The organism is Ensifer sp. Root1252 (genome assembly GCF_001425885.1).
Classification (GTDB): Bacteria; Pseudomonadota; Alphaproteobacteria; order Rhizobiales; family Rhizobiaceae; genus Ensifer; species Ensifer canadensis.
The window spans coordinates 1-56,086 of record NZ_LMDT01000045.1 but is presented as its reverse complement, the minus strand read 5'-3'; the positions used below and the strand labels follow the sequence as shown (position 1 = coordinate 56,086).

Genomic DNA, 56,086 nt, shown 5'->3' with positions numbered 1-56,086 from the left:
TGCCGGCAAGTTCCCGATCAAGCTGGTGGCCAAGGACACGCGCTCGGACGCTGCCCAGACGGCACTGGTGGCGCAGGAACTGGTTGATCAGGGCGTCAAGATCATGATCACGCCTTGCGATGCCGATCCGTCGATCGCCGCCGGCCAGGTGACGCAGGCGGCGCAAATCCCTGCCTTCTCGTTCTGTGCGACCACCCCGACCATGCCGCTTGCTGTCGGCGACTACATGTTCGGCAACTATCCCGCCGACAACGTCCAGGCCGCAGTGCTCGCAGCCTACGCCGTCGAGAAGGGCTACAAGAAGGCTTACATCCTCAAGTCTCCCGATAGCGCCTATACGCTGAAGCTTCCGGAATATTTCGGCGAAGCCTTCAAGGCCAAGGGCGGCGAGCTTCTGGGCGAAGGCACCTTCAGCATGGGCCAGCAGGATTTCGGCGCCGAAGTCACCAAGATCAAGGCGATGAATCCGGCACCCGACGTCATCATGACGGCTGCCTACGAGCCCGATTTTCCGGCCTTCATCCGCCAGCTGCGCGGCGCCGGCGTCACCATTCCGATCCTCGGCAGCGACGGCATCGATTCGCCGACGACATTCGGACTTGGCGCCACCGTCGACGGCGTGGTCTTCACCACGGCCGGGTTTGCCAGTGAGGGCAGCCCGCTCGCCGACTTCAACGTGAAGTACAAGGAGAAGTTCGGTCAGGTGCCGGATACGGTCTACATTGCCAACGGCTACGACCTCGGAAAGGTCATCGACGCTGCCGTGACCGAAGCCAACAGCATCGACCCGGTCGCCATCCGCAACGCCATCGCCTCGCTCGAAAACGTCCAGGGTGTCACCGGCCCGATCAGCTACGCCGGCACGCAAGGCATGCCATTGCGTTCGGTCTCGCTGGTTCGCATCGGAGGTGGCAACCGCGAGCTGATCAGCCAGGGCGTTCCCGCCGCGGCCGACATTCCGGCCCCCTGAGCCGCCACCACTTGCGATCTTCGGCGCCGCGCCGGAGATCGTTCGGCCGCCTGCAGGGCCGTCTCGCAATCCATGGCAAGGACTTTGCCCCGATGATGCACAGTGAAATTCCCGCTCAGAAGCCCCTGCTCGAAGTGAGCGGCCTCAAGGTTGCCTATGGTGCCGTCGAGGCGCTGAAGGGGGTCGATCTCACCGTCAACAAAGGGCAGATCGTCACGCTGCTCGGCGCCAACGGCGCCGGCAAGAGCTCGACGCTGAATGCGCTGATGGGCCTGGCGGCAAAGAAGGCGGGGCGGGTGTCGTTCAATGGCCAGGACATTTCCGGCCTGCCGCCGGAACAGATCGTCAGGCTCGGCATGACGCTGACGCCGGAAGGCCGGCGCATCTTTCCAAGCCTGACGGTGGACGAACACCTGCTGCTTGGCGGCGCCATGCACAAGGCGCGCGGGGTGATATCCGACGTGCGCGAGGACATGCTGTCGCGTTTCCCGATCCTGAAAGAACGTCTTAGCCAGAAAGCCGGTTCGCTGTCCGGTGGCGAGCAGCAGATGCTGGCGATCGCCCGTTCGATGATGTCGTCGCCCGACCTTTTGCTGCTCGACGAGCCTTCGCTCGGGCTGGCGCCGCAGGTGGTCGACCTGATCTTCGACCTGATCGCCGGTCTGCGCCAGAAGGGCCTGACGATCCTGCTCGTCGAGCAGAACGTAGCACTTTCGCTCGAAATCGCCGACGCGGGCTATGTCATGGCGAACGGGCGCATCGTGCTCTCCGGCACTGCCGCCGAACTTCGCAATTCAACTGAAATCCAGGGTGCCTATCTCGGCGCTTGAGGCCGGGGGCAAAGAGGTCACAACGATGGACATGTTCCTGCAGCAGCTGGTCAACGCGCTGAGCCTCGGCGGCACCTATGCGCTTCTCGCGCTTGGGCTCGCGGTCGTCTTCTCGATCATGGGGCTGATCAATTTCGCCCATGGCGAACTGATGACGGCGGCGGGCTACGGGCTGTGCTTCGCCCTTCTGCTGGGCGTGCCCTTTCCGCTCGCCATCTTCGGCGCGCTGATGATCGCGGTGGCGCTTGCCATGTTGATGGAGCGCATCGCCTTTCGGCCGGTGCGGGGCGCGAGCGGCACGACGCTGCTTCTCACCAGCTTTGCCGTCAGCGCCATCCTGCGCGTCATCTTCCAGAACTTCATTTCGGCGCGGCCGAAGCCGGTGCCGATGCCGGAGAGCTTTTCCGGGACGATCGAGATCGGTGGCCTTCACCTCGGCCTGATCCAAGGCACATCGATCCTGGTCACGGTCATCATGCTCGTCGGGCTCAACCTCTTCCTGCGCACCACCGTTCTCGGCCGGGCGATGCGTGCGGCTTCGGAGGATTTCGCCATCGTCCGGCTGATGGGTATTCGCGCCAATGCCGTGGTTGCGACCGCCTTTGCCATTTCGGGACTGCTCGCGGGCGTCGCGGGCATTCTCTGGGTGGCGCAGCGCGGCAGCGTCGATCCGCTGATGGGCTTCCTGCCGGTCTTGAAGGCCTTCATCGCCGCGATCATTGGCGGGCTCGGCAGCCTCTCCGGCGCCGTTGCCGGCGGCTTCCTGCTCGGCTTCATCGAGGTGTTCCTGCAGGCCTATCTGCCGGAAAGCCTGCTCAGCTACCGCGATGCCTTCACCATCCTGCTCGTCATCGGCGTGCTTCTCTTCGCGCCGCAGGGGCTGCTTGCGCGCAAGACGATCGTCAAACTCTGAAGGGTTGCGCCCCACCTGTCGGTTGACCAGAAAAAACGCTCCGGCGTCGGAAATGTCAGACGGTGACAGATCCTGCTGTTTGACGAAAGGGGCATCCCCACGCCCTCATTCCGGCCTTGTGCCGGAATCCAGCGATCCGACGTCGGTCGGGTCAGAGGACTTTTCAGCCCAAGGACTTGGGCTGGCTGGATCCCTGTGACAGGCACAGGGATGAGGGAAGTCTTCGCTGGTGTCGGGATTTCCCGATCTGCTATGACGAGGCCTGACTTGTCGACTGTCCGCTGTCCATCATCGCCGTACGTTTTGTCGGAACCTCCAGATCCCCCTTGGGAAAGCTGCCACAAGCGGCGTTGCGCAACGCCTCGCTCCGAGCAGACAGACAGAATGCAACCGCTCCTTGTCAAACGCCAGAAGCGAAAAACGCCGCGGTGAGGGCCGCGGCGCATGGTTGGTTGGTCTATTTATTGGCGCAATTCCGGAGGGAAGACCTTCTCCGGATTTGCCTGCGATCAGCGCGCCGGCGGCGCGTACATCAGGCCGCCCTGGCTCCACAGCTTGTTGAGGCCGCGGTCGATCTTGAGCGCACTGTCCTTGCCCAGGTGCTTTTCGAAGACCTCGCCATAGTTGCCGACGGCGGAGATCGCCTGGAAGGCCCATGTCGGGCCGAGGCCCAGCGCCTTGCCGGCTTCGTTGTCGATGCCCAGGAACCGCTTCTGGCCGACCGTGCCGCTTTCCTGCATCTTGGCCGCGTTCTCCTTGGTGATACCAAGTTCTTCGGCCTCGATCATCGCGAACAATGTCCAGCGAACGACCTTGAACCACTGCTCGTCGCCCTGGCGCACGGCCGGTCCGAGCGGTTCCTTGGAGATGACTTCCGGCAACACGACGAAGCGGTCCGGGTCGTTCAGCGTCAGGCGCTGGGCGTAGAGCGCCGAGGCGTCGGTCGAATAGACGTCGCAGCGCGCCGTGTTGAAGGCCTGGATCGTCTGGTCGGGCTTTTCGAAAGCGATGACCTGGTACTGGATGTTGTTGGAGCTGAAGTAGTCGGCCATGTTCTGCTCGGTGGTCGTGCCGGTTTCCGTGCAGACGGAGGCGCCCGAGAGTTCCTTGACGCTCTTCACGCCGAGGTCGTTGCGCACCATGAAGGCCTGGCCGTCATAGTAGTTGACGCCGACGAAGCTCATGCCGAGATCGCTGTCGCGCGACAGCGTCCAGGTGGTCTGGCGCGAAAGCAGATCGACTTCGCCCGACTGCAGCGCGGTGAAGCGCTCCTTGGTCGAGAGCGGCACGTATTTCACCTTGTCCGGGTTGCCGAGCGTGGCCGCAGCGACCGCGCGGCAGAAGTCGATGTCGAAGCCGCTCCACTCGCCCTTGTCGTTCGGCGCGGAAAAGCCGAGCACGCCCTGGCTGACGCCGCAGCGAAGTTCGCCGCGTTCCTTGACGACATCAAGCGTGGCGGCGCTGGCTGCCGTTCCGGCGAGAAACGCCGCACTCGCAAGTGCTAGAATTCCAAGTTTCATTGTCCTGTTCTCCTCTTGTTATGCAGTTTTAAAGGCACGCGTCTTCGCTGCCGGGGCACGTGCGCGTCCCGGCCAACTGGCTATCGTTTCGGCGGTATCGAGCCCGGTCTTAACCGAGCTTCCTGCTCACATCCGCAAAGGTCTCTTCGAGGACGGCGAGCAGATGATCGGCGTCGCGTTTCGAGAAGATCATCGGCGGACGCATCTTCAAGACGTTGTCATGTGGCCCTTCGGTGCCCATCAACACGCCGCGCTGGCGGGCGCCGTTGGAAACGGCCCGGGCAAATTCGGTGGCGGGTGCCTTGGTATTGCGGTCGCTGACCAGTTCGATGCCAAGGAACAGCCCCATGCCGCGGACGTCGCCGATCACCTCGTAACGCGCCTGCATCGCCCGGAAGGAGCCGATGAGGTAGTTGCCGATAGCAAGTGCGTTGCCGCGCAGGTCCTGCCCCTCGATGACGTCGAGCACGGCAAGGCCGACGGCGCAGGAAACCGGGTTTCCGCCGAAGGTGTTGAAGTACTCCATGCCGTTGTTGAAGCTGTCGGTGACCTCGCGGGTGGTGACGACGGCGGCCAGCGGATGGCCGTCGCCGATCGGCTTGCCCATGGTGACGATGTCGGGAACGATCCCTTGAGTCTCGAACGCCCACCAGTGGCTGCCGACACGGCCGAAGCCGACCTGAACCTCATCGGCGACGCAGACGCCGCCGGCTTCGCGCACCAGGCGATAGACTTCCTTCAAGTAGCCTTCGGGCAGGAACACCTGGCCGGCAACGCTCGGGATCGATTCCGCGATGAAGAAGCCGAGGCCTTCGCCCTTTGCCTGCATGGCCGCGATCTGCTCTGCGACGCTTTCGGCAAAGCGCTTGCCGTGTTCTTCTGCCGGCCAATCGGCGGGCGCGCGATAGCTGTCGGGAACGGCAGCGACATGGACATGCGGTTTCGGGCCCTTGCCGCCTTTGCGACGGAATTTGTAGGGGCTGATGTCGATCAGCTCCTGCGTGGTGCCGTGATAGGACCAGTCGAGCGTGATGGCGTTTTCACGGCCCGTATGCGCGCGCATCATGCGCAGCGCCAGGCTGTTTGCCTCCGAGCCGCTGTTGACGAAACCGGCGACTGTCAGTTCTTTCGGCAGCGTCGCGGTCAGCCGTTCCGCATAGGCGACAATATTGTCGTGCAGATAGCGCGTGTTGGTGTTGAGGATCGCCGCCTGCTTCGTCATCGCCTCGACGACCGCGGGATGGGCGTGGCCGATGTGGCAGACATTGTTGAAGCAGTCGAGATAGGCGCGGCCACTGTCGTCGATCAGCCAGACGCCTTCGCCGCGCACGAACTTGATCGGCTTTTCGTAGGAGATCGACAGGTTCGGCAGCAGCAGTTCCTTGCGCAGCTTGACGATCTCGTCATGCGCACGACCGCTCTTTGCGTAAAACTCTTCGGCAATGCCGGCGAAGGTGCGCGCATCGGGGAAGAGCTCGGCCCAGACGTCGAGATATTGCGGTTCGCCGACGCCGATGATTTCGGTCGCCGAAAGGTTTGCGTCGATGGAAAGCTGCAAATGCAGGTGCGGCGCCCAGCCGCCGTTTTCCATCGGAGCACCCATTTCGCCGACGAGCGCACCGGCTTCGAGCCGGTCGCCAGCCTTGATCCGGCCCATTGTCTCGTGCGCCAGATGACCCCAGAGCGACACGAAGGGCGGGCAGCCCTCGGGTTCGTGGCGAAGCGCAATCAGGCAGCCGTAACCAAGCGGGTCCGCCTCGATCTCGACGCTGACGACGGTGGCGGCGATCGGTGTGAACACCTTGGTGCCGGCTGCCATGAACAGGTCGAGCCCGAGATGGCAGGTGCGGCGGGTGTTCTCGACCAGCCGTGAGACGAACATTTCGCCGGCATAGACGGTGCGCGCCTCACCCCAGGGGCCGATGCCGAGATCGACGCCGTTTTCGCGGCAATAGTCTTCCCAGATCGCCTGGGCCTCATCCGGCTGTTCACCGGCGGATTTCACCGTCATCGGATGATCAGGGTCGCCGTAGGGCACGAGCGCTGCTGGGTAGGTCGCGGCCGGGCGTTCGAGCAGCGGCGCGAGCGCCTTGCGGTTTTCGCTAATCCAGGCGGTAACGCCGCGCGTTCCCGGAGCTGCCTCGAAGCCGCAGGCCTTGCGCAGGATCGCGGTGGCAAAGCGCGGGTTCATCCGGTCGAGTTTGCGCAAGAGCGTCCAGGCTGGCCTTTCGCTGATGGCAAGGTAAGGATTGTCGGTCGTGTGGGCGCGGCGCGAGGCCGAGATCGTCACCGAGGTGACGAGCCGCATGGCGATGAGGTCGAAGAGAAGATCGACTTCCTCTTCGAGCAGCGGATATTCCGCGTGGAAGCCGCGGGCGATGGCGGCGGTGGCGCCGATCGGGTCGGGATGGTCGAGACCGGCATAGGCGGCGGCAATGGCGACTTCGGCAATGACGGGCGCATAGAGTGCGTCGCCGAAATCGATCAGCCCGGAGATGCGGTCATGATCTGATTTGTCGACCAGTACGTTCCAGTCGTTGGCGTCGTTGTGGATGACAGCCGACCGCAGTGTCGCCAGCCTCGGCTCCACCGACTTTGCAAAGCGGACAAGGAAACGCTCCAGCAATGCGCGGTCATCCGGCTCGGTTACATGGTTCAGCCTGTCCCTGGAACGGCCGGCCTTGCGAATGTCCCAGTCGAGGTCGCGCAACGCACCCGGATGCATGAAGCCTTTCAGCGAGGCGTCGAAGCGGCCGAGCATCTGGCCGAGCGACTGGAGCGCACTGGTGCTGCGGCCGGTTTCGGCGAGCGGGTTGCCCGAGACCCAGCTGACGAGGCGCAGCCTGTGGCTGACGCCGTGCTGGCTGGTGGTTCCGGCAAGGCTGGTGCCGGCCAATGTCGGCTTGATGTGCGGCACCGGCAATTCGGCGGCAAAGGTTCCGACATGGCTGAGCAGCGCCGTCTGGAAGTCGCTCTCGACCTCGGGCTCGGCGGCATTGACGACCTTCAGGATATAGGTGGCGCCGTCGGCGGCCTCGACCTTGAAGTTCTGGTCGCGTTCGCTGGCCAGCAGCGACAGCGTGCCGGAAAGGCCGTAATGCTGCTTCAGCAGTGCTGACGCAGCGTCGATAGAAAAGTCTGGTGTCGTCTTCAGCATGTCGTTCATGGGAACCCTCGTCTTGAGAGGCAGAGTTGCACGAGCGGCCGACGCATGCATCCGGCATTATGCCGGTTGCACCGACATTATGTTTATAATAACCGTCATCTTGTCGGCGCGCTCGGAGGCGGAAATCATGCAGGACATCGACGCGATCGACCGGACGATCCTCAGCATCCTGTCGCGGGAGGCGCGCATCCCGATGAAGTCGCTGGCGGGCAGGATCGGGCTTTCCCGAAGTGCGACGACGGAGCGCGTCACCCGCCTGGAAAAGGCGGGCATCATTCGCGGCTACCGCGCCGATATCGGCCAGCTGGAGGAGGGGCAGATCCAGGCCTTCCTGCTCGTCACGCTGCAGCGTACGCCGTCGATCGGCGTGCTTGACCGGCTCGCCGGCTTTTCTTCCGTGCGCAAGGTTTCCTCCGTCAGCGGCCAGCTCGATCTGGTCGTCGAGGTCGAGGTCGGCTCCATCAACGCGCTGAATGAACTGCGCAACGAAGTGGCGACCATGGACAACGTCGAGGATCTGACGACGTCGATCGTGCTCAGGCGGGATATCGAGCGTAGCTGATATTCCCGGGGATATCGAAAGAACCTGAGGCGTATCACCCCTCGCTCAGCATCTCCGCCTCGCCGGAGAAGCGCTCGACCAACGTACGGCGCACGCGGCCGATGTCGCGCAACGGCGGCTCGCCGAAGTGGCGGGCATATTCGCGACTGAATTGCGACTGGCTCTCGTAGCCGACCTGATGGCCGGCATCTCCGGCATCGAGACTTTCTTCCAGCATCAGCCGCCGCGCCTCCTGCAGCCGCAACTGCTTCTGGTACTGCAGCGGGCTCATTGCGGTGATCGCCTTGAAATGGTGGTGCAGCGACGAAACGCTCATCGAGACCCGGCTCGCTAGGTCGTCGATGCGCAGCGGCCGGGAATAGTGCTCCTTCAGCCAGGCGACGGCGCGGCCGACCTGATGCGGCTGGCTTTCGACTGTTGCCATCTGGCGAAGCCGGTGGCCGTGCGGGCCGGTCACCAGGCGATACAGAATTTCCTGCTCGACCAGCGGCAGCAGTGCGGGAATATCGTCGGGCCGGTCGAGTAGCCGCAAGAGCCTGAGTGCTGCATCTTCGAGGTCAGGTGTGATCTTGCTGACCGTCATGCCGCGCGGCGAGGCGGAGGCCGGCATATGCCCCTGCGCCAGAAAGTCGAGCAATGCCGGAATCTTGGCCGTATCGATCTGGAAGGCGAAGCTGAGATAAGGCTCGTCGGCCGAAGCCTTGCAGACCTGCGACAACACCGGCAGGTCGATCGACGTCAGCAGATAATCGGAAGCGCCATAGATCAGCGTCTCGTCGCCGAGTACCACGCGCTTGGCGCCCTGGACGATGATCGCAAGGCTCGGCTTGTAGGCCGCGCAATTGACGGGTGCGTCGCCGGAATGGCGATGAATGCTCAAACCTGGGATTGCGGTCTGGTGGTCGCCGTCCTTCCCGGTGATCCGGGCAATGACGTCGATCATGTCCTGTCTGGCAGTCTGTCGCGTGGCTGTCATATTCTGTGGTCTTTCCAGCGGCTTAGCATTGTGTGCGGCAATGCTCAGATAAGGCTTCGAAGCGCTATTGCCATCATATATTTTTCATTCTTGCAGGATCGGGCAAAAACTTTGCAGGATCGCGATAACGCTTTTGCCGATCGCGAACGCATAGTCCCTGCCTGCGATCTGCCGGTAACGCTCCGGTCATTTCGCATCTCCCAAAATTGAAGGACAGACTGATGGCCATTGCAAGAGGATATGCGGCGACCGACGCGTCGAAACCGCTGACGCCCTTCACCTTCGAACGTCGCGAGCCGCGCGACAACGACGTGGTGATCGACATCAAATATTGCGGCGTCTGCCACTCCGACATTCACCAGGCACGCAACGAATGGGGCAACTCGGCCTTCCCGATGGTCCCCGGCCACGAGATCGTCGGCATCGTCACCGCCGTCGGCTCCAAGGTCACCAAATTCAAGGTGGGTGACCGCGCCGGCGTCGGCTGCTTCGTCGATTCGTGCACCACCTGCGCGACACGCGACGTCGATCTGGAGCATTACATGCCAGGTCTGGTGGTGACCTATAACGGCGTCGAGGCCGACGGCAAGACAGCGACGCAGGGTGGCTACTCCGACAGCATCGTCGTCAAGGAAGGCTATGTCCTGTCGATCCCGGAAAACCTGCCGCTCGACGCGGCGGCACCGCTTTTGTGTGCCGGCATCACGCTCTATTCGCCGCTTCGTCACTGGAAGGCCGGTCCCGGCAAGAAGGTCGCGATCGTCGGCATGGGCGGTCTCGGCCATATGGGCGTCAAGATCGCCCACGCCATGGGCGCGGAGGTGACGGTGCTCAGCCAAAGCCTGTCGAAGAAGGAAGACGGGCTGAAGCTCGGTGCCGACCACTACTTCGCCACCAACGATCCGGAAACCTTCAAGACGCTTCAGGGCCAGTTCGACCTGATCATCTGCACGGTCGCAGCCGAGATCGACTGGAACGCCTATCTCAACCTGTTGAAGGTCGACGGCGATTTCGTGCTGGTCGGTATTCCGGAAAATGCCGTGCCGGTCCATGCCTTCGCGCTGGTTCCGGCCCGCCGCAGCATTTCCGGCTCGATGATCGGTTCGATCAAGGAAACCCAGGAAATGCTCGACTTCTGCGGCGCCCACAACATCGTCTCGGAGATCGAAACGATCAAGATCCAGGAGATCAACGAAGCCTACGAGCGTGTCGTCAAGAGCGACGTCCGCTACCGCTTCGTCATCGACATGGCGTCGCTCGACGCGGCGTAAGCGCGGGTTCAGGGGTGCCGTACTAAAGTGCTTGCCCCGGGATCCCATCGGCTCCCGGGGTCATTCTTATTTGGTCTCAGACGAGCGGCAGTGGCCCGTCGTTCTTGATCTCTTCCATGACAGCATAGGTGCGGGTTTCCTTGACGCCCGGCAGCGTCCACAGCACCTGGCCAAGGAAATTGCGGTAGGCCGCCATGTCCTCGAAGCGGGTCTTGACGAGATAGTCGAAGCCGCCGGCGACCATGTGACATTCGAGAACCGCCGGCGCCTGCTTGATCGCGATCGCGAACTGATCGAACACGTCGGGCGTCGTCTTGTCGAGCATGACCTCGATGAAGACGAGCAGGCCGAAGCCGAGCTTCTGCGGATCGAGACGGGCGCCGAAGCCCGAAACATACCCTTCCTTCAACAGCCGGCGCAGTCTTTCGCTTGTTGCCGTCGGTGACAGGCCGATGCGATCGGCAAGCTCCAGATTGGTGATCCGGCCATCCGCCTGCAGGATGTTGAGAATTCTACGGTCTATCTTGTCGATCTGATGCATCGTGCCGCCTCCCGCTCGCGCCTCAGGCGGCAAGTCGCGTTTCCGCGAGTTTCACCCAATAGGAAATCCCGTGCGGGATCGCTTCGTCGTTGAAGTCATAGCCCGGGTGGTGCAGCCCGGCGGTGTCGCCGTTGCCCATGAAAATGAAGGCCCCCGGGCGGGCGAGCAGCATGTAGGAGAAATCCTCGCCGCCCATCATCGGATCGAGCGACGGCCTGATATTGCCTTCGCCGGCAATTTCCGCCGCTGCCTTCAGCGCGTAGCCCGTCTCGTCCTCATGGTTGACGGTCACCGGATAGTTGCGGCTGTACCAGACATCGACGGTTGCGCCATAGACGTCGGCGATGCCTTCGGCGATCAGCCGGATGCGGGTCTCGCCGATATCGCGCACTTCGGGCTTCAGGGTGCGCACGGTGCCGCCGAGCACCGCCTCCTCCGGGATGACGTTGTGGGCAAAGCCGGCGTTGAATTTGGTGACCGAGACCACGACGGAAGCGAGCGGATCGACCGTTCTCGACGCGATTGTCTGCAATGCAGTGACGATCTGCGTGCCGATGACGATCGGGTCGATCGTCTTGTGCGGCTGGGCCGCATGGCCGCCACGGCCCTTGATGGTGATGGTGAACTCGTCGGTCGAGGCCATGATCGCGCCGACGCGGCTGCCGAAATGCCCGACGGGCATGCCAGGCATATTGTGCATGCCGTAGACTTCGGCGATGTCGAAGCGCTCCATCATGCCGTCCTTGACCATCTCGTTGCCGCCGCCGCCGCCTTCTTCTGCCGGCTGGAAGATGACCGCGACGCTGCCAGCGAAGTTGCGGGTCTCGGCCAGATATTTGGCCGCGCCGAGCAGCATGGCGGTGTGGCCGTCATGGCCGCAGGCGTGCATCTTGCCGGAAGTTTCCGACGCCCAGGACTTGCCTGATGTCTCGGTGATCGGCAGCGCATCCATGTCGGCGCGCAGGCCGATGGTGCGGCCAGCACCGAGATTGCCCTTGATCAGGCCGACGACGCCGGTCCGACCAAGGCCGGTCACGATTTCGTCAACGCCGAACTCCTTCAGTTTCATTTCGACGAAGGCTGCCGTATTTTCCACCGCGAACAGGAGCTCGGGGTTCTTGTGCAGATGACGCCGCCATTCGGTGACTTCGTTTTGCAGTTCGGCGGCGCGGTTGAGAATCGGCATGAGTTGAGTCCTGTCGGTCTGTTCGATCACATCTATCTGCGGTGGATTGGCGCAGCAGCCAACGAATGGGCTTTGCCATCTCCTCGCCATATAGGCTAAATAGCCGGACGAGACGAGGCAACAGCGGAATTTCGAGGACTATGGTGGTGACAGCAGGATTTTTCATGCGAGGCAAGGCAAGAGCAGTGGGTATCGTGGCCGGTGCCTGCGCGAGCCTTCTCATGGCTATGCCGGCGGTTGCCAATCCGCGGCTCGTCGTCGACGTCAATACGTTGAAGGTTTACGAGCATCAGGACATCTTCCAGAAATGGTATCCGGCGTCGCTGACCAAGCTGATGACGGCCTATACCACCTTCCGGGCGATCAAGTCGGGACAGTTGGCGCTGACAAGCCCTGTGGTGATGACCAAGAACGCCGCTTCGGAGCCGCCGAGCAAGATGTTCTACAAGCCCGGCCAGGCGATGACGCTCGACAGCGCGCTGAAGATGATGCTGGTGAAGTCGGCGAACGACGTGGCCGTGGCGATCGCCGAAACCGTTGGCGGTTCCGAGCCCGCCTTCATCGACAGGATGAATTCCGAAGCGCGCCGCATCGGCATGACGTCGTCGCATTTCATCAATGCCAACGGCCTGCCGGGGCCCGGCCAGTACACCACCGCGCGCGACCTTGCCGTGCTGGCGATCACGCTGAAGCGCGAGTTTCCCGAATACGCGTCCTATTTCTCGCTGGAAGGGTTCACCACCGGCAAGAAGGACTATGCGAACTACAACATGCTGATCGGCCGGTTCGAAGGCGCTGACGGCATGAAGACCGGTTTCATCTGCGCGTCCGGTTTCAACCAGGTCTCCTCGGCGACGCGTGATGGCCGCAGCGTCGTTTCCGTCGTGCTTGGCGAAGACAGCCTCGGCGCCCGTGCCGACGAATCCGCGCGCCTGCTGCAGACGGCGCTGACGACATCGGGAACAGCCAAGCCGTCGCTGGTACAGATCGCGCCTTATGGTGAAACGCGCGACCTGGTTGCCGATGTCAGCAAGCAGATCTGCTCGAAAGCGGCAGCCAAGGTGCGCAGCGAAGGGCGTGACGAAGCCGGGCGGCAGAAGCTGCTCTCGCCGTTCATCCACGAGATCGGCCGTCCGCTGAAGCTGGCCTTTGCCGGCCTCATCCCCGGCAGCGGCGACAAGCTGGCCAAGGTGGGCGCCGATCCGGCTGGCCAGGGCGATGTCGCCAATGTGCCGATCCCGGTGCCGCGGCCGAGCCTCTGATCGGAGTTTCCAATGGTTAGCCCACTGCCGGCCGTGCCGGTTTCGATCCTGACCGGTTTTCTCGGTGCGGGCAAAACGACGCTGCTGAACCGGCTTCTGAAGGACCCGGATCTCTCGGATACGGCCGTCATCATCAACGAATTCGGCGATGTCTCCATCGACCACCTGTTGGTGGAAGCCTCAAGCGACGGCGTCATCGAGCTTTCCGACGGCTGCCTGTGCTGCACGGTGCGCGGCGAGCTGGTGGATACGCTTGCCGACCTCATGGACCGGATGCAGACCGGCCGGATCAAGCCGCTGAAGCGCGTCGTCATCGAGACGACCGGACTTGCCGACCCGGCGCCGGTGCTGCAATCGGTGATCGGCAACCCGGTGATTGCCCAGAGTTTTCGTCTCGATGGCGTGGTGACTGTGGTGGATGCGGTCAACGGGCTGCAGACGCTTGCCAACCACGAGGAAGCTCTGAAGCAGGTCGCGGTCGCCGATCGCATCGTCATCAGCAAGGCGGACCTTGCCGACCAGGCACAATTGGACGAGTTACGGTTGCGACTGCGGGCGCTCAATCCGCGCGCGCCGTTCATTGATGGCGACAGTCCCGAAGCAGGGCGGGGCGCGCTCTTTGCCTGCGGCCTTTACGACCCGGCGTCGAAGATCGCCGATGTCGGCCGCTGGCTGCAGGACGAAGCCGATCATGGGCATCATCTCCACGATCAGCATCATCATGACGGCGACCACGGCCACCATCGCGATCATGATCACCACCACCACCACCACCACCACCACCACCACCATCATCACGATGCGACGCGCCACGGGGCGGACATCCGTTCGTTCAGCATCGTGCATGACAGGCCGATCGAGCCGATGGCGCTCGACATGTTCATCGATCTATTGCGCTCGGCCCATGGCGAGAAGCTGTTGCGGATGAAGGCGATTGTCGCAGTCTCCGACAATCCGGAGCGGCCGTTGGTCCTGCATGGCGTGCAGAATGTCTTTCACACGCCGGAGCGGCTGTCCGTCTGGCCGGATCCGGCTGATCGGCGCACGCGTATGGTGCTGATCACCAAGGGGTTGAGCGAAGCATTCGTGCGCGACCTTTTCGATGCCTTTACGGGCAAGCCACGCATTGATCGTCCCGACGCGCAGGCGCTTTCCGATAATCCTCTCGTGGTGCCTGGAATGAAATTCTAGAATTGTTTGCGTGACGCCGGCCGTCTTTTGCTGCAAATGGCGCGGGAAACGGTTAAAATCTGTAGTACTTTCGGGTGATGTTTCAGCAGGCGCATAAACATTTTTGGGCTAATATTTTGGCTTTACTTCTAACTTGCCGAAACCGCTCTGAGAATGGCGATGTTTGTGCCATGGACGCGTGGATTCACCAATCAACACGCGGTGTCAGATCTATAACTGCCTGTAAAGATTGAAGTCAACGAACCTTTGTCCGGTTTTTCCCATACGGTGCTTGTCGGCCTCTTAAATCAAAAAGGGCGAGTATTTGCGCGGTATTGTCGATGTTTAGTCCGCGGCTTTCGCCACGTCGGACCGATATTTCTGTGCTTGCCAAATTAACTAGAAGTTAGTGTCTTCTTTAAAACACTGATCTGATGAACTAGCATGTTTGTTGCGGAGGGAGAGCAACGACCATGTCGATATCAGTTGCATTTGTTGACGACCATCCGATCCTCCTGGAAGGACTGGTCAGCTTATATTCTGGAAAAAGTGACCTCGAGATCGTCGCGAAGGGCGAAAACGCGGTCGATGCTTTGAAAATAGTTGAAGAATTTTCACCTGAAGTTCTCGTGCTCGATTTGAGCATGCCCGGCGATGCCATTGCGGCTATCGAGCTGGTTACGCAAAAATACAAAGACACGCGGATCATCGTCTTCACCGCAAATTCAAGCATTGAAACCGCGATACAAGTCCTGAACTACGGGGTCTCTGGCTATGTGCTGAAGGGCAGCAGCGCCAGCGACCTGCACGAGGCCATACGCACGGTCTATGACGGTGAAACGTTCATCACGGCGGGGTTCGCGACCAAGGTCATCATGGCCATGAAGACAGCGGAAATCCGTCGGCGATCCCAGGCACAACGACGCCTGAGCCTGCGCGAAGAGCAGATCGTTCGCCATCTCATGCGTGGCAGCACCAACCGCGAAATAGCGGCCTGCCTCGATATCAGCGAAAAGACCGTCAAGCATTACATGACGGTGTTGATGCAGAAACTCGACGTCAGGAACCGTGTGGAAGTGGTGCTGGCGGCGCAGCGCCTGGATGTGTTGCCGGACGGCTCTGCCGAACGCAGCGCATCACGGCGCATCAACTAGCGCATGTCGCGCAAAGCGGTTTTGCGGTGACGACATGCTCTAGTGACGATCGAACGAGCCGCCGCTGTGATCGAGTGGCAGAACCGCTGTTACCACCGTTCCGCTCGCCCGGCGGATGGTACGCATGCGACCGCCAAATGCGCGAATGCGGCGCTTCTGCGTGATGGTGCCGAGTCCTGTGCGGCCGGTGCTGCGCACGGACACAGTCGTCGATGGTGCGGTGCCCACATCGGCCACGGTGATGAAGAGGCGGTTATGGCGCGTGCCGTAGCGCAGGTGCTGGCGGTTGCCCGGCGCATGTCGCTCGCTGTTCATCAGGGCTTCCTGGATGAAACGATAGACGCAGATGTTGAGGTGTGGATCGACCGTCTGCGAGGCGATCAGTCCGACAACATCGATCTCGCGGCCGATGACATCCACGTGCCGCCTTACCGCAAGCTGGATCGTGTCGCTGAGCGACATGTCGTCGAGCTCCGGCAGCACGAGATCGGTCGAAATGTTCCTCAGCTCCTCAAGTGCCGTCGTAACCGTACTGACCAGCTTGTCGATATCCTGCCGCCTTACCGGATCCGCTGACTGGCCGCCGATCGGTTGCGTGGCCATATCGCTCAGCCTCAGCTTCAGCAAGGTCAACAGCTGGACCGGACCATCGTGCAGATCCGTACCGATCTGGTCGAGGATCATCTCATTGAGCTTGCCGGCCTCGAGCCGCGCCGTTTCCGCAGCCCCACGCAGCCGTCGGTTCTGGTTGGAGAGTTCCAGCGCGCGTCGCAGGCTGTGGCGGATGGCGGCGTGTTGGCGATCGATGAGCAGGCTGCCGCTACGAACGATCAGGAAGAGGAGCGCCAGCATCGGGACCGAGACGAGAAGCACGATGCTGATCGTCTCCCGCCAGGCCGTCGACAGTTCGCCCACCAGGAAATCGGGGCGCTCGTAGAATTCACCGACCAACAGCACCTTGCCGGCTTCGTTTCGCACGAGCGGGGCGTAGACCTCGATGTACATGCCGCGCTGCTCGTCACCGGTGTATTCGTGTTTCTCGATCATCGTACGCGAAACGACGATCTCGCCCGCCAAGGCGCGCTGTAGCTCTTCGAAGACAACCTCCTCGTCGATCTCCTTGCCCGAAGTCGAATACATCAGGCTTCCGTCTGGCCCCCAGATCTTCAGCTCGTGGACATGCTGGCCGAGCGCGCTGGTGCCCAGCAGCTGCTTGAGTTTGTCTTCGACGAATGGCGGCAGCACGCCGCGTTTGATGTCCTCCTCGGAGATCAGCGGCGCAACAAATGTCTGGAGATAGGCAGCGCCGAGCGAGCCGACGCTATTGAAGACGGTCTTTTCCAGACGGTTCGTCGTCCAGACCGCGAGTGCGATCATCAACGCCACAACGACGAAGGAGGCAATGATGATGAACTGCACCTCAAGCCGCAGTCGCTGGAATGTCGACAGCAGGTTTCTCAAGGTTGCTGCCTGGCGCAGGTTCAGCAGGAAGGTTTGCTTGGCGGTTTCTGTGTCGTTCCCAACGGAGTCCATGAAATTTGCCCGATCACCTGCTAGTGTTTTTATGTTCCCTGTTCTTTAAAAATGCGACCGCCAATTCCGGCATCACAGGCAAAAAACGCGATAAATCGGATTTCGCACGCTGGTTGTCAGTTTGGCAGACATTCACTCTGTACGATCCTGCAAAATCTAGCGGCGACTAAGGTCCGACTCTAGGGGACCTTAGTCGGTGGTCGAACGGGCCTTTGGTCGCGAAAATCACACGACGTTATTCGTCGCGCTGACGACGGCTTCGCTGCGCGTCCAATTCTTCCACCATGGTCTCACCTGATCACCGGGGGTGGCGATAGCACCGTTCCGCTCGAGAATGACGATCCGTTGCTCATAGGGGTGGCTGGCCAGTTCGCAACCGCGGACGATATTCCGATCCATTTTGCGCTTCATCGCCCTCATCCGCTCCACTGAGGACCGCGACGACGATTGCCCTATCAACACGGCCACGCCTTTCGTCAAGGAAACCCGGCCCACGGGCGCATGCGTCGCATCAGGTCTGCCAGCGCGAACGCATTACACAAGGGACGCGGTGCGGACGGTTCAAGACCAAGGACGCTGCTGTTTGGCTTCAAGCGCCCTTGCGGATCAGAAAGCGATAACCGCCGTCGGCCGGCGAGGCCGCTTCGAGGCTGTGGCCGTCTTCCCGGCAGAAATGCGGGATATCGATCACCGCCATCGGATCGGTCGTCTCGATCTCGAGCAGCGCGCCTGCAGCCATGGAGGCGATGCGTTTGCGCGCCTTCAAAACGGGAAGGGGGCACTTAAGCCCCCTGAGGTCGTAAATCGTCTTCTCTTCGCCAGGCATCAATTGCCCCAGATCTTCCAGAACGGCCGCTTCTTCGGTGGCTGCTCCACGGCAACAGGCGCTTCGGCTGCAGGCTCGACGGCGCCTTCGGCATTTGCCGATGCCACGGCGGTCGTCTCGGGCTGAACCTTTTGCTGGGCTCCAGCCGACCGTGTCTGCTTTGCCGCTGTGCCTGCCGGTTGTGTCTGCGGCTGAACGGCAGCCTGTTGCTCCGGAGCTTCGGCGACGGGTGCCGGTGCCTGTTCTGCGGGTTCGCTCCTGGAGAACAGGCTCCAGAAGGATTTCTTGGCCGGCTGCTCGACGGCTGCCTGCAGCACGGGCTGGGGGATCGGGTTGGCGGCCGGAACCGGCACATGGGTGCCACCCTGTGTCGCCTTTTCCAGTTCCTTCTTCTGGATCTCGACAGCCAGCTTGGTTTCTTCGGCTTCCTTCTGCGCGGCTAGCTTCCTTTCGAGGTCGCTTGCCTTCATCAGCTTGCCGGCATCGATCGAATTGCCGGTCGGCGCGTAGGCAAGCTCGCGGCCGGTGCGCTGCTTGGCGACGATCGCCTTGCGCTCGGCCTCGCTCGGCTCATACCAGACCATGCCGTCATACTTCTTCATGGCCTTGTCGTAGTCGAGCTTATAGCCCTTTTCGAAAGTCGACATGGCCATCTGCAAGGCAGGTGGGGTCGACATCGCCGGGCACGTGCCGCCCGGGTTGAAGGCGGCGCTGCCCTGCTGGTTGAAGACGTATTTCTTCTCGCAGACATTGATTTCCGGAGGACGCTTGGTGACTTCGAACTGATCGTAGCCGACCTTCAACATGTTCCAGAAATCGATGTTGGGATTGTTGCGATGACGCGCCATGTTCTCGGCGGTCATGCGGAAAGGAAATGCCTGCAGCTGGACGCTCTGCTGTCCGCCCTTGAAGGCGTCGCGCGCCATGGCGAAAATCTCGATCATCTGCTCGTCGGTCATCGAGTAGCAGCCGGACGACGAACAGGCGCCGTGGATCATCAGATGCGTACCCTGACGGCCGTTGGCGCGGTCATAGGTGTTGGGGTAGCCGGTGTTGATCGCCAGATAGTATTTCGAGTTGGGATTCAGCTGCTGCGGGAACAGCGGATAGAAGCCCTCCGGCGCCTGACGGTCGCCTTCTTTCACCTTCGGACCAAGTTTGCCCGACCAGGCGCAAATCTTGTAGCTCTTCAAGAGCTGGAAGCGGTTGGACGTGTTGGCCTTCCAGACTTCGAGCGTGCCTTCTTCCTTGAAGATGCGCAGCGCGATCGGGGATGTCTTCTGCATCCCGAGCTCGCTCATCTTGGCGCTCATCTTGCTCGAGAGCTGATATTCGGTCTTGTTCTTGACAGTCGAAAGATCGACCGTCGCCGTATCCAGGGCATCGTTGGTGCAGCCGGCAAGCAGCGCGGCGACAGCGGCGGTGGCTACAAGGTTTCTCAAGCGCATCGGCGAAAGCCCGTTCAAACCAAAATTCGTCAGTGAGAGCCGCGTTCGCAGAAGGGCCCTTAGGGAATCAGTAAGCCATTATACTTCACGAATTCTTAACCCTGCAGGGCACGCTGCGCACGCCGTTGTTCATGACCGTACGAATATGGCCAAGATTTGGCCACAGTCCGATTTGTGGTTGCGAATTTTCGGCGAACAATCGCGTCGGATCAGAGGTTCCGGCCGATATTCAGGTACTTCTGTCGGCGATCGGTGCGCAATTCGTCGCCGTTGCGTCCGGACAATTCCTTCAGAGCGTCGGCAATCACCGTTCCGGTGCGGGCGATCACCGATTGCGGATCGCGGTGCGCGCCACCGACAGGCTCGGGAATGATGCCGTCGATCACGCCGAGCGCCTTCAGGTCCTCTGAGGTGATCTTCATGTTGCTGGCGGCTTCCTTGGCGCGGGTCGAATCGCGCCAGAGGATCGAGGCTGCGCCTTCCGGCGAGATGACGCTGTAGATCGCATGCTCGAGCATATAGACGCGGTTGCCGGTGGCGATCGCGATTGCGCCGCCGGAGCCGCCTTCGCCGATGACGACGGTGACGATCGGCACGCGCACGTTCAGGCACATTTCCGTCGAGCGGGCGATGGCTTCCGCCTGGCCGCGTTCTTCCGCGCCGACGCCGGGATAGGCACCGGCGGTGTCGATCAGCGTGATCAGCGGCAGGCCGAAGCGGTCGGCCATTTCCATGACCCGGATCGCCTTGCGGTAGCCTTCAGGGCGCGGGCTGCCGAAGTTGTGCTTGATGCGCGACTTGGTATCGCTGCCTTTTTCCTGACCGAGGACGGCGACAGGCATGCCGCGAAAACGCGCAAGCCCGGCCTGGATGGCCTCGTCATTGCCATAGTTGCGGTCGCCGGCAAGCGACGTGAACTCGGTGAACAGTTCCGAGGCGTAATCGAGGAAATGCGGACGCGAGGGGTGGCGGGCGACCTGGGTCTTCTGCCACGGCGTCAGCTTCGAATAGATCTCGGCCATCGCATCGCGGACCCGTGTCTCGAGCCGTTCGACCTCATCCGAAGTGTTCACACTCTCGTCTTCGCCAGCGAGCTTCTTCAGTTCGAGAATCTTGCCTTCGAGGTCGGAGATAGGTTTTTCGAAATCGAGATAGTTGTGCATGAGATGCGTTTCCGATCGTTTTGCCACAAGGATCTGCCGGCCGAAACCAGCCTGCCCGGCGGTCCTAATCCTGTTTTTTCGCCTGTTTGGCAAGAGGGTGATGGTTTTGCACGAGGTCGTGCAGCCGTTCTTCCAGAACATGTGTATAGATTTGTGTCGTCGAAATGTCCGAGTGACCCAACAGTTCCTGGACGGCACGAAGGTCGGCGCCGTTGGCAAGCAGGTGGCTGGCGAAGGCATGACGCAGCACATGCGGCGAGATCGTCGCCACGCGGATGCCGGCACGCGCCGCCAGTGATTTCAGGTCGCGGGCAAAGACCTGGCGGGGGAGAAAACCTGCCTTTGCCGTTGACGGAAACAGCCACGGGCTTTCGCGCTCGCCCCTGTCGGCTTTTGCCGTTTCTTCTTCGAGGGCTGCCCCATAAAGACGCATCGCGCGGATCGCGGCCTGGGAGAGCGGCACCAGCCGCTCCTTGTTGCCCTTGCCACGGACGACGAGAAAGCGCCCGTTCTGGGCGAGCACGCTTGCGGGCAGCGACACCAGTTCGCTGACACGCATGCCGGTGGCATAAAGAAGCTCCATCAAAGCGTGCATGCGCAGCTTGGAAAGCCGCTCCGGTCCGCCTGCCGTCGCCTCGGCTTCGGTCTCGGCCCGGCCGATCAGTCGTGACACGTCGTCGATGCTCAGCGTCTTCGGCAGGCTTCTACCCTTTTTGGGCGCATCGAGTATGCCTGTCGGGTCGTCGGTGCGCAGGCCTTCTGCATAGAGGAATTTGTAGAACTGCCTGAGCGCCGACAGCCTGCGCGCCTGCGAGGACGGCTTGAAGCCTTGGCCCGCCAGATGGGCGAGATAATGCCGGAGATCGTCGGTCGCCGCACTCGTCAGCCCCGTTCCGCGGCCGCGCATGTGGGACAAGGCGTCTTCCAGATCGCGCTCGTAGGATTGCAGCGTATTGACGGCGGCGCCGCGTTCGGCGCTCATCATTTCGAGGAAGGCCTCGACGTGTGCCGCGGAAAGATCGCTCATTGTGTCTTGTTGACCCGTTCGGATGGGATCTTCACGGTCACGTTGCGCTCGACCGGCTCGACGAAGGTGACGAGCGCGATCATCGTGCCGTAGATCAGCCCGGCGATGACGCCGCAGAAGAACAGGAACCGGAAGAGGGTGGGCATTTCAGTTTCCTCCGCAGGATCCCTTAAACCGGAACGAATTTAAGGATAAAATCATGCAGCCGTTGAATGTGCTGGGGCAACCGTGTGCGCGCTGGACCGGACGCGCCGCACTTTGGTAGATGCCCGATCTATATGAACGCCCCTTTCGCCAAGTTCAAGAAGCATGCACGGACGCGCGCGACGGCTTGACGCTCCACCCCGATTTGTCGATACCGGAAGGGAATGGGGAATAAGAAGTCCAATGAACGACGTGATCGAACCGGTTTCCGCGACGCTTGCCGAACGGGCGAAGCTTGCGCTCGGTAAACGCAATCTCGTTTTCATCGGCCTGATGGGCGCCGGAAAATCCGCGATCGGCCGGTTGGCGGCGCAGGCGCTCGGCATTCCCTTCGTCGATTCCGACCACGAGATCGAGCGCGTCTCGCGCATGACGATCAGCGATCTCTTTGCCCGCTACGGCGAGGACGAATTTCGGGCGCTGGAAGCACGTGTGTTGAAACGCCTGCTGCGCACCGGCCCCCGTGTCGTTTCCACCGGCGGCGGCGCCTATATCAACGAGCGATCGCGCCGCCAGATCAAGCGCGGCGGCTTGACGATCTGGCTCAATGCCGAATTGGACGTGCTCTGGGAGCGGGTCAACAAGCGCGACACACGTCCTCTGTTGAAGACCGAGAACCCCAAGCAGACGCTCGAAAACCTGATGCGCGCCCGCTACCCGATCTACGCCGAAGCCGATCTGACGGTGATGTCGCGCGATGTGAGCAAGGAGACGATGGTGGAGGACGTTCTCACCGCCGTCATAGATTTCCGGAAAGTGCCAAATGATGAATAGCCATGTGATGCCTGCTGCCGAGCGCAAGGTTCGCGTCGATCTCGGTGATCGTTCCTATGACATTCTGATCGGTCCGGGGCTGATCGCTGCTGCCGGCAACGAGATCGCCTCGCGCCTCAAGGGGCGCAAGGTGGCCGTCATCACCGACGAAAACGTCGGTCCGCGCTATCTCGAACCGCTGATGGCGAGCCTGAAGCAGAGAGACATCGAAGCCGTGTCGCTGGTGTTGCCGGCGGGCGAAAAGACCAAGAGTTTCGAGCATCTCATTCCCGCCTGCGAAGCCATACTCGGTGCACGGATCGAGCGCAACGACGCGGTGATCGCGCTTGGCGGCGGTGTCATCGGCGACCTGACCGGCTTTGCGGCCGGTATCGTGCGTCGCGGCTCGCGCTTCATCCAGATCCCGACATCGCTGCTGGCGCAGGTCGATTCCTCGGTCGGCGGCAAGACCGGTATCAATTCGCCGCACGGCAAGAACCTGATCGGCGTTTTCCACCAGCCGGATCTGGTGCTTGCCGACACGGATGTGCTCGACACGCTGAGCCCGCGCGAATTCCGCGCCGGCTATGCCGAGGTTGCGAAATACGGGCTGATCGACAAGCCGGACTTCTTCGCCTGGCTGGAGAAAAACTGGCAGGCGGTGTTTTCCGGCGGGGCTGCGCGCATCGAGGCAATCGCAGTGAGCTGCCAGGCCAAGGCCGATGTCGTGGCGGCGGACGAGCGCGAGAACGGTTTGCGTGCACTGCTCAACCTCGGCCACACCTTCGGCCACGCGCTGGAAGCCGCCACCGAATACGACAGCGCCCGCCTGGTGCATGGCGAGGGCGTGGCGATCGGCATGGTGCTGGCGCATCAATTCTCGACGCGCATGAACCTTGCGAGCGCCGATGATGCGAGCCGGGTCGAAACGCACTTGAGAGCCGTCGGCCTGCCGACGCGCATGACCGAAATCCCCGGTAGCCTGCCGCCGGCTGAAAAGCTGATGGACGCGATTGCCCAGGACAAGAAGGTCAAGGGCGGCAAGCTCACCTTCATCCTGACCCGGGGCATCGGCCAGTCCTTCGTCGCCGACGATGTGCCGGCCTCCGAGGTCCTGAGCTTCCTGAGGGAAAAGCACCCGCAATGACCGGCGAAGCATTCCTGGCATTTCTCGGCGAATACTGGCTGTCGATTGCCGCGGTCTTCTGCCTGCTATTGTTTTCCGCTTTCTTTTCGGGCTCCGAAACGGCTCTGACTGCGGCTTCGCGCTCGCGCATGCATTCGCTTGAGAACAATGGCGACGAGCGGGCGGGTATCGTCAATCGCCTGATCGAGCGCCGCGATCGGCTGATCGGCGCGCTTTTGATCGGCAACAACCTCGTCAACATTCTCGCCTCGTCCTTGACGACGAGCCTGTTGATCGGCCTGCTCGGCAATTCGGGCGTGGCGATCGCCACGGTCGTCATGACCGTGCTGTTGGTAATTTTTTCCGAAGTGCTGCCGAAGAGTTGGGCGATTGCGTCGCCGGATCGCTTTGCACTTGCCGTCGCGCCGCTGGTTCGCCCCTTCGTCGCCGTGGCCGGGCCGCTGTCGAGCCTTGTCAACGGCATCGTGCGGCGCATCCTGTTTCTCTTCGGCGTCAACCTTTCGTCCGACATGTCGATGCTTTCGGCGCATGACGAGCTGCGCGGCGCAGTCGACCTGCTGCACCGCGAAGGCTCGGTCATCAAGGCCGACCGGGATCGGCTCGGCGGCGTGCTCGATCTCGGGGAACTCGAGATTTCCGACATCATGATCCACCGCACCAATATGCGGGCGATCAACGCCGACGATCCGCCTGAAATCTGCGTGCGCGATATCCTGCAGAGCCCGTTCACGCGCCTGCCGCTGTGGCGGAGCTCCACCGACAACATCATCGGGGTGGTGCATTCGAAAGATCTGCTGCGCGCGCTTGCCGAGCCGGATGTCGAGCCGGAAAACCTCGACATCGTCAAGATCGCGCAGAAACCCTGGTTCGTCCCCGACACGACCAACCTCAAGGACCAGCTCAACGCCTTCCTGCGCCGCAAGCTGCATCTTGCTATCGTCGTCGACGAATACGGTCAGGTTCAGGGACTGGTGACGCTGGAGGATATTCTGGAGGAGATCGTCGGTGATATCGCCGACGAGCACGATCTCGATATCCAGGGTGTTCGCCAGGAGGCAGACGGGTCCATCGTGGTCGACGGCTCGGTGCCGATCCGTGACCTCAACCGTGCGCTCGACTGGTCACTGCCGGATGAGGAAGCGACGACGGTCGCCGGTTTGGTGATCCACGAGTCGAAAAGCATCCCGGAGGAGCGCCAGGCCTTCACCTTCCATGGCAAGCGCTTCATCGTGATGAAGCGGGTGAAGAACCGGATCACGAAACTCAGGATCCGCCCGGCCGAGGACCAGACGCCGATCGGCTGATGCCTACCAGCGCGTCGGCTCACCGGGGGCTGCAGGCTCGACGGCCAGCGCGTGCAGGCCGGCGTCGAGTTCGGGCTTCAACAGGTCGTTGATGGCGCGATGGCGCGCCACTCGGCTCATGCCGGCAAAGGCGTCGGCAACGATGCGGACCCGCATGTGGGTTTCGCCGCCGCCGTCGAAATCAGGTTGATGACCCGCATGCAGGTGGCTCTCGTTGATCACGGCCAGCCGTTCGGGGTGGAAGGCTTCGGTCAATTTCTGTTCGATCGTGTCCCGCAGCGACATTCTTCCGTCCCATTTCCTTGGTTGCTGGATGCCCTTATGTTGGTCGGGTCCGGCAGCGCGGCCTAGGCGGCGCAAAATGCCCGCACAAAGCCAGCAACATTCCGCTTTGTCAATTCTTGTTGTGGCCCCGGCCAACCCCCATAATGAGCGCCATGAGACTCGATTCAAAATACTTCGATCGCATTCGGACACGGCGCAAGGTCGAGCCGCGCGCAGAGCCGGCCGCCCCCACCTGTCAGTGGGACGGCTGCGACAAGAAGGGCGTTCATCGCGCACCCGTCGGCCGCAACGCCGAGGGGCAGTATTTCATGTTCTGCTTCGAGCATGTGAAGGAATACAACAAGGGCTACAACTACTTCTCCGGTCTGTCCGACAGCGAAGTCGCGCGCTATCAGAAGGAAGCGGTGACCGGGCATCGTCCGACTTGGACGGTCGGCGTCAACAAGAATGCCAAGAATAGTCCGACCCAATCGCAGACCCGTTCGGGCTCTGCCGGGGCGCAGGCGCGCATGCGCGATCCCTTCGGGTTCGTCAGTGAGGCAAAAGCGCGCGCCGGCCGTCCTGAGCCGCGCCAGCGCAAGCTGAAGACGCTCGAAGCCAAGGCCTATGAAACGCTCGGCCTTAGCGCTTCGGCGACAGCCAGCGATATCAAGGCGGCCTACAAGGATCTGGTCAAGAAACACCACCCTGATGCCAATGGCGGGGACAGGGGATCGGAGGAGCGTTTTCGCGCAGTAATTCAAGCCTACCAATTGTTAAAACAGGCTGGTTTCTGCTAACAACGCGGATTATTACAGAAGCACTTTTGCAGGCGAATGCGCGGGTGCCGTCCGGTGGCCGCTCTGGAGACATGATGAGCAAGATTGACCTCGACATTTCCAACCTCCCCGACACAACCGTCTCGGTTCGGGACGTTTTCGGCATTGACACGGATTTGCGCGTTCCCGCCTACTCGAAGGCCGACGCCTACGTGCCGGATCTCGATCCGGACTACCTCTTCGACCGCGAAACCACGCTCGCCATTCTCGCAGGCTTTGCCCATAACCGACGCGTGATGGTCTCGGGTTATCACGGAACCGGTAAGTCCACCCACATCGAGCAGGTCGCAGCGCGCCTCAACTGGCCGTGCGTGCGCGTCAACCTCGACAGCCATGTCAGCCGTATCGACCTCGTCGGCAAGGACGCGATCGTCGTCAAGGACGGCCTGCAGGTCACCGAGTTCAAGGACGGCATCCTTCCCTGGGCCTACCAGCACAACGTCGCGCTCGTCTTCGACGAATACGATGCCGGCCGCCCGGACGTGATGTTCGTCATTCAGCGCGTGCTGGAATCCTCCGGCCGCCTGACGCTGCTCGACCAGAGCCGCGTCATTCGTCCGCACCCGGCATTCCGCCTGTTTGCAACCGCCAACACGGTCGGTCTCGGCGATACCACCGGCCTCTACCATGGCACGCAGCAGATCAACCAGGCGCAGATGGACCGTTGGTCGATCGTGACGACGCTCAACTACCTGCCGCATGACAAGGAAGTCGATATCGTCGCCGCCAAGGTCAAGGGCTTTACCGCCGACAAGGGCCGCGAGACGGTATCGAAGATGGTGCGCGTTGCCGATCTTACCCGCGCCGCCTTCATCAATGGCGACCTGTCGACGGTCATGAGCCCGCGTACGGTCATCACCTGGGCCGAGAACGCCTATATCTTCGGCGATATCGCCTTTGCCTTCCGCGTGACCTTCCTCAACAAGTGCGACGAGCTGGAGCGGGCGCTTGTCGCCGAGCATTATCAGCGCGCTTTCGGCATCGAGCTGAAGGAAAGCGCTGCCAACATCGTGCTTGAAGCCACCGCCTGATCCATCGTCCGTCTTTCCCCGGGAAAGGCGGACTTGTGACCCTGTGGCAAACTCGATGATGCCCCACCAGGCATCATCGCATCTGGCTGAAGAAGGAACTGTCGTGAGCTCGAACTCCAAGGCAAAGCCGACCACGCGCGAAAATGCAGCCGAACCGTTCAAGCGGGCGCTTTCCGGCTGCATCCGATCGATCGCGGGCGATGCCGAGGTCGAGGTGGCTTTTGCCAACGAGCGACCGGGCATAACAGGCGAACGCATCCGTCTGCCCGAAATCTCCAAGCGGCCGACGCGGCAGGAACTTGCCGTGACGCGCGGTCTCGGCGACAGCATGGCGCTGCGCAAGGCCTGTCATGACGCACGCGTCCACGCGACGATGTCGCCGCAGGGCGCCGACGCGCGGGTGATCTTCGATGCCGTCGAGCAAGCGCGTGTCGAGGCGATCGGCTCGCTGCGCATGGAAGGCGTTGCCAAGAACCTGAGCTCGATGCTCGAAGAGAAATATTCCAAGGCCAATTTCGGCGCGATCAGCAAGCAGGCCGATGCACCGCTCGGCGAGGCTGTTGCTTTGCTGGTGCGCGAGAAGCTGACCGGCGAGAAGCCGCCGGCATCCGCCGGTAAGGTGCTCGATCTCTGGCGCGACTTCATCGAGGAGAAGGCTGCCGGCGACATCAAGAATCTGTCGTCGACGCTCAACGACCAGCAGGCTTTCGCCCGCGTCGTGCGCGATATGCTGACATCGATGGATGTTGCCGAGAAATACGGCGACGACGACATCGAGCCGGACGAGCAGGAAAGCGAGACCGACGAGGATCAGCCGCGCAGCCAGGAGCAGGACGAAAACGCCAGCGACGAGGAAGCCGGCGACGATGCGGCCCCTGCCGACGAAAACCAGGCTGCTGAAGAGCAGATGGAAGAAGGCGAGATGGACGGCGCGGAGATCTCCGACGACGACCTGCAGGACGAGGGTGACGAGGACAGCGAGACGCCCGGCGAGGTCAAGCGCCCGAACCAGCCGTTTGCCGACTTCAACGAGAAAGTCGACTACACCGTCTTCACCCGCGAGTTCGACGAGACCATCGCCTCGGAAGAGCTCTGCGACGAGGCGGAACTCGACCGGCTGCGCGCGTTCCTCGACAAGCAGCTCTCGCACCTTCAAGGTGCCGTCGGGCGGCTTGCAAACCGGCTACAGCGCCGCCTGATGGCGCAGCAGAACCGCTCTTGGGAGTTCGACCTGGAAGAGGGCTATCTCGACACTGCGCGCCTGCAGCGCATCGTCATCGATCCGATGCAGCCGCTGTCGTTCAAGCGCGAGAAGGATACCAATTTCCGCGATACGGTCGTGACCCTCCTGATCGACAATTCCGGCTCCATGCGCGGCCGGCCGATCACGGTTGCCGCGACCTGCGCCGACATCCTTGCGCGCACGCTGGAGCGCTGCGGCGTCAAGGTCGAGATCCTTGGCTTTACCACCAAGGCGTGGAAGGGCGGGCAATCGCGTGAGAAGTGGCTGGCCGGTGGCAAGCCACAATCGCCGGGCCGCCTCAACGATCTGCGCCATATCATCTACAAGTCGGCCGATGCGCCGTGGCGGCGTGCACGCCGCAATCTCGGCCTGATGATGCGCGAGGGCTTGCTCAAGGAAAACATCGACGGCGAGGCGCTGATCTGGGCGCATGAGCGCCTGATGGCGCGGCGCGAGCAGCGCCGCATCCTGATGATGATTTCCGATGGCGCGCCGGTCGACGACTCGACGCTGTCGGTCAATCCGGGCAACTATCTCGAACGGCACCTGCGTGCCGTGATCGAGCAGATCGAGACGCGCTCGCCGGTCGAGCTTTTGGCAATCGGCATCGGTCACGACGTAACGCGCTATTATCGCCGCGCCGTGACCATCGTCGATGCGGATGAACTGGCCGGCGCGATGACCGAGCAGCTCGCCGATCTGTTCGAAGACGAAAGCATGCGCCGCCGTCCGGGGCGCATGCGCCGCGCTAGCTAATCTTTCGCGAAACCGGGGCGACCGTCTGTCGCCCCGTTCATCCCCTAGGCCGCTGCCGCGGTTGCCATCTCCTCCCCGCCTATTCTGCCCGCCCGAAGGAACTCCCCCAGATGCTTGGCCGCGGTCTCCTCGTTCTTTCCCTGTTGGCCTCGACCGGCGTGGCTTTGGCCGCCGGCGGCAGCGAGACGCTGCCCATTCGCAGCCGGCAGATAGACCCATTCAAGGTCGGCTCCAACCAGACGCGGTTCGGTCAGCTGGAATTCATCGGCGGCCTGGAGATGACGTCTTCCAATGCGCTGTTCGGCGCCGTATCCGCGATCCGATTCCGGCCGGATGGCACCTCCTTCGTCGCCGTCATGGATACGGGGCATTGGCTCGAAGGGGCGGTGATCCGTGATGCGAACGGCAGGCTTTCCGGTCTCACGGACCTGACGGCAACACCGATGGCGGACAGGAGCGGCGCGGTCGGGCTGGAGAAATGGAAGGTGGATTCCGAAGGTCTGGCACTGCGCGAGGGCGAGGTGATCGTCAGCTACGAGCAGGCCCACCGCATCGATATCTACCTGGATCCGGGTTTCTCGACTTCGGGGCCGGTCGGCAGCATGCCGCTGCCATTTCCAACAACCGAGCTGCGCAACAATGGCGGGCTTGAGACCGTGGCGATTTCGCCGAAGGATGGCCCGCTCGGCGGCGCTGCCGTCACCGTGTCCGAGCGCAGCGTCGACAAGGCGGACAATCTTCTGGCAGGCATTCTCGATGGCCCGATGAAGGGCGCCTTTGCCGTTACCCGTACCGATCCCTACGCCGTTACCGACGGCGCTTTCCTGCCCGATGGCGACCTTCTGCTGCTGGAACGTCGGTTCAACTTCGCCTCCGGTCTCGGCATGCGCATCCGCCGCATTCCGGGAGCCAGCATTCGGCCTGGCGCCGTGGTCGACGGCGACGTCATTCTCGAAGCCGACATGGGCTATCAGATCGACAACATGGAGGGCCTCGACGTGGTCGCTGGCGCCAGTGGCGATGTCCGCGTCATCGTCATCTCCGATGACAACCACTCGATCCTCGAGCGCAATCTGATGCTGGAATTCCGCCTGATCAAATGAAAACGGGGCCATTCGGCCCCGTCATCAATCACTTGTTCTGCTGCTGCATGTTTCCTGAAATCGTATTCGATTTAAGGATCAAAACATGCAGCAATTCAAAGTGCTACAGCGACCTTTGCGCGTCTATAAGACGCGCTGCGCTGTAGTATCAGGCTGTCGCCTTGCCTGATGGCATCGGCTTGATCACGCTCATCAGCGCGCCGTAGGGCAAAAGCATGATGATGCCGCAGAGGATCTTCACCGTCAGGTCGCCGAGCGCCCAGGAGATCCAGCGCGGAGCCTCGGTCGCAAGGATGCCGAGCAGCGGTGCTGTCTCCAGCGCAAAGCTGTCATTCGGCCCAAAGAACACGAAGAACGGCGCAAAGGCGAAGGAGAAGAACATGGCCGTGTCGAGCGCCGAGCCGATCAGCGAGCCTGCCAGCGGCGCATGCCACCAGCTCTGGCGGCGGAGCTTGTTGAACACGGAGATATCAAGCAGCTGGCCGAACAGGAAGGCGGAGCCGGAAGCGATGGCGATGCGCGGCGTCGCTGCGAAGAAGGACAGAACGATCGCCACGAGGAAGCCGACAACGACGACACGACGCGCAATGCGCGGGCCGAAATGGCGGTTGGTCAGGTCGGTGACGAGGAACGCGAAGGGATAGCTGAAGGCACCCCAGGTCAGGAGGTCGCCGAGCTGCATGCCGGCGATCGAGCCCGGCAGCGGATACTGAACGAGGAAGTTTGAGGCCACGACCACCAAGGTCATGAACGCGACATAGATGAAGAACGTGCGGTTGATCAGCATTTTTTTATCCTGGGAGATGCCACCAGTTGAGCGGAAGCCAGGCTTGAACGCCGGGCCGACGAAAATCTGCAAATTAAACACGAGAAAAAGGCTTGCCGGATAAACCCGCAAGCCTTTTTAAAGTCGTGTCGAAGACAGACGCTGGCGCTGATTAAGCGGCAGCGGCTTCAGCGTTCTTCTTGACGATCTGACGGCGCAGCAGGCGAGCGCGCATGCTCAGCTCGTTCTCGTCGGCCTTCACGAGGAAAGCGTCAAGACCACCGCGGTGTTCAACCGAGCGGAGAGCCGCTGCGGAAACGCGCAGGCGGAAGCGCTGGCCGAGAGCATCGGAAATCAGCGTGACGTTGCACAGGTTCGGAAGGAACTTGCGCTTGGTCTTGTTGTTGGCGTGGCTGACATTGTTGCCCGACTGGACGCCCTTGCCGGTCAATTCGCAACTACGGGACATGGTACACCTATTCTCTTTATCGCCGCCGGACGATGCGGTAGCGGGCCCAGAGCCCAGGCCGCGTTCCTGTTGGCCATTATTGGAAAGTTGCGGTTCTATAGTCAGAGACAGCCCGCCCGTCAAGCCAAACCTCTTGCATTCTCGGAAAACCGCCGTTTCTCCCGGCTGTTTCTGCATCAGGCAAGCTCGATCGCGGCCACAATAATGCTTCACGCGAGTCATTCCAAGCTGATTTACGATGCGCTATCTGTTGTCCTGCGGATGCAGCAGAGGTCCATGATGCGGTAGCGTTCCGGCCGCCGGATCTGTCGGAAAAGGCGTAGAAAAGCCGTAAACGACCTGCATTCCAAGGCCTGGCGACGGCATTCGAGTAATGGATCTCTCAGGGCATGAAGTTGCGCATCGGTTCTCGCGCGGTAGCGCTGTTGTCAGTGGCAATGTTTTCCACAGCATCGCTTGCTGCAGATATCGAACATCAGACGGATTACAGCATCTCGCTTGCCGGTTTGCCGCTTGCGAGAGCGTCGTTCCATACGGCGCTTGTAAAGAATCGCTACACGATATCAGGAACGCTGCATTCGGCCGGCCTCGTCGACATTTTCAGCCGGACTTCGGGGCAGACCCGTGTTTCCGGCGTCATCGGCCGCGACTATCTGCGCGCAAACGAATATTCGATGTCCTATCGCAGCGGCAAGAAGGGCCGGGCGATCAGCGTCACCTACAGCAACGGCAACGTCGTGCATGCCAGCATGAATCCGAAGCGCACGCCGCTGCCGAAGAACTGGGTGCCGGTGACCTCGCGCGACATGCGCAACGTGCTCGATCCCTTGTCCGGCCTTATCATTCCCGGTAATGCCCGCGTCTGCCCCAATACCCTTCCGATCTTCGACGGCGAATCGCGTCTCGACATCAAGCTGTCGGCGAGGGGGACCAGGCCGTTCAAGACCAAGGGATTCGAAGGCGAGGTGATCGTCTGCGGCATCCGCTTTGTTCCGAAGGCGGGCTACAAGAAGGGGCGCGAAGACGTCGAATATCTCAGGCAGCTGCAGACCATGGAAATCTGGTTTGCCAAATCTGATGTCGTCGATGTCTATGCGCCCGTCTATGTGCGCATCCCGACCAAGCTTGGCCCCGTGACGGTTTCCGCGACGCGATTCGGCGGTTGATCCACCGAATGGTGGAGATTATCACTAACATTTCACGCCGAGTACTAACATTTCGCGCCGAGTCGTGATTTTATCCGCGCCGGTTTCCGCTACAGCGCAGCGCGTCAAACGTGACGTGCTGCGCTGTAGCGCTTGAAGCTTGCTGCATAATTTTCTCCTTAAATCGATTCCGATCTAAGGAATTATGCAGTTGGAGGCTGCACGAGGGGATAAGACATGAAATTCAAGGCAACGTTGATCGGTGCAACCGCCATTTTGATGTGGTCGCTCCTGGCGCTGTTTACCGCTGCATCCGGCAAGATGCCGCCGTTCCAGTTGTCAGCCATCTGTTTCCTCATCGGCAGCATTCCGGGGGTCGTCGTTCTCGCGCTGAAGCCGGAGCGGCTGGCGCTGTTGAAGCAGCCGGCGAAGGTCTGGATCACCGGCATCGCCGGTCTTTTCGGTTATCACTTTCTCTACTTTACCGCACTTCGCAACGCGCCGGCTGTCGAAGCCGGTCTGATCGCCTATCTCTGGCCGCTGCTGATCGTCGTCGGCTCTGCCCTATTGCCGGGCGAGCGGCTGCGCTGGTACCACGTTGCCGGCGCTTTTGCCGGCCTGATGGGAACGATCATGATCATCGCCCGCAACGGTATCGCCTTTGACGACGCCTATCTGATGGGGTACGGCGCAGCCCTGCTGTGCGCCTTCACCTGGTCCGGTTATTCGCTGCTGACGCGCCGCTTCGAGGCGGTCTCGACCGACGTCGTCACCGGCTTCTGCCTGGCGACATCGCTTCTCTCGTTCGTCTGCCATCTTGGTCTCGAGACGACCGTCTGGCCGGAAACGACGTTCGAGTGGCTGGCGGTTGCGGGCCTCGGCCTGCTGCCGGTCGGTGCCGCCTTCTATGCCTGGGACTTCGGCGTCAAGAACGGCAATATCCAGCTGCTCGGCGTTGCCAGCTACGCCGCACCGGTTCTGTCGACGCTGATCCTCATCCTGTTCGGTTTTGCCGAGCCGTCATGGCGTATCGCCGCCGCATGCCTTTTCGTGACGGGCGGCGCGGTGCTGGCGGCCAAGGACATGATCTTTCGTAAGGCGCGCACGGCGGTGCAGCCGGCAGAGTAACCTTCCGGGCGGAAAACCGCTTCACACTTTTCCTGAAAATGCTCTATTTCTCAGGCGGCGCCCAGTCGGGGGCCGCCATCTCGAAGACTGAGAAATCGAAGCCCGGCGCCACCGTGCAGCCGACAAGCGTCCAGTCGCCGAGCGAGACGGCGGATTGCCACCAGTTGGGCGGCACGAGCCCCTGTGGGCGCTCGCCGCCGAGAATGCCGGGGCCGAGGCGCAGAACCGTTGCAGGCTCGCTGTCGGCGGCAATGCTGAGCTCCAGCGGCGCGCCAGCATAGTGATGCCAGACCTCGGCGGCGTCACGTACCCGATGCCAGTGCGAGCGCTCGCCGCGCTCCAGCAGATAGTAGATCGCCGTCGAGTGGCCGCGCGGCCCGCCGTTGGCGTCGCGGAAGGTCTGCACATACCAGCCCCCTTCGGGGTGGCGCGTCAGCCCAAGGATCTCGATGATGGCGGCCGGCGTCAGTTCCTGATCGGCCGTCATCAGAAATTATCCTTGCGCTTGCGGATTTCGGCAAAGACAGCCGCATCGGTCGCCCCTTCCATGCCGAGATGCGCGCGGATCTTCGGGTCGGCGGCGCGCAGGAACGGGTTGGTGCGCCTTTCGAGGCCGATGGTCGTCGGCGCCGTAAAGCCGCCATCGCAGCGGGTTTCTTCGATCTCGGCCGCACGCTCCCTCAATGCATCATTGTCCGGGTCGATCGTCACGGCGAAATGGGCGTTCGACAGCGTGTATTCGTGGCCGAAATAAACAGTAGTGTCGTCGGGCAGGGCGAGAAGTCGGCTGAGCGACTGCCACATCGTTTCCGGCGTTCCCTCGAACAGGCGGCCGCAGCCGAGCGCAAACAGGGTGTCGGCGGCAAAGAGCAGCTTATCCTCAGGAAGGTGGAAACAGATATGGCCGGCGGTGTGGCCGGGCGTCTCGATGACGTCGACCGGGTGGCCGGCAAAATCGAAGCGTTCAGCGTGACGCACGCTCCTGTCGATGCCGGGGATATTGGCCGCCTCTGCCGCCGGCCCGATGATGGTGGCGCCGAAACGATCCTTGAGCGCGACGTTGGCCGCGACATGGTCTCCGTGGTGATGGGTGGTGAGGATATGGGTGAGCGTCCAGCCACGCCGCTCCAGGGCCTCCAGGATCGGCTGCTCCTCGGGCGCGTCGATCGAGGCGGTGGCGCCGCTTACCGGATCGTGCAGCAGCACGCCGAAATTGTCGGTGCGGCAAAGAAAGAGGTCAAGTTCGAGCGCGGCCATGGCGTGTCTTCCGATCGGGCTTCTGCTGCAGGCGCCTTCGATCGCGGTCGATCAAAGGACAAATCATGCGGCGAGTTTAACGCTACAGCGCCCCTTTGCACGCTCTATGAGCATGCGGTGCTGTGGTGACTGCCGCCGAATGTAGCGAGGCTTGCCTTGAAGTCTACCGCTTCAAGGCTAACATGTTGCGCATGCACACCGATATCGTCGACCTCCGAGAATTCTATCACTCCGAACTGGGCCGCATGGCCGAACAGTCCGTCACCATTGCGCTGTCTTCGGTCTGGGCGCGCCTGCCCGAGGAGCGGCTTGTCGGGCTCGGCTATGCCGTGCCCTATCTCGAGCGTTTCCGGAAGGACACGGAGCGGACCTTTGCTTTCATGCCGGCGGGGCAGGGGGCGGTGAACTGGCCGGTTGCCGAGTTGTCGTCGACCGCGCTGGTGTTCGACGAGGAATTGCCGCTGCCCGATTCTTCCATCGACCGGGTTTTGATGGTGCATTCGCTGGAATTTGCCGAAAGCCCGCGCGAGACGATGAAGGAGATCTGGCGGGTGCTGGCGCCGGGCGGCCGGCTGGTGATCGTCGTGCCCAATCGTCGTGGTGTCTGGGCGCGCATGGAGCATACGCCGTTCGGCTCGGGGCGGCCCTATTCGCGCGGTCAGCTGACGGCGCTTCTGCGCGAGACGAACTTCACACCCGGCGCCTCGTCGGAGGCACTGTTCTTCCCGCCGTCGAAGCTGAAGATGATCCTGCGCCTGCGCCGGGGCTTCGAGCGGCTTGGCCGCTCGCTCTGGCCGGTCTTCTCGGGCGTGATCGTGGTGGAGGCGCAGAAGCGGCTTTATCAGGGCCTGCCGGTTGCCGCGCGTGCGTCGCGGCGCGTGTTCGTGCCGGTGCTGGCGCCACAGGGTATCCCGAGCACCCGGGAGCGCCCGCGCGCCCAGCCTTGATCGCCACTCTGCCGGGCTTGCCGACCCTCGACAAATGCCGATTGCGCCGGTATTGGCTTGGCCTCATTTCCTGCCTTGAAAGCTGATCCGATGAGCCTTGACTCGAAGAGCCCGCAGCCGCGTCCCGGCATTCTGGACATTGCCGCCTATGTGCCCGGCAAGGAGCATGCCCCCGGTGTCGCCAAGGTCCACAAGCTCTCGTCCAACGAGACGCCACTCGGCGCCAGCCCCAGGGCGATCGAGGCCTTCCAGGCCGCGGCCTTCAACCTGGAGCGCTACCCCGACGGCCAGGCCCAGGCGCTGCGCGCGGCGATCGGTGCTGTGCACGGGCTCAACCCGGCAAACATCCTGTGCGGCAACGGCTCGGACGAACTGCTCGGTCTCCTGTGCCACACCTATCTGGCGCCCGGCGACGAAGGCATCATCACGGAGCACGGGTTCGTGGTCTACAAGATCCAGATCATGGCCGCCGGCGGTACGCCGGTCATGGTCAAGGAGCGCAACGCGACCGTCGACGTCGATGCCATTCTCGCGGCGGTCACCGAGCGCACGAAGATCGTCTTCATCGCCAATCCGGCGAACCCGACTGGAACCTATATTCCCGTCGACGAAGTTCGCCGTCTGCATGCGGGCCTGCCCGAGGGCGTGCTTCTGGTGCTCGATGCCGCCTATGCCGAATATGTTCGGCGCAACGATTATGCGGCCGGGCTCGAACTGGTGTCGGCCAACCGCAACGTCGTCATGACCCGGACGTTCTCCAAGATCTACGGTCTTGCCGGTCTGCGTATCGGCTGGATGTACGCTCCGCCGCAAGTGATCGACGCGGTCGATCGCGTGCGCGGGCCGTTCAACCTCAGTGCGGCGGCGATTGCAGCCGGTGCCGCGGCCGTGCGCGATCAGGCCTTCGTCGCTGAGGCGGTCGACCATAACCTCGTCTGGCTGGAGCGTGTCAGCCGCGCGGTGGAATCGATCGGTCTCACGATCACGCCATCGGTTACCAACTTCGTGCTCATCCATTTCCCGGACGAGGACGGCATGCGTGCGAACGACGCGGATACGTTCCTCACTCATCGCGGCTACATCCTGCGTGCGATTGCGGCCTACGGCTTTCCCAATGCCCTGCGCATGACCATCGGCTCGCAGGAAGCCAATGAGGGCGTGATCGCGGCACTGACAGAATTCATGGGACGGAAATGATGACACAGCAGTTTGAAACGATCGCACTTATCGGCATCGGCCTCATCGGCTCATCGATCGCCCGGGAAATCCGAGACAAGCAGCTCGCCCAAACCCTGGTGATCTCGACCCGCAGCGAAGCGACGCTTTCGCGCGCCGAGGAGCTTGGCCTTGGCGATCGCTATACGCTGTCGGCTGCCGATGCGGTGCGCGGTGCCGATCTCGTCATCGTGTCGGTGCCTGTCGGTGCGTCCGGTGCGGTGGCCGCGGAAATCGCCGCCCACCTGAAGCCTGGCGCGATCGTCACCGATGTCGGCTCGACCAAGGGCTCGGTCATCGCCCAGATGGCGCCGCATCTGCCCGCCACGGTTCATTTCGTGCCAGGGCATCCGATCGCCGGTACCGAGCATTCCGGTCCGGACGCCGGCTTCGTCGGCCTCTTCCGCGGTCGCTGGTGCATCCTGACGCCGCCGGACGGCCAGGACGAGGAAGCGATCGCGCGGCTGCGGCTGTTCTGGGAAACGCTTGGTTCTATGGTCGAGCAAATGGATGCCGAGCATCACGACAAGGTGCTGGCGATCGTCTCGCACCTACCGCACATCATCGCCTACAACATCGTCGGCACGGCGGACGATCTGGAAGCGGTGACCGAATCCGAAGTCATCAAATATTCCGCGTCCGGTTTCCGCGACTTCACCCGCCTGGCCGCGTCCGACCCAACCATGTGGCGCGACGTCTGCCTGCACAACAAGGACGCGATCCTCGAAATGCTGTCGCGGTTTTCCGAGGACCTCGCCTATCTGCAGCGGGCAATCCGCTGGGGCGACGGCGACAAGCTGTTCGATCTCTTCACCCGCACCCGCGCGATCCGGCGGTCGATCATCCAGGCAGGTCAGGACACGGCCATGCCGGACTTCGGCCGTCACGCGATGGATCAGAAGTAGCCGATAAACGAAAGAGCCCGGGGCGTGGATCATCCACGCCCCGGGCTCTTTGTATTCTCGCGAAGGCCGCCAGAGCGAGCGGCTTTTCGCTGCACCGGGATCAGAGCGTCGGCAGCACGCCGATCGGGATGAAGGCGAGGAAGGCGGTGCCGTCGCGCACGTTGAGCTTGACTGTCGCCTCGTTCTTGCCGTTGGCCAGCGCCTTCAGCATGTTGGCCGTGTTGTTGACCAGGTTCGCATCGTCGGGGATCAGCGTGACCAGGTTTGTGCGCCAGGCGTCGATATTGGTCATCGTCAGCGAAAACTCGCCGGAGATCAGCCCCTGGTCGTTGACCGAGAAGGGGCCCGACAGCTTGGCGTTCATGCCCGAGCCAAGGTCGACTGTCATCTGGCGCAGTTCGCCCTTGCTCCCGCGCAGCATCGCCGGCGTCGGGATGCCGGAGCCCATCCAGCTCGCCTTGTCGACAAAGGTGAGGTCGGCGGCAAGATTGGCGGGTGGCGCGAAGCTTGCGCCGTTCTCAGGACGAAGATCGAGCTTGTCGACGCTCAAGGCCGCATCGAGATCGTTGCCGTTCTGACGCAGGTGCATTTCGCCGTGGCTGGCGCCGAAGCCGAAGCTGTCGCCGGTCAGCGGCAGGCGCACGGTGCCGGTCAGGTTGTCATAGGTCAGCGAACTGCGGTCGAGCCCGGAAAGGGTCGCCCTGACGCTTGCATGCAGCAGCGTCCAGTCGGCCGAGACATTGAGGTCGGGCGAAACGCGCAGTTCGGCCGGACCATCGAGCTCGATGATCGCATGGCTGGGCTGGTAGACTTGTGCCGCGGTCCGAAGCGCGCCGAAGGAGGCGGAGGCACCGCGGCGGGTGTCGTCGAGATTGACCTTGTCGCAGAACAGGCCGATGCGGAACGGGAAGCCGCGCACGTCCATGTTCGTGCACTCGCCGCCGAGCCCGTTTGCCCGGCCGTCCGCGAGCTGGGTCGTCAGGCGCTTCTCGACCTGGTCGGCGACGGCATACCAGCCGGCCGAATAGGCGGCACAGACGATCACTATGCCGGCGATAAGCCAGCGAAACTTCCGGCTGACCGGCGAGGGATTGGCGACTGCGGTTGCGGTCATGGTAACGCGTACTCCACCAAACTCAGATCGCGGCCGCCTTTCGGGTGGCGCCGCCGATCCTGCTTATTATCTTTCATTCTATGCACGGGAACGACTTGTCTCTTCCGTGCCGAGATGCTGTGCCGTAGAAAAACCGACATGGCTGGCCACCGATGAGCCGACGATTCGGCGATGAGCAGACAGCGCGGATTGAATGACAGTGGATATGGACGAATTTTGGGTCTTTGGCTACGGGTCGCTGATGTGGAACCCGGGCTTCCGGTTCGAGGAAAGATCGACGGCGCGGGCATTTGGCTATCGTCGGTCGCTTTGCGTGCGCTCTTGGGTGCATCGCGGTACTCAGCAGCGGCCGGGCCTGGTGCTCGGGCTCGACTATGGCGGCTCGTGCATCGGCGCGGCTTTTCGCATCGACAACGGCGAGAGGGCGGCGGTGATCGACTATTTGCGGGAACGCGAGCTTGTCACGCATGTCTACAAGGAAAAGACGATGCCGGTGCAGCTTGCCGACGGGCGGCGGGTTCCGGCGCTGACCTATGTGGTCGACCGCGCCCATGTGCAGTATGCCGGAGCGCTGAGCGCTCCGGAGGCTGCGACGATCGTCGCCGTCTCGTCGGGAAAGTCGGGTCCGAACAGCGAATACGTGTTCAACACGCTTGCCCACCTCAAGGAGATGGGCATTCGCGACCATTGGCTGGAAGAGGTCGTGGCGACCCTTAACGCATAATGTCCGGGATCAGGCTCGGTTTAGCCGCGGCCCATCGCCTTCAGTTCGGCAAGGCGCTGCTTTGCCGTCGGCGGCAGCGGCAGATGCGGGTTGTTTCTGACCGTCTCGATCAGAAGCTCGTCGCTTGCCGTCTCGGTCACCTCGATCAGCCTGGCGAGGAACTCGTCCGGATCGAGGCCCGCCTCGATCGGCGGCAGCACGCGAACCTTGAAATGGCCGGGGAAACGCAGAAACTTGCGGCGCGGCCAGAACAGGCCTGGATGCATGGCGACGGGCACAACAGGCACGTTGAGGTCACGGTAAAGTCGGGCGATGCCATATTTATAGTGCGGCGGTGCGCCGGGCGGCCTGCGGGTGCCTTCGGGATAGATGATCAGTTCTCGGCCGGACGCCATTTCCTGCTTGGTCCGATCCATGACTTCGGTCATGGCCCGGCCACGCGCGGCACGGTTCACCGGCACCATGCGCTGCTTGCGGACGTACCAGCCGAAGAGCGGGATCCAGGTCAGTTCGCGCTTGAGAATGAAGAAGGGATCGTTGAGCCAGGGCAGGAGCGCATAGACATCCCAGAACGACTGGTGCTTGGGCGCGAAGATGTAGCCGCTCTTGGGGATGTTCTCCAAGCCCTCGATCTCGAAGGTCGTGCCGACAATCTTTTTGAACAGCCAATGATTGCTGCGCGCCCAGTTCTTCGGAACGAACCAGGCCTTCTTCCGCGACACCAGAAAATAGGCCGGCGTGAAGACAATCATCTGCAGGATCAGATTGACGTAGAAGACCAGATTGAAAAGGACCGAACGCAGGACGATCATCAGCAGGCTCTCGAGGCGAGTTCAGGGATATCCAGCCCGTGGGCCGATGGATCGCTGCGTACACGAATAAACGCCGAAGGAAAACCGCCCGTCGTCACTTTGCTGATTAAGGGGTGGCAGCGATTATTCTTCGGCCGGTGTCGCACGCGAGGGAACGGTGCGCAATCCGCTCGCCGGGCGGGCACCGGCCATATCGCGCACGGAGGCGACGGAATACTTGCCGAACTCCAGCAGGATCGATTTCAGCACCATCGGATTGCGCAGCCAGTTCGTCGTCTTGAGGTCGGAGTTGACGACAGGATAGGCGATGAATTCGGTCTCCGGGCGGGCGCGACGCAACTCGAGCAGGCTTCGCGGCATATGGTAGTTGTTGGTCACAACAAGTACGCGCTTGTAGCCGTGATCGCTGATCCATTGGCTCGCCTCGGTCGCATTGCCGATCGTGTCGATCGCCTCGTGGCCGATGTCGACGCAGCATTTGAAGAGATCGGCCGAGCTTTGGGTGTTGCGCCGGATCTGGCTGCCGGTGGTCGCCGGGTGGACGCCCGAAATCAGCAGCCTTTTGCCGGCCCCGGATTTCAAGAGGTCGACCGCCTGATCGATGCGCTGGAAGCCGCCGGTCAAGACGACGATCGCTTCCGCCTTCGGGTCTTCCGGCGGTTGCATGGACGCGACGGTATCGGCGAAATTGAGGAAGGCCGCGACCACGATCGCGAACGGCACAAGCAGAATGAAAAAGGTCCGGCGGAGAATTTTGCGCAAGGGACTACGGGGTCGGCGTTCCTGCTCGGCCCCGCCTTGCCATTTGCCTCCTCCGGCCATCCCGCTCCCGCGAAGTCCTTGCGCCATCATGATTCTCTTCAGATAGCGCCAGATTGCGGCAAGGAATGGATCGAATAAAGGTGAAACATCTGGGCGTCAGCTTTGGTAGGTATCCGTACGTCCGGGATCAGAGCGGATCAGGTCGATCTCGTAGATCGTGCGCGTTACCGTGAGCCGAGCCGTCAGCGTCGTCAACACCGCAATGACGATCATGATGGCAAGAATACCGAGATAGCCACTGTAACCGATGGTGAACGTGCCGAAGAGGGCGGTGGCCTGGTCCGTTTCCGGCGTCGCCAATGTGCGCGATTGCCAGTAGCCAGCAAGCGCGAAGAACAGCGCCGCCAGCAGCCCGCCGGCGCCGGCCCCCTTGAGGCTTATTCTGAGGAAATGCTTCTGGAACTCCGATGCCACGAATCCTGCCTCGGCGCCGACGAAATGCAGCACTTCGACGATATGGCGGTTTCCGGACAGTGCGCCGCGCGTGGCGAAGATGACGGTCAGCACCATGGTCGAGAAAACGAGGATCAGCACGCCGGTCCCGATCATTGCCGTGGTGTTTGCCATCGCCACCAGGCGGTCGACCCAGGTACGGTGATCGTCGAGGAAGGCCTGCGGGATGATCTCGGTCAGCGCCTTGCGCATGGCTGCGAAATCGGGCGGATTGTTTTCATCGATGGTGATGATGACGAGGCGGGGAACGGGCAATTCGTCGAGATCGAGGCCTTCGCCGAGCCAGGGCTCAAGCAGGCGGGCCGTTGCTGCGCGGTCGACGATGTTGCCACCTGTCGCTCCGCTGAAGGTCAGGGCCAGATCTCGCGCATCGGCAAGCGCCTTTTCCATATCGAGACCGTCGTCCGGTTTGATCTGGATGGTGATCTCGCGGGAAATCTGGCTCTGCCAGCTTTGGGCCGTGGCGCGCACCATGCTGACACCGCCGAGCGTGAGGCAGGCGAGGAACGACATGATCGCGATCACGCACATCAGCGCGTGACCGGACACGTTCGTCGACGGCACGATCGGCCCCATCGGGCGCACGCGCATCTCCGTGCGGCGCGGCTGCTGCTGCGGTTCCGGTTGCTGCTCCGGCACCTCATGGGTGCGTTTGGTGCGGCCCTCACTCATAGATATCGAGCCGCCCTTGCGAAAGGATCATGCGCCGCGCCTCGACCTGATCCATCAGCGACAGATCGTGGGTGGCAATGACGACGGCGGTGCCGAGCCGGTTGAGTTCGAGGAAGAGGTTCAGCAAGCGGCGGGCCATCGGCGGGTCGACGTTGCCGGTCGGCTCGTCCGCAAGCAGGATTTCGGGGCGGTCAATCAGCGCGCGGGCGATTGCCGCGCGTTGCTTCTCGCCGCCGGAAAGTACGGGCGGCAGCACATTGATGCGCTCGCCAAGCCCAACCCATTTCAACAGTTCGAGCACGTCGGCGCGGTAGCTCGATTCGTCCTTGCCGCGCACGCGCAGCGGAAGCGCAACGTTCTCATAGGTGGTCAGATGATCGAGCAGGCGGAAGTCCTGGAAAACGATGCCGACGCGCCGGCGCAGCATGGGGAACTCTTCGCGCGGGATCGACGAAATGTTGCGGTCGAACATGCGGATCAGACCGCGCGTCGGCTGCAGCGAGAGGAAGAGCAGGCGCAACAGCGTCGTCTTGCCGGCGCCGGAGGGGCCGGTGAGGAATTGGAACGACCGGCGCGGAATGTCGAAGGTCAGGTCCCGGAGAATTTCCGGCCCCATGCCATAACGCAATCCGACGTTCTCAAAATGAATCAATGGGTACCCATCTCTCTCACGACCCGTGCGGTTCTGCTTGGGGACGGCTATCTGCGCATAGGACGCCAAGCGCCGAAAGGCAAAACCGCCAGCGGAATCATGGTTAAGCAGCGGTTAATTTTTCATGAAAAGACGCCGCTTTCACGGCCTCTTTCCGAAGCATTAACCATTTCGGTTTACGTGTCGGAAAGATTTGATGCAATGCCCTGATTCTTGCACCGCCAGGGATCGGCGCATTGCCCGATGGTTTCGCATGGATGGCAGGTCCGTCCGCGATCCAGGAGGAAAAGGCGATGCAGGCATTCCGCACGAAATCGGCTGGAGCCGCGGCCTATGCCGATCTGCTGCCACCGGACCGCGGTCCACGCGAAGCTGCACCCGCGCCGCGCCGCGTCGACTATGTCGACGCCGAATTCGAGACCGTTTCGGCGACGGCCCGCCGCAATCCCTATCCCGTTTTCAATGACAATCGGCGGCACACTCGACGCCACGGCCCGACATTGACGGTCGTTCGCGACGAGAAGGCCGCCCTCAGGCGCCTGTTGTCTCTCGCCGAGACTTGGTTGCGCGCCATGCCGGCACGCCGGTTCGCCGCGCTTGTCGCAGCTTTCGCCCTTGCGGCGTTTGCGGCTATCATCGTCCTTTCGACCGGTGACGGGGTCGAAAGCGAGCCATTGGCGATCACCGACGTCACTGCGTCGCTCGATTATTCCGGCGGCATGCGGGTACTTTCGGTCTACGGCTCCATCGACAATTCCTCTTCCGCCCTGCAGCGACTGCCGTTGGTCGTGGTGGATGTGGTCAGCAATGGCCGCAAGGTTACGGCGACGCGATTGATGCCGGAGGGTGCCGCCATCGCACCCGGCGAGAGCCGCCGCTTCGTGACCAGGCTCCCATATGCAGGTGGAAAAATGCCCGAGGTGAAGGTTTCCTTCGCCGAAAACGGTGTCTCCGTGCGCTGATTGTGCTAAGCGGGCGCAAAAGGGAAGGCGTTTGTCTTCCGGATGAAACGCTGGAGAAACCGCATGCCCGTCGTTCGCGGAAAGAATATCGAGCCCCTTTATACGGCAGAGACGATCGCCGCACGCAACACCGAGCTTGCCGACATGATCGTCGAGGGTCCGCACAAGGACCTTCTGGTGATCGCGGTGCTCAAGGGCTCGTTCATCTTTGCCGCGGACCTGATCCGCGCCATGCACAACACCGGCCTGGCACCGGAAGTCGAGTTCATCACGCTGTCGAGCTACGGGCTCGGCACGGTCTCCCAGGGCGTAAAGATCATCAAGGACATCGATAGCGACGTGCATGGCCGCGACGTGCTCCTGATCGACGATATCCTGGAATCCGGGCGCACCCTGCGTTTTGCGAAGGAACTGATGTACGAGCGCGGCGCGCGCAACGTCACCATTGCGGTGCTGCTCGACAAGCGCGTCAAGCGCAAGGTCGAGCTCGAGGCCGACTATGTTGGCTTCGAATGCCCTGATCATTTCGTCGTCGGCTACGGCATGGACGTGGCTTACGCGTTCCGAGAACTGCCCTTCGTTGGCGTCGTCACCGGCGACGCCGAGTAGAGACGAGAATGTGCAGCGCTGCGGCGTTTGAGATCGCGGCGCTGTAATGACCTCCAGGCCGCGTTCAGCGCTCGAAGCAGGGCCGCTGTAAAACGCGCATTCCGAAATCCAGCCGCCCGGCGTTTACCGAACACAAAGAAAAAGCTGGTTGTTTGGGGTCGTGTCGCGTTTCGCCCCCTGGGATGCCACGTGCCGCTGCGGACTGCCTCACGATTCTTGTGAGTGTTGCCGTATCCATTGGAATGGGCCGGCCTCTTCGCGAGAGAGCCGTGCCGTTGCAGCGAACGCGGGAGGCCATGATGGCGAAGATCCTGATTACCGAGGACGAGGATGCATTGCGCTCCTTCGTCGCCCGGGCCTTGAGGCTCGATGGACATGAGACCGTGGAGGCTGGAGACGGCGCAGATGGGCTTGCCTGCCTGCAGACCGAGAATTTCGATCTGCTGCTGTCAGATATCCGCATGCCCGTCATGGACGGCATCGAATTGACGCATCAGGCGTCCGCAGCCTTTCCGGCGATGAAGATCCTGCTGATGACCGGTTACGCCGAACAGCGCGAGCGGGCCGACGATCTCGCCGACAAGATCGTCGACGTCATCTCCAAGCCCTTTTCCCTGCCTGACATCCGCAAGGCGGTGGCCCTGGCGCTCGCTGCCTGACGGGTCCCCCTCCATCGCCCGATCGTGGGCGAGGCATTGATTGTTTGGCGATCTGACAAATTGAATACGGCCCTGGCGCGTTTCCGCTCCAGGGCCGTCGTCGTTTCCGGCTCTTTTGGCCGAGGGTCAGCGCATGTCGAGCAGGCGTTCGAGATACTGGCGCTCGGCCTCGGGCGACAGCGTGTTGCCAAGGCGGCGGCGGATTTCGTCGAGAATCTCACGCGCCCGCTGGGTGTCGATTTCATCGGGAACTTTCACCTGGTCGCCGAAGTCCGGACCGGCATTCTGCTGGCGTCGACCGAGCGGGTCGCGACCATTCTGGCCGTATTGCGGGACGCCCTGACCGGGTCCTTGTCCCTGGGCCTGCATCTGGTTCATCATGTCCTGGGCGCCGTCACGCAGCGCCTGCAGTGCGCGGCCCTGGCTGCCGACGGCCGGTTCGCCCTGGCCCTTGCCAAGGGAGCCGGAGGCGCCTTCCATTTCGCGCTTGGCGTCGCCGAACCCCTTGCCGGGCTTGATGCCAAGGCTCTCCAGACCCTTCTGCAGTTCGCCGAGTTGCTTGCCCAACGCATCCTGCTGCTGCTTCAGCTGCTTCAGCGCTTCCTTCAGTTGCTCGGCGGTCATGTCGTCGAGCGGGCTGGGCTGGCCGTTCTCGTCACCACGCTGGCCCGGATCCTGCGGCATGTCCTGACCATAAAGCTCGTTGTCCTCGCCCTGCAGCGGGTCGCCGCGCTGCATGCGGTCTCGCTGCGCCTGGTCGAGCTTGAACGTCTCGTCCATCAGCTTTTGCTGCTCCTGCATCAGCTGGCCGAGCTTGTCCATCTGCTCGCGCATGGCGTTGTTCTGTTCGCCCATCTGTTGCTGGCCGCGGTTGGCCTGCAGGTTGTTCATCAGACGCTGAAGCTCCGACAGCATCTGACGGGCCTGGTCGCGCGCACCCGATCGCGCCAGGTTCTCGATCTGGTTCATCATCCTGTCCAGATCCTGTTGGCGCAGAACATTGTTCTGATCCGGATTGGCGGCCATGCGCGGGTTTTTCGCGGCCTCCTTGGCCAGCGCCTGCATATATTCCTGCATGGCCTCGCGCAGTTCCTTCATCAGCTTGGCGATTTCCTCGTCGGGCGCATTGCGATCAAGCGCATCCGACAACGCCTGTTGCGCATCGCGCAGACGTCGGTCGGCGAGCGACAGATCGCCATCCTCGATGCCTAGCGCGATTTCCCAGAGATGCTTGGCGGCGTCGCGCAGCATGTCGTCGTTGCGCGCCAGCGCCATGCGCGAACGTGCCGATTTCAGGAGCAGGAAATGGGTGAGGTTGGGGATCGTTTCCTCGGCGAAGCTGGCGATCGCGTCATTGAGGTCGATCGCCCGCGGCAGGTCGTTGGCGTTGAGTGCAAAGACCTGTCGCTGTTCGGCAACGGCGCCCGCCAGCGGATTGAAGAATTGCCGCGCCGGAAGGATCATGTCCTGCGGCACGCTTCTCCCCTCCTGACCGGCGGCATCGCGGGCAACGAGGGTGACGCGAACGCGCTTGCCGGCCAGCGGATGTTCGCTGAGGTTGCGGCTGGTCGTGCCCTTGGCCTCGCGGGCGTTGCGGCGCGGCAGGTCGAGACGATACTCGGGAAGCGGATAGAGCGGCCGTGCGTCCTTCGCCTGTTCGTCCAAAGGCTTGATCTCAGCCCAGGCCTGAGCGATGCCGTAGTCGTCGCTCGCCAGGAAGGCGATGTCGAGCGAGGCATTTGGGGTGGGCTTTGGCAGGCCGTCAAAGGCGATCTGAGGCACGCTGTCGGGGGTGATCTTGAACGTCCACTTCTGGCCACCGACGGAGAGTTCGCCGTCCTTTACGATCTTGTAGAGGTGATTGCGCACGGCATTGTCGGGCGCCTTCTGGGCGGCCGGTTCCGCTGACGCAGTCTTTTCGTCCGGCTTTTCCCCGGCGGTCGGGATGACGATCGCGTCGGCCGATCCGTGTTCCGAATAGCGGACGGCTTCTTCCGTGCCGGCGCCAGTGACGCGCACGGTCAGATCGCTGAACTGCGGAATGGTAATCGCCGCCGTTTCGTCAGATGGGGACGCGACGCCCTGGCGGCCCGTGAGGAAGACGGGCGCACGCCCGGTATAGGCGGGCGGTGTCACCCAGGCATCGACCCGGATGTCGGCGACTTCGCTTGCTGGCTGCGGCAGGTGGAAGGCGTCCGAGAGAAGCCCCGCCCGGTTGGAATAGGAATAGGCGAAAGCGACGCAGGCGATCAGAACCGGCAGCGCCCGCAGCGCGAAAGGGTCGTGGCGGGCAATGTCGGGACGCGGCAGGCCCGTGTCGAGGGCACGGATCATCCCCGCCATGCGCGTCTGATGTTCGCGCCACAGCGCCTCGCCGAAGGCGCCGCCGGTTGCCGGAATGTCGTCCTGAACACGGATCGCCTGGTGGGGAAGGGCGTTGCGCTCTTCCAGCATCCGATCGGCATCGACGTTCCCAGGTAATCTCAACCGGGTCAGCGGAACGAGGGAGGCGATGAAGGCGACGAGAAAGCCCAGAAGCAGGGCGGCATGCAGCCAAAGCGGAGCAATGCGGAAGAGGCCGAGCCAGGCGGCCGACAGAAACAGGAGCACGATCGAAGCGGGAACGAGGGCGCGCGGCAAAACCTGCTCGGCGATCAACACCCCCCGCGCGACAAACCTTTTCAGCGCCAGCGTTCTGGCAAACGACTTCGGTTGTGGCGTTTCATCCTGCCGGAATTGCGTCATCCGCCCAAGTTCCCTTTCGGTCGCTCATGACCGCTCGTGACCGACCTATTGAATGATCAGGATAACATCGTTTGTGGCGAAGACGAGGGCGACAACAAAATCGTGATCGCCCGCGCGGGCGATCCACAGATCATCGTCCGATCCGAAAGACTGCTCAGTCGAGCCAGTCCGGAACCGAATCAAGCCCGATCAGGTCATCGTAGCTTTGGCGCGGCCGGATCACGTGGAAGCGATCGCCCTTGACCAGCACTTCCGGGATCAGCAGCCGGCTGTTGTAGGTGCTCGCCTGGACAGCGCCATAGGCGCCGGCAGAACTGATGGCGAAGAGATCGCCCGGCTTCGGCATGGCCATTTCGCGGTCAAGCGCCAGATAGTCGCCGGTCTCGCACACCGGGCCGACGACGTCGGCCTTGATGCGGGGCGCATTGGCGGCTGAAATGCGAACCGGCCTGATCTCGTGATAGGCCTCGTAGAGCGTCGGGCGGATCAGGTCGTTCATGGCGCCGTCGACAATGACGAAGGTCTTGTCGCCGCCATCCTTGACGTAGATGACCTCGGTCACGAGGATGCCGGCGTTGCCGACGATCAGCCGGCCCGGCTCGGTGACGATCTTGCAGCCGAGCGACTGCAGCTGGCTCTTGACGATTTCGGCATAGGCATCGGGCAGCGGCGGCGGATTGTTGTCTTCCTTGTAGGGAATGCCGAGACCGCCGCCGATATCGACGTGATCGATCGCGTGGCCGTCGCTGCGTAGCGTGTCGACCAGTTCGCGCAGCAGCTTGAAAGCGTCGTCGAAGGGCTGCAGCTCGGTGATCTGGCTGCCGATATGCATATCGATGCCGGTGACCTGGATGCCGGGCAGTGTCGCGGCATGGGCGTAGACGGCGCGGGCACGCTCCCACGAAATGCCGAACTTGTTTTCCTTCTTGCCGGTCGAGATCTTCGAGTGGGTGCGCGCGTCGACATCCGGGTTGATGCGGAAGGAGACGTGAGCACGCTTGCCGGCGCGAACGGCGCGCTGGTTCAGGACCTCGAGTTCCGGTTCGGACTCGACGTTGAAGCAGTAGATGCCGGCCTCGAGCGCCAGGTCCATTTCCTGCGGGGTCTTGCCGACGCCGGAGAACATGATGCGGCTTGCCGGAATGCCGGCGGCCAGCGCGCGGCGCAACTCACCGCCCGACACCACATCGACGCCGGCGCCAAGGCGCGCAAGCGTCTTCAGCACGGCCTGGTTCGAATTGGCCTTCATGGCGTAGCAGACCATCGCATCGACGTCGGCAAAGGCCTTGGAGAAGACCTTGTAGTGCCGCTCGAGCGTCGCCGTCGAGTAACAGTAGAAGGGCGTTCCGACGGCGCGGGCGATGTCGGTCACCGGCACGTCTTCGGCGTAGAGAATTCCGTCGCGGTATTCGAAATGGTTCACGGGGCGTGGCTCGGCTTAGAGGAGGGGATCGAGCAGGAAAGGGCGGTCGTCAGCCTGTTCTTTCTTTTCGACAGTTCCGGCAGGGGCCAGGGTGTTGATCGGCGCCGTCGAGCCGGGTCGGTCGAGGTCGCCCTTGCGTCCACAACCGACAAGAACCAGCCCGGGGATCGCCAGAAGAAGCGCAAACCGGGCCGCCTTCGTGAATGTCATCGTGATTTTCCTTCGCGGGGACTGATGCTGGTGCGATGTCTTATCGATTTTTCCGGCGCTTGTGCACCCTGATTCTGCGACGGGATTCAGCCCCTTGCGCTCAGGCACGTCGTTGCCCCGAAACCGCAACGCGGTCTCGGGGGACAAGCATCAGTTGCGCGCGCGCCACCAGGCGATCTGCTTGCGAACCTCGTTCGGTGCGGTGCCGCCGAAGGACGTGCGACTGGCGACCGAGGCCTCGACGGTCAGCACGTCGAACACCTTGGCGGTGATCGAAGGATGGATCGACTGCAGGTCTTCAAGCGAGAGGTCGGCGAGGTCGCAGGCCTTCTGTTCCGCAAGGGCGACGGCGCGGCCGGTGACATGGTGGGCGTCGCGGAAGGGCAGGCCGGCCTCGCGTACCAGCCAGTCAGCAAGGTCGGTCGCTGTCGAATAGCCGGAACCGGCAGCCGCCTTCATCCGGTCGGCCCGAATGGTCATGTCGCGCACCATGCCGGTCATCGCGGCAACGGCGAGTTCGAGGCTCTCGGCCGCGTCGAAGACCTGTTCCTTGTCTTCCTGCATGTCCTTGGAATAGGCGAGCGGCAGGCCCTTCATGACGGTCAGAAGCGCGATCAGCGAGCCGTTGATGCGGCCGGTCTTGGCGCGCACCAGCTCGGCGGCATCGGGGTTCTTCTTCTGCGGCATGATCGAGGAGCCGGTCGAAAACGCGTCGGACAGACGAATGAAGCCGAACTGCGGCGTCGACCAGATGACGATCTCTTCGGCAAGGCGCGACATGTGCGTGGCGGCGATTGCGGCAATCGACAGGAATTCGAGCGCGAAGTCGCGGTCCGAAACTGTGTCGATCGAATTGCGGGTGGGGCCGGCAAAGCCGAGTGCGCTCGCGGTCATGTGCCGATCGATCGGGAAGCCGGTGCCGGCAAGGGCGGCCGCGCCGATCGGGCTTTCATCCATGTGCTCGATGGCGTGGCGCACGCGCGAGCGGTCGCGGCCGAACATCTCGACATAGGCCATGCAGTGATGGCCGAAGGTGACGGGCTGGGCCGTCTGCAGATGGGTGAAGCCCGGCATGACGGTCTCGGCATGTTCCTCGGCGCGGTCGAGGAAGGCGGCGATCAGGCCGGTCAGCGCCTTTTCGGTCCTCTGCAGCTCTTCCTTGACCCACAGACGGAAATCGAGCGCCACCTGGTCGTTACGCGAGCGGGCCGTGTGCAGCCGGCCGGCGGCCGGGCCGATCAGGGTCGCAAGCCGGGCCTCGATGTTCATGTGGATGTCTTCGAGGCGGCGAGAGAATTCGAACTGGCCGCTTTCGATCTCTGACAGGATCGTGTTGAGACCGTGAACGATCTTGTCTTTGTCCTCGGCCGAAATGATGCCTTGATGCGCCAGCATGGTCGCATGCGCTATTGAGCCGCGGATGTCCTGAGCATAGAGCTTCTTGTCGAAGCCGATCGAGGCATTTATCTCCTCCATGATCGCGTCCGGACCCGAGGCGAAGCGACCGCCCCACATCTGGTTGGAGGTTTTTGTCTCGGAATTGCCGTCAGCCATGAAGAATGCCCGCCTTGGAGAATGAAATGCCCGACCAGAAGAAATCCCCCCCGGCCGTGAAATTGTTCGCGCTCGCCGCCTTGTTCGGCGTGATCATCGGTGCGGCTGCGGTATACGTGAAGGAGACGGGGTCTGGCAATGCCGAGCCGACCGAAACGGCAGCTGCCGTCTGCCCGTTGACGGGCGAAAAGGTCGCCTCGCTGACGCCGTTCATGAAGGGCCAGGTGGCGGCGATGTCGCCGGCCGCCTCGCCACGCCCGATCGCACTCGATTTCAACGACCCGGACGGCAAGCCGACGACGGTTGCCGCCTTTGCCGGCAAGACGATGCTTGTCAATCTCTGGGCCACCTGGTGTGGCCCCTGCCGCGAGGAAATGCCTGCCCTCAACGCGCTGCAGAAGTCCCTCGGCAGCGACAAGTTCGAGGTGGTCGCGATCAACATCGACGTCGGCGACGACGAGAAGCCGAAGGCCTTCCTCGACGAGACCGCCGTGCACGACCTGCGCTACTATCGCGATGCGTCAATGGGCGTCTTCAACAATCTGAAGAAGGAAGGCCTTGCCTTCGGCCTGCCGGCAACCTTGCTGCTCGACGACAAGGGATGCCTGATCGGCTCGATGAATGGCCCGGCGGCCTGGGACAGCGACGATGCCAAAGCGCTGATCAAAGCGGCCACGGGCGGGTAGGCGTCACTCTCCGTGGGTTGTGGTGCGGTTGTCGCGCAACAGGTGCCACTGCACCTTGTGGGGGGTGAAATGCTCTGCCGCTGCACGTTCCCACAACGGCGTGGGATGGTCACCAACGATGAAGATGTCGGTCGGCGGCAGGTTCGGGTCTGTGGCAATAGACGCGACGCCGTCAAAAACGTCAGCCCACAGCTCGGTCAGCTCGCAGACTTTCGTATTGGCAATTTCAGCTGCGTCACTGCCGCATTTGAAATTGCCTCCCTGCTTAGGCAAGGTATATGGGAATTTAGTAGGTATATGGGAATTTAGTGTCAGCCAGTATAGGAGTTTCCGCTCAGCCGGGTTTGTCGTCAGCCGGTCGCGGACGGCACTTGCAATGTCGTTGTCGCACAGACCCGTGAAAACGCTGCCGCAGCGCTGGTGAAACCTATTGCTGTCGGTCGCAAGGCCTTCAAGGAAGTGCGATTCGAGAAAACCGATTCTTGGATACCACTTGTCCCGTTCGAACATCCTCTGCGAAAAGCCGTGATAGGAGATTGTTCGATAGCCCCGATCAGCCATGGCGGCCGGAAAGCAGTCGTAGCTGGTCCGGCGAAGATAATCGGTGTGATCGCCCCATTGTCCGCAGAGTTCGCGGGATTCAGCGCCCGTAGTCGAACCCTCGAAGTTGCTGAGGCCACTTGAAAGTTCATAGCGCCCGGTATCCAGTGCTGGCTGCAGACGCCGTGAAAGAATTGCAGTGTGCTCAGGGCTGGAGAATGCGCCAAGCCCTTCCACCATTACGAACAACAAGTTGCGACCACCATTCGCTACAGCGGCGGCGTCGATACCATTGATCGAGAGTGCGCTTTCAAATGAGTCAGCAGGTTGCTTCAGGAAAGGGCGATTGATATGGCGCTCCAACATCACCACGCTGAAAGCGACGAGAGCCCCTGGCAGTAGCGATGCGCCTCGCAATACCTGTCGATTGTGATTCACGAGGCAGGCGATTGCAACGCCATTCGCGATAAAGAGGCTGATCACGACGACGTAAAATACGGAAGAGGTGAGATCCAGCGATGCCATGTAGCGCACCGACTGGATTGCAGCGCCGAGCGGCAGGTGGAACGCTACCATAACCACGAGGCCGAAATCGATGAGGGCAATGAGCGGGAATAGCAGGTAGGCCAACGTAGGTTTGGCGCGCAGCGCGAATAGGCCTCCAATCAAGTAAAGGAATGGCGAAAGCGGTCGTGCGGCCACATAGAACGGCAAGACCAGCAGCATCATCAGATTAGGCGCTAGGCCGAGGATGAGCGCCAAGCGCCACGCCCTCGCACTCCAAAGTGAGGGGAATGACCGTGCCGCCATTGAGGATATCGCTTGCGAAATCATATTCTCTCCCACGTGACTAGGAGAGGGCGTAACAGAACTGTCTTTAAGCTAAGTTACCAGTATGGCGAGCAAATTCCTTGTCGCGCAAGATGTAGGGTTGTGGATCCCGCGGAGATTGGACGTTCTTACTTGAACAGAATCCTATGTTCGAGACCTAGCGGGTCGGCACCGGCACGTCGCCGCGGTAGTCGTAGAAGCCGCGGCCGGACTTGCGGCCGAGCCAACCAGCTTCGACGTATTTTACCAGGAGCGGGCAGGGGCGGTATTTCGAGTCCGCCAAGCCGTCGTGCAGGACCTGCATGATCGACAGGCAGGTGTCGAGACCGATGAAGTCGGCGAGCTGCAGCGGACCCATCGGGTGGTTGGCGCCGAGCTTCATGGCGGTGTCGATCGCCTCGACCGTGCCGACGCCCTCATAGAGGGTGTAGATCGCCTCGTTGATCATCGGCAGCAGGATGCGGTTGACGATGAAGGCCGGGAAGTCTTCGGCGACCGTGACGGTCTTGTCGAGCGTGCCGACAAATTCCTTGGCGGCCTTGAACGTGCCTTCGTCCGTGGCGATGCCGCGCACGAGCTCGACCAGCTTCATCACCGGAACCGGGTTCATGAAGTGGATGCCCATGAACTTTTCCGGACGGTCGGTCGCAGATGCAAGGCGGGTGATCGACAGCGAAGAGGTGTTGGTCGCAAGCAGCGCTTCCGGCTTCATGATCGGGCATACCTGGCCGTAGATCTTGCGCTTGATGGTTTCGTCCTCGGTGACGGCCTCGATGACGAGGTCCACCTGCGACAGGTCGTTGATGTCGGACGAGCCCTTGATCAGCGCCAGCGCGCTCTTGCGAGCCTCGTCGGTCATCTTGCCTGATGACACCTGGCGGGCAAGGTTGCCGTTGACGGTGGCGAGGCCCGCCTCGATGCGATCAGCGGCAAGATCGTAGATCTGCACCTTGTATCCGGCCATCGCCGAAACATGCGCAATGCCGCAGCCCATTTGCCCGGCACCAATAACTCCGACCGTCTTGATCATCGCGGCGAACATCCATCTTCAAGAATTTTGGCGGCCGTGCCGCCGTCACATACGAAAATACCGGGCCGGTCTGGCCGGCCCGGTAGATTGTTAATGCCAAGTCCGCGCTTTTGCCAGCCCTTTTCCTTGAGGCTCGGGAAGTGCGGTTGGCGAATGGTTACAGCGCCTTTTCGAGCTCCGGCAGGGCTTCGAACAGGTCGGCGACGAGGCCGTAGTCGGCAACCTGGAAGATCGGCGCCTCCTCGTCCTTGTTGATGGCGACGATGACCTTCGAGTCCTTCATGCCGGCCAGATGCTGGATCGCACCGGAGATGCCGCAGGCAATGTAGAGATCTGGGGCAACCACCTTGCCGGTCTGGCCGACCTGCCAGTCGTTCGGGGCATAACCGGCGTCGACTGCCGCGCGCGATGCACCGACGGCAGCGCCGAGCTTGTCGGCAACCGGCAGGATCACTTCCTTGAATTTTTCCGACGAGCCGAGTGCACGGCCGCCCGAGATGATGATCTTGGCCGAGGTCAGCTCCGGACGATCCGACGACGACAGCGCGTCGGCAACGAAGCTCGACAGACCGGGATTGGCCGCAGCCGCGATCGTCTCGACCGAAGCTGAACCACCCTCGGCGGCCGAGGCGAACGAGGCGGTGCGCACGGTGATCACCTTTTTCGCTTCCGTCGTCTGCACCGTCTGGATGGCGTTGCCGGCATAGATCGGACGCTTGAAGGTATCGGCGGAAACCACCTCGGTGATTTCCGAAACCTGGGCGACATCGAGAAGCGCTGCAACCCGCGGCAGGACGTTCTTGCCGACCGAAGTAGCAGCAGCAAGGATGGTGTCGTAATTGCCCGACAGCGAAACGATCAGCGCCGCCAAGGGTTCGGCCAGATTGTTGGCAAGGCTTGCATCCTCGGCCACCAGCACCTTGGCAACGCCGGAAANCGTGCATGAGTTCGAAGTCGTCTGCACCGTCTGGATGGCGTTGCCGGCATAGATCGGACGCTTGAAGGTATCGGACGAGACCACCTCGGTGATTTCGGAAACCTGGGCAACATCGAGAAGCGCTGCAACCCGCGGCAGGACGTTCTTGCCGACCGAAGTGGCAGCRGCMAGGATGGTGTCGTAATTGCCCGACAGCGAAACGATCAGCGCCGCCAAGGGTTCGGCCAGATTGTTGGCAAGGCTTGCATCCTCGGCCACCAGCACCTTGGCAACGCCGGAAAGCTTGGCGGCCTGGTCGGCAGCCGCCTTGGCACCGGCACCGGCCACCAGCACATGCACGTCGCCGCCRATTTTGGCGGCCGCCGTCAGCGCCTTTGCSGTCTGGTCGGAAASGTGGCTGCCGYCGTGGTCAGCCAGAAGCAGAATAGCCATGGTTTTGTTCTCCCTTTCGGTTCGAGCTCAACGATCCCTTGGCGATCGGAGCTCAACGGTTCTGACGTGGTTCATGCGTTTGTCCGCAAACCGGTTCCCACTTTGCGGAMGCATGAACTAGAGCACGCCGGCTTCGGTCTTGAGCTTTTCGACCAGTTCGGCCACCGACTTGACCTTGATGCCGGCCTTGCGGCCTTCCGGCTCCTCGGTCTTCAGCACCTTCAG

The 56,086-nt window shown here is 62.1% G+C and carries 53 protein-coding genes and 3 pseudogenes (1 of these 56 cut by a window edge); 25 read left to right on the top strand and 31 right to left on the bottom strand.

The features are described 5' to 3' along the window. The 3 genes from ASD02_RS30660 to ASD02_RS30650 all read left to right on the top strand — a co-directional run. Positions 1-970 carry the 3' portion of an ABC transporter substrate-binding protein gene (locus ASD02_RS30660; protein WP_025424682.1) on the top strand. Its footprint begins 194 nt before the window's first position, so 970 of the gene's 1,164 nt are visible here — the last part of the coding sequence; the start codon falls outside the window, past its left edge; its stop codon occupies positions 968-970. 92 nt (positions 971-1,062) lie between these two features. After that, complete coding sequence (locus ASD02_RS30655; RefSeq protein WP_107028043.1) at positions 1,063-1,800, top strand: ABC transporter ATP-binding protein; 738 nt, start codon at positions 1,063-1,065, stop codon at positions 1,798-1,800. Positions 1,801-1,825: 25 nt separating this feature from the next. Further along, the gene (locus ASD02_RS30650; RefSeq protein WP_025424680.1) at positions 1,826-2,713 is read left to right on the top strand and encodes a branched-chain amino acid ABC transporter permease; all 888 of its coding nucleotides are present in this window, start codon (positions 1,826-1,828) and stop codon (positions 2,711-2,713) included. Positions 2,714-3,222: 509 nt separating this feature from the next. Here the strand turns inward: ASD02_RS30650 and ASD02_RS30645 are convergent. Both ASD02_RS30645 and ASD02_RS30640 read right to left on the bottom strand, forming a co-directional pair. Further along, positions 3,223-4,233, bottom strand: a complete 1,011-nt coding sequence (locus tag ASD02_RS30645) for an amino acid ABC transporter substrate-binding protein (RefSeq protein WP_025424679.1) — start codon at positions 4,231-4,233, stop codon at positions 3,223-3,225. A 109-nt stretch (positions 4,234-4,342) separates the two neighbouring features. Further along, on the bottom strand, positions 4,343-7,399 hold the full coding sequence (locus ASD02_RS30640) for an aminotransferase class III-fold pyridoxal phosphate-dependent enzyme (RefSeq protein WP_025424678.1): 3,057 nt from the start codon (positions 7,397-7,399) through the stop codon (positions 4,343-4,345). Between the two features lie 79 nt (positions 7,400-7,478). Here ASD02_RS30640 and ASD02_RS30635 point away from each other — a divergent pair, with 79 nt between their 5' ends. Further along, positions 7,479-7,961 carry an Lrp/AsnC family transcriptional regulator gene (locus ASD02_RS30635; protein ID WP_051509126.1) on the top strand — a complete coding sequence of 161 codons (483 nt, stop codon included), beginning with the start codon at positions 7,479-7,481 and terminating at the stop codon, positions 7,959-7,961. 34 nt (positions 7,962-7,995) lie between these two features. Here the strand turns inward: ASD02_RS30635 and ASD02_RS30630 are convergent, their stop codons facing one another. Next, positions 7,996-8,937: an AraC family transcriptional regulator gene (locus tag ASD02_RS30630; protein ID WP_025424676.1), complete on the bottom strand. Its 942-nt coding sequence runs from the start codon at positions 8,935-8,937 to the stop codon at positions 7,996-7,998. A 221-nt stretch (positions 8,938-9,158) separates the two neighbouring features. Between ASD02_RS30630 and ASD02_RS30625 the strand changes: the two genes are divergently transcribed. Further along, the gene (locus ASD02_RS30625) at positions 9,159-10,208 is read left to right on the top strand and encodes an NAD(P)-dependent alcohol dehydrogenase (protein WP_025424675.1); all 1,050 of its coding nucleotides are present in this window, start codon (positions 9,159-9,161) and stop codon (positions 10,206-10,208) included. Positions 10,209-10,284: 76 nt separating this feature from the next. On the opposite strand, the gene ASD02_RS30620 is transcribed toward ASD02_RS30625, so the two are convergent. Further along, complete coding sequence (locus ASD02_RS30620; RefSeq protein WP_025424674.1) at positions 10,285-10,749, bottom strand: Lrp/AsnC ligand binding domain-containing protein; 465 nt, start codon at positions 10,747-10,749, stop codon at positions 10,285-10,287. Between the two features lie 22 nt (positions 10,750-10,771). After that, complete coding sequence (locus ASD02_RS30615; RefSeq protein ID WP_025424673.1) at positions 10,772-11,935, bottom strand: M20 aminoacylase family protein; 1,164 nt, start codon at positions 11,933-11,935, stop codon at positions 10,772-10,774. Positions 11,936-12,126: 191 nt separating this feature from the next. Here ASD02_RS30615 and ASD02_RS30610 point away from each other — a divergent pair, with 191 nt between their 5' ends. The 3 genes from ASD02_RS30610 to ASD02_RS30600 all read left to right on the top strand — a co-directional run bounded on the left by ASD02_RS30610 (position 12,127) and on the right by ASD02_RS30600 (position 15,521). Further along, on the top strand, positions 12,127-13,197 hold the full coding sequence (locus ASD02_RS30610) for a D-alanyl-D-alanine carboxypeptidase family protein (protein ID WP_025424672.1): 1,071 nt from the start codon (positions 12,127-12,129) through the stop codon (positions 13,195-13,197). 12 nt (positions 13,198-13,209) lie between these two features. After that, positions 13,210-14,388 (top strand): GTP-binding protein, encoded by a 1,179-nt coding sequence (locus ASD02_RS30605; RefSeq protein WP_025424671.1) that lies wholly within the window; start codon positions 13,210-13,212, stop codon positions 14,386-14,388. A 452-nt stretch (positions 14,389-14,840) separates the two neighbouring features. Next, positions 14,841-15,521 carry a response regulator transcription factor gene (locus tag ASD02_RS30600; protein ID WP_025424670.1) on the top strand — a complete coding sequence of 227 codons (681 nt, stop codon included), beginning with the start codon at positions 14,841-14,843 and terminating at the stop codon, positions 15,519-15,521. A gap of 39 nt (positions 15,522-15,560) precedes the next feature. Here the strand turns inward: ASD02_RS30600 and ASD02_RS30595 are convergent, their stop codons facing one another. From ASD02_RS30595 to ASD02_RS39310, 7 genes are all read right to left on the bottom strand, one after another. Then, entirely contained in the window at positions 15,561-17,054 is a 1,494-nt protein-coding gene (locus ASD02_RS30595) for a histidine kinase (protein ID WP_025424669.1), read from the bottom strand. Between the two features lie 225 nt (positions 17,055-17,279). Continuing rightward, positions 17,280-17,465 (bottom strand): hypothetical protein, encoded by a 186-nt coding sequence (locus tag ASD02_RS30590; RefSeq protein WP_025424668.1) that lies wholly within the window; start codon positions 17,463-17,465, stop codon positions 17,280-17,282. A gap of 178 nt (positions 17,466-17,643) precedes the next feature. After that, entirely contained in the window at positions 17,644-17,880 is a 237-nt protein-coding gene (locus tag ASD02_RS30585) for a sulfurtransferase TusA family protein (RefSeq protein ID WP_025424667.1), read from the bottom strand. After that, positions 17,880-19,328, bottom strand: a complete 1,449-nt coding sequence (locus tag ASD02_RS30580) for a murein L,D-transpeptidase family protein (protein WP_057221559.1) — start codon at positions 19,326-19,328, stop codon at positions 17,880-17,882. Before ASD02_RS30580 ends, ASD02_RS30585 begins: the two co-directional genes overlap by 1 nt. 209 nt (positions 19,329-19,537) lie before the next feature. Beyond that, positions 19,538-20,491, bottom strand: a complete 954-nt coding sequence (locus ASD02_RS30575) for an acetyl-CoA carboxylase carboxyltransferase subunit alpha (protein WP_025424665.1) — start codon at positions 20,489-20,491, stop codon at positions 19,538-19,540. A gap of 64 nt (positions 20,492-20,555) precedes the next feature. Then, on the bottom strand, positions 20,556-21,518 hold the full coding sequence (gene xerD, locus ASD02_RS30570; protein ID WP_025424664.1) for a site-specific tyrosine recombinase XerD: 963 nt from the start codon (positions 21,516-21,518) through the stop codon (positions 20,556-20,558). Beyond that, the gene (locus tag ASD02_RS39310; protein ID WP_025424663.1) at positions 21,515-21,664 is read right to left on the bottom strand and encodes a hypothetical protein; all 150 of its coding nucleotides are present in this window, start codon (positions 21,662-21,664) and stop codon (positions 21,515-21,517) included. The genes xerD and ASD02_RS39310 overlap by 4 nt, the downstream gene beginning before the upstream one ends. A gap of 241 nt (positions 21,665-21,905) precedes the next feature. Between ASD02_RS39310 and ASD02_RS30565 the strand changes: the two genes are divergently transcribed. From ASD02_RS30565 to ASD02_RS30555, 3 genes are read left to right on the top strand one after another with little or no spacing between them, the layout of a single operon-like run. Then, entirely contained in the window at positions 21,906-22,496 is a 591-nt protein-coding gene (locus tag ASD02_RS30565; RefSeq protein WP_025424662.1) for a shikimate kinase, read from the top strand. After that, positions 22,489-23,622, top strand: a complete 1,134-nt coding sequence (gene aroB, locus ASD02_RS30560) for a 3-dehydroquinate synthase (protein WP_025424661.1) — start codon at positions 22,489-22,491, stop codon at positions 23,620-23,622. Before ASD02_RS30565 ends, aroB begins: the two co-directional genes overlap by 8 nt. Further along, entirely contained in the window at positions 23,619-24,926 is a 1,308-nt protein-coding gene (locus ASD02_RS30555) for an HlyC/CorC family transporter (protein ID WP_025424660.1), read from the top strand. Before aroB ends, ASD02_RS30555 begins: the two co-directional genes overlap by 4 nt. 3 nt (positions 24,927-24,929) lie before the next feature. Here the strand turns inward: ASD02_RS30555 and ASD02_RS30550 are convergent, their stop codons facing one another. Further along, positions 24,930-25,211, bottom strand: a complete 282-nt coding sequence (locus ASD02_RS30550) for a BolA family transcriptional regulator (protein ID WP_025424659.1) — start codon at positions 25,209-25,211, stop codon at positions 24,930-24,932. Between the two features lie 143 nt (positions 25,212-25,354). Between ASD02_RS30550 and ASD02_RS30545 the strand changes: the two genes are divergently transcribed. From ASD02_RS30545 to ASD02_RS30530, 4 genes are all read left to right on the top strand, one after another. Further along, entirely contained in the window at positions 25,355-25,990 is a 636-nt protein-coding gene (locus tag ASD02_RS30545) for a J domain-containing protein (RefSeq protein ID WP_025424658.1), read from the top strand. A 74-nt stretch (positions 25,991-26,064) separates the two neighbouring features. After that, positions 26,065-27,060 (top strand): cobaltochelatase subunit CobS, encoded by a 996-nt coding sequence (gene cobS / locus ASD02_RS30540; protein ID WP_025424657.1) that lies wholly within the window; start codon positions 26,065-26,067, stop codon positions 27,058-27,060. A 103-nt stretch (positions 27,061-27,163) separates the two neighbouring features. Then, positions 27,164-29,059 carry a cobaltochelatase subunit CobT gene (cobT, locus tag ASD02_RS30535; RefSeq protein ID WP_025424656.1) on the top strand — a complete coding sequence of 632 codons (1,896 nt, stop codon included), beginning with the start codon at positions 27,164-27,166 and terminating at the stop codon, positions 29,057-29,059. Between the two features lie 110 nt (positions 29,060-29,169). Next, positions 29,170-30,162: an esterase-like activity of phytase family protein gene (locus ASD02_RS30530; protein WP_057221558.1), complete on the top strand. Its 993-nt coding sequence runs from the start codon at positions 29,170-29,172 to the stop codon at positions 30,160-30,162. A gap of 148 nt (positions 30,163-30,310) precedes the next feature. On the opposite strand, the gene ASD02_RS30525 is transcribed toward ASD02_RS30530, so the two are convergent. Both ASD02_RS30525 and rpmB read right to left on the bottom strand, forming a co-directional pair. After that, positions 30,311-30,949 (bottom strand): queuosine precursor transporter, encoded by a 639-nt coding sequence (locus ASD02_RS30525; RefSeq protein ID WP_025424654.1) that lies wholly within the window; start codon positions 30,947-30,949, stop codon positions 30,311-30,313. A 151-nt stretch (positions 30,950-31,100) separates the two neighbouring features. Then, positions 31,101-31,397: a 50S ribosomal protein L28 gene (gene rpmB, locus ASD02_RS30520; RefSeq protein ID WP_025424653.1), complete on the bottom strand. Its 297-nt coding sequence runs from the start codon at positions 31,395-31,397 to the stop codon at positions 31,101-31,103. A gap of 389 nt (positions 31,398-31,786) precedes the next feature. Between rpmB and ASD02_RS30515 the strand changes: the two genes are divergently transcribed. After that, a complete protein-coding gene (locus ASD02_RS30515; protein ID WP_025424652.1) occupies positions 31,787-32,563 on the top strand; it encodes a DUF3108 domain-containing protein in 777 nt (258 codons plus the stop codon). Positions 32,564-32,779: 216 nt separating this feature from the next. Continuing rightward, positions 32,780-33,670 carry an EamA family transporter gene (locus tag ASD02_RS30510; protein ID WP_025424651.1) on the top strand — a complete coding sequence of 297 codons (891 nt, stop codon included), beginning with the start codon at positions 32,780-32,782 and terminating at the stop codon, positions 33,668-33,670. A 43-nt stretch (positions 33,671-33,713) separates the two neighbouring features. On the opposite strand, the gene ASD02_RS30505 is transcribed toward ASD02_RS30510, so the two are convergent. After that, positions 33,714-34,157, bottom strand: a complete 444-nt coding sequence (locus tag ASD02_RS30505; RefSeq protein WP_025424650.1) for a cupin domain-containing protein — start codon at positions 34,155-34,157, stop codon at positions 33,714-33,716. Beyond that, a complete protein-coding gene (gloB, locus tag ASD02_RS30500; RefSeq protein ID WP_025424649.1) occupies positions 34,157-34,927 on the bottom strand; it encodes a hydroxyacylglutathione hydrolase in 771 nt (256 codons plus the stop codon). The genes ASD02_RS30505 and gloB overlap by 1 nt, the downstream gene beginning before the upstream one ends. 182 nt (positions 34,928-35,109) lie before the next feature. Here gloB and ASD02_RS30495 point away from each other — a divergent pair, with 182 nt between their 5' ends. From ASD02_RS30495 to ASD02_RS30485, 3 genes are all read left to right on the top strand, one after another. After that, positions 35,110-35,874 (top strand): class I SAM-dependent methyltransferase, encoded by a 765-nt coding sequence (locus tag ASD02_RS30495; RefSeq protein WP_025424648.1) that lies wholly within the window; start codon positions 35,110-35,112, stop codon positions 35,872-35,874. A gap of 90 nt (positions 35,875-35,964) precedes the next feature. Beyond that, positions 35,965-37,071, top strand: coding sequence for a histidinol-phosphate transaminase (gene hisC, locus ASD02_RS30490; protein WP_057221557.1), 1,107 nt, complete (start codon positions 35,965-35,967; stop codon positions 37,069-37,071). Further along, positions 37,068-37,994: a prephenate/arogenate dehydrogenase family protein gene (locus ASD02_RS30485; protein ID WP_025424646.1), complete on the top strand. Its 927-nt coding sequence runs from the start codon at positions 37,068-37,070 to the stop codon at positions 37,992-37,994. The genes hisC and ASD02_RS30485 overlap by 4 nt, the downstream gene beginning before the upstream one ends. A gap of 100 nt (positions 37,995-38,094) precedes the next feature. Here ASD02_RS30485 and ASD02_RS30480 read toward each other — a convergent pair whose 3' ends face one another. Beyond that, a complete protein-coding gene (locus tag ASD02_RS30480; RefSeq protein WP_025424645.1) occupies positions 38,095-39,108 on the bottom strand; it encodes a DUF2125 domain-containing protein in 1,014 nt (337 codons plus the stop codon). Between the two features lie 193 nt (positions 39,109-39,301). Between ASD02_RS30480 and ASD02_RS30475 the strand changes: the two genes are divergently transcribed. Then, positions 39,302-39,832, top strand: a complete 531-nt coding sequence (locus ASD02_RS30475; protein WP_057221556.1) for a gamma-glutamylcyclotransferase — start codon at positions 39,302-39,304, stop codon at positions 39,830-39,832. Positions 39,833-39,852: 20 nt separating this feature from the next. On the opposite strand, the gene ASD02_RS30470 is transcribed toward ASD02_RS30475, so the two are convergent. From ASD02_RS30470 to ftsE, 4 genes are all read right to left on the bottom strand, one after another. After that, complete coding sequence (locus ASD02_RS30470; RefSeq protein ID WP_057206564.1) at positions 39,853-40,644, bottom strand: 1-acyl-sn-glycerol-3-phosphate acyltransferase; 792 nt, start codon at positions 40,642-40,644, stop codon at positions 39,853-39,855. A gap of 123 nt (positions 40,645-40,767) precedes the next feature. Then, positions 40,768-41,466, bottom strand: a complete 699-nt coding sequence (locus ASD02_RS30465) for a YdcF family protein (RefSeq protein WP_025424643.1) — start codon at positions 41,464-41,466, stop codon at positions 40,768-40,770. A 96-nt stretch (positions 41,467-41,562) separates the two neighbouring features. After that, positions 41,563-42,591 carry an ABC transporter permease gene (locus ASD02_RS30460; protein ID WP_025424642.1) on the bottom strand — a complete coding sequence of 343 codons (1,029 nt, stop codon included), beginning with the start codon at positions 42,589-42,591 and terminating at the stop codon, positions 41,563-41,565. Then, positions 42,584-43,243 (bottom strand): cell division ATP-binding protein FtsE, encoded by a 660-nt coding sequence (ftsE, locus tag ASD02_RS30455; RefSeq protein ID WP_063934108.1) that lies wholly within the window; start codon positions 43,241-43,243, stop codon positions 42,584-42,586. Before ftsE ends, ASD02_RS30460 begins: the two co-directional genes overlap by 8 nt. A 257-nt stretch (positions 43,244-43,500) precedes the next feature. On the opposite strand from ftsE, the gene ASD02_RS30450 reads away from it, so the two are divergent. The 3 genes from ASD02_RS30450 (at position 43,501) to ASD02_RS30440 (ending at position 45,473) form a co-directional block, all read left to right on the top strand. Then, positions 43,501-44,205 (top strand): hypothetical protein, encoded by a 705-nt coding sequence (locus ASD02_RS30450; protein ID WP_225906529.1) that lies wholly within the window; start codon positions 43,501-43,503, stop codon positions 44,203-44,205. Positions 44,206-44,268: 63 nt separating this feature from the next. Then, positions 44,269-44,814: a hypoxanthine phosphoribosyltransferase gene (hpt, locus tag ASD02_RS30445; protein WP_025424639.1), complete on the top strand. Its 546-nt coding sequence runs from the start codon at positions 44,269-44,271 to the stop codon at positions 44,812-44,814. 299 nt (positions 44,815-45,113) lie between these two features. After that, positions 45,114-45,473: a response regulator gene (locus tag ASD02_RS30440; RefSeq protein WP_025424638.1), complete on the top strand. Its 360-nt coding sequence runs from the start codon at positions 45,114-45,116 to the stop codon at positions 45,471-45,473. 126 nt (positions 45,474-45,599) lie between these two features. Here the strand turns inward: ASD02_RS30440 and ASD02_RS30435 are convergent, their stop codons facing one another. The 4 genes from ASD02_RS30435 to argH all read right to left on the bottom strand — a co-directional run bounded on the left by ASD02_RS30435 (position 45,600) and on the right by argH (position 51,405). Then, positions 45,600-48,218: a TIGR02302 family protein gene (locus ASD02_RS30435; protein ID WP_057206562.1), complete on the bottom strand. Its 2,619-nt coding sequence runs from the start codon at positions 48,216-48,218 to the stop codon at positions 45,600-45,602. A 154-nt stretch (positions 48,219-48,372) separates the two neighbouring features. Then, complete coding sequence (gene lysA / locus ASD02_RS30430; RefSeq protein WP_025424636.1) at positions 48,373-49,641, bottom strand: diaminopimelate decarboxylase; 1,269 nt, start codon at positions 49,639-49,641, stop codon at positions 48,373-48,375. A gap of 15 nt (positions 49,642-49,656) precedes the next feature. Continuing rightward, on the bottom strand, positions 49,657-49,851 hold the full coding sequence (locus tag ASD02_RS30425) for a lipoprotein (protein ID WP_038575652.1): 195 nt from the start codon (positions 49,849-49,851) through the stop codon (positions 49,657-49,659). A gap of 150 nt (positions 49,852-50,001) precedes the next feature. Next, a complete protein-coding gene (gene argH / locus ASD02_RS30420) occupies positions 50,002-51,405 on the bottom strand; it encodes an argininosuccinate lyase (protein ID WP_025424634.1) in 1,404 nt (467 codons plus the stop codon). 26 nt (positions 51,406-51,431) lie between these two features. Between argH and ASD02_RS30415 the strand changes: the two genes are divergently transcribed. Continuing rightward, a complete protein-coding gene (locus ASD02_RS30415) occupies positions 51,432-52,091 on the top strand; it encodes a TlpA disulfide reductase family protein (RefSeq protein ID WP_025424633.1) in 660 nt (219 codons plus the stop codon). Positions 52,092-52,094: 3 nt separating this feature from the next. Here ASD02_RS30415 and ASD02_RS30410 read toward each other — a convergent pair whose 3' ends face one another. The 5 genes and pseudogenes from ASD02_RS30410 to ASD02_RS37660 form a co-directional block, all read right to left on the bottom strand. After that, on the bottom strand, positions 52,095-53,393 hold the full coding sequence (locus ASD02_RS30410) for a sulfatase-like hydrolase/transferase (RefSeq protein WP_162255931.1): 1,299 nt from the start codon (positions 53,391-53,393) through the stop codon (positions 52,095-52,097). A gap of 226 nt (positions 53,394-53,619) precedes the next feature. Beyond that, a complete protein-coding gene (locus tag ASD02_RS30405) occupies positions 53,620-54,492 on the bottom strand; it encodes a 3-hydroxybutyryl-CoA dehydrogenase (protein ID WP_038576434.1) in 873 nt (290 codons plus the stop codon). Positions 54,493-54,649: 157 nt separating this feature from the next. Then, positions 54,650-55,428, bottom strand: a pseudogene (locus ASD02_RS38735) (electron transfer flavoprotein subunit alpha/FixB family protein); the annotation flags it as partial. Between the two features lies 1 nt (position 55,429). Next, a pseudogene (locus tag ASD02_RS38730) lies at positions 55,430-55,861 on the bottom strand (electron transfer flavoprotein subunit alpha/FixB family protein); the annotation flags it as partial. Positions 55,862-55,978: 117 nt separating this feature from the next. After that, a pseudogene (locus ASD02_RS37660) lies at positions 55,979-56,086 on the bottom strand (electron transfer flavoprotein subunit beta/FixA family protein); the annotation flags it as partial.

Bases quoted from the DNA above. Each gene is read 5' to 3' on its own strand.
- ASD02_RS30655 (WP_107028043.1), top strand. From the start codon at position 1,063: ATGATGCACAGTGAAATTCCCGCTCAGAAGCCCCTGCTCGAAGTGAGC.
- ASD02_RS30650 (WP_025424680.1), top strand. From the start codon at position 1,826: ATGGACATGTTCCTGCAGCAGCTGGTCAACGCGCTGAGCCTCGGCGGC.
- ASD02_RS30645 (WP_025424679.1), bottom strand. From the start codon at position 4,233: ATGAAACTTGGAATTCTAGCACTTGCGAGTGCGGCGTTTCTCGCCGGA.
- ASD02_RS30640 (WP_025424678.1), bottom strand. From the start codon at position 7,399: ATGAACGACATGCTGAAGACGACACCAGACTTTTCTATCGACGCTGCG.
- ASD02_RS30635 (WP_051509126.1), top strand. From the start codon at position 7,479: ATGTTTATAATAACCGTCATCTTGTCGGCGCGCTCGGAGGCGGAAATC.
- ASD02_RS30630 (WP_025424676.1), bottom strand. From the start codon at position 8,937: ATGACAGCCACGCGACAGACTGCCAGACAGGACATGATCGACGTCATT.
- ASD02_RS30625 (WP_025424675.1), top strand. From the start codon at position 9,159: ATGGCCATTGCAAGAGGATATGCGGCGACCGACGCGTCGAAACCGCTG.
- ASD02_RS30620 (WP_025424674.1), bottom strand. From the start codon at position 10,749: ATGCATCAGATCGACAAGATAGACCGTAGAATTCTCAACATCCTGCAG.
- ASD02_RS30615 (WP_025424673.1), bottom strand. From the start codon at position 11,935: ATGCCGATTCTCAACCGCGCCGCCGAACTGCAAAACGAAGTCACCGAA.
- ASD02_RS30605 (WP_025424671.1), top strand. From the start codon at position 13,210: ATGGTTAGCCCACTGCCGGCCGTGCCGGTTTCGATCCTGACCGGTTTT.
- ASD02_RS30600 (WP_025424670.1), top strand. From the start codon at position 14,841: ATGTCGATATCAGTTGCATTTGTTGACGACCATCCGATCCTCCTGGAA.
- ASD02_RS30595 (WP_025424669.1), bottom strand. From the start codon at position 17,054: ATGGACTCCGTTGGGAACGACACAGAAACCGCCAAGCAAACCTTCCTG.
- ASD02_RS30590 (WP_025424668.1), bottom strand. From the start codon at position 17,465: ATGAAGCGCAAAATGGATCGGAATATCGTCCGCGGTTGCGAACTGGCC.
- ASD02_RS30585 (WP_025424667.1), bottom strand. From the start codon at position 17,880: ATGCCTGGCGAAGAGAAGACGATTTACGACCTCAGGGGGCTTAAGTGC.
- ASD02_RS30580 (WP_057221559.1), bottom strand. From the start codon at position 19,328: ATGCGCTTGAGAAACCTTGTAGCCACCGCCGCTGTCGCCGCGCTGCTT.
- ASD02_RS30575 (WP_025424665.1), bottom strand. From the start codon at position 20,491: ATGCACAACTATCTCGATTTCGAAAAACCTATCTCCGACCTCGAAGGC.
- xerD (WP_025424664.1), bottom strand. From the start codon at position 21,518: ATGAGCGATCTTTCCGCGGCACACGTCGAGGCCTTCCTCGAAATGATG.
- ASD02_RS39310 (WP_025424663.1), bottom strand. From the start codon at position 21,664: ATGCCCACCCTCTTCCGGTTCCTGTTCTTCTGCGGCGTCATCGCCGGG.
- ASD02_RS30565 (WP_025424662.1), top strand. From the start codon at position 21,906: ATGAACGACGTGATCGAACCGGTTTCCGCGACGCTTGCCGAACGGGCG.
- aroB (WP_025424661.1), top strand. From the start codon at position 22,489: ATGAATAGCCATGTGATGCCTGCTGCCGAGCGCAAGGTTCGCGTCGAT.
- ASD02_RS30555 (WP_025424660.1), top strand. From the start codon at position 23,619: ATGACCGGCGAAGCATTCCTGGCATTTCTCGGCGAATACTGGCTGTCG.
- ASD02_RS30550 (WP_025424659.1), bottom strand. From the start codon at position 25,211: ATGTCGCTGCGGGACACGATCGAACAGAAATTGACCGAAGCCTTCCAC.
- ASD02_RS30545 (WP_025424658.1), top strand. From the start codon at position 25,355: ATGAGCGCCATGAGACTCGATTCAAAATACTTCGATCGCATTCGGACA.
- cobS (WP_025424657.1), top strand. From the start codon at position 26,065: ATGAGCAAGATTGACCTCGACATTTCCAACCTCCCCGACACAACCGTC.
- ASD02_RS30530 (WP_057221558.1), top strand. From the start codon at position 29,170: ATGCTTGGCCGCGGTCTCCTCGTTCTTTCCCTGTTGGCCTCGACCGGC.
- ASD02_RS30525 (WP_025424654.1), bottom strand. From the start codon at position 30,949: ATGCTGATCAACCGCACGTTCTTCATCTATGTCGCGTTCATGACCTTG.
- rpmB (WP_025424653.1), bottom strand. From the start codon at position 31,397: ATGTCCCGTAGTTGCGAATTGACCGGCAAGGGCGTCCAGTCGGGCAAC.
- ASD02_RS30515 (WP_025424652.1), top strand. From the start codon at position 31,787: ATGAAGTTGCGCATCGGTTCTCGCGCGGTAGCGCTGTTGTCAGTGGCA.
- ASD02_RS30510 (WP_025424651.1), top strand. From the start codon at position 32,780: ATGAAATTCAAGGCAACGTTGATCGGTGCAACCGCCATTTTGATGTGG.
- ASD02_RS30505 (WP_025424650.1), bottom strand. From the start codon at position 34,157: ATGACGGCCGATCAGGAACTGACGCCGGCCGCCATCATCGAGATCCTT.
- gloB (WP_025424649.1), bottom strand. From the start codon at position 34,927: ATGGCCGCGCTCGAACTTGACCTCTTTCTTTGCCGCACCGACAATTTC.
- ASD02_RS30495 (WP_025424648.1), top strand. From the start codon at position 35,110: ATGTTGCGCATGCACACCGATATCGTCGACCTCCGAGAATTCTATCAC.
- hisC (WP_057221557.1), top strand. From the start codon at position 35,965: ATGAGCCTTGACTCGAAGAGCCCGCAGCCGCGTCCCGGCATTCTGGAC.
- ASD02_RS30485 (WP_025424646.1), top strand. From the start codon at position 37,068: ATGATGACACAGCAGTTTGAAACGATCGCACTTATCGGCATCGGCCTC.
- ASD02_RS30480 (WP_025424645.1), bottom strand. From the start codon at position 39,108: ATGACCGCAACCGCAGTCGCCAATCCCTCGCCGGTCAGCCGGAAGTTT.
- ASD02_RS30475 (WP_057221556.1), top strand. From the start codon at position 39,302: ATGACAGTGGATATGGACGAATTTTGGGTCTTTGGCTACGGGTCGCTG.
- ASD02_RS30470 (WP_057206564.1), bottom strand. From the start codon at position 40,644: ATGATCGTCCTGCGTTCGGTCCTTTTCAATCTGGTCTTCTACGTCAAT.
- ASD02_RS30465 (WP_025424643.1), bottom strand. From the start codon at position 41,466: ATGGCCGGAGGAGGCAAATGGCAAGGCGGGGCCGAGCAGGAACGCCGA.
- ASD02_RS30460 (WP_025424642.1), bottom strand. From the start codon at position 42,591: ATGAGTGAGGGCCGCACCAAACGCACCCATGAGGTGCCGGAGCAGCAA.
- ASD02_RS30450 (WP_225906529.1), top strand. From the start codon at position 43,501: ATGGCAGGTCCGTCCGCGATCCAGGAGGAAAAGGCGATGCAGGCATTC.
- hpt (WP_025424639.1), top strand. From the start codon at position 44,269: ATGCCCGTCGTTCGCGGAAAGAATATCGAGCCCCTTTATACGGCAGAG.
- ASD02_RS30440 (WP_025424638.1), top strand. From the start codon at position 45,114: ATGGCGAAGATCCTGATTACCGAGGACGAGGATGCATTGCGCTCCTTC.
- ASD02_RS30435 (WP_057206562.1), bottom strand. From the start codon at position 48,218: ATGACGCAATTCCGGCAGGATGAAACGCCACAACCGAAGTCGTTTGCC.
- ASD02_RS30425 (WP_038575652.1), bottom strand. From the start codon at position 49,851: ATGACATTCACGAAGGCGGCCCGGTTTGCGCTTCTTCTGGCGATCCCC.
- argH (WP_025424634.1), bottom strand. From the start codon at position 51,405: ATGGCTGACGGCAATTCCGAGACAAAAACCTCCAACCAGATGTGGGGC.
- ASD02_RS30415 (WP_025424633.1), top strand. From the start codon at position 51,432: ATGCCCGACCAGAAGAAATCCCCCCCGGCCGTGAAATTGTTCGCGCTC.
- ASD02_RS30405 (WP_038576434.1), bottom strand. From the start codon at position 54,492: ATGATCAAGACGGTCGGAGTTATTGGTGCCGGGCAAATGGGCTGCGGC.